Genomic DNA, 57,671 nt, shown 5'->3' with positions numbered 1-57,671 from the left:
GGTTTGTCGCCTGCGTCACCCGTCGCAGCGCGGACAAGCTGCAGCCACTGGTGGAGGCCATCAAGGCTGATGGCGGCGAGGCCCACGGGTTTGCCTGTGATGCACGTAAAGAAGAAGACGTGATCGCGCTGGTCGAGCAGATCGAAAGCCAGATCGGCCCCATCGAAGCATTTGTCTTCAACATCGGCGCCAACGTGCCGTGCAGCATTCTCGAAGAAACCGCCCGCAAGTATTTCAAGATCTGGGAAATGGCCTGCTTTTCCGGTTTTCTCAATGCCCGTGAGGTAGCCAAGCGCATGGCCAGGCGCCAGCGCGGCACCATCCTGTTCACCGGCGCCACTGCAGGCATGCGTGGCGCTGCCGGGTTCGCGGCATTTGCCAGTGCCAAGCACGGCATTCGAGCATTGGCGCAAAGCATGGCCCGGGAGCTCGGACCGATGAATATTCACGTTGCCCATGTCATCGTCGATGGCGCCATCGATACCGATTTCATCCGTGAAAGTTTCCCCGAGAAATACGCTACCAAGGATCAGGATGGAATCCTCAATCCCGAGCATATCGCCGAAAACTATTGGTACCTGCACAGCCAGCCCCGCGATGCCTGGACCTTCGAGCTGGACCTTCGCCCCTGGAGCGAACGCTGGTAATCGCCCACACACAACAATAAGACGAGCGCCTTGAACATGAGCAAAACCGTGGAGTTCTACTTCGACCTCGGCAGCCCCGCCACCTATCTGGCCTATACCCAGCTACCGAAGATTTGCGCACAGACCGATACCCGCCTGGTCTACATTCCGTTCTTGCTGGGCGGAGTATTCAAAGCCACCGGCAATGCTTCTCCGGCGACTATCCCGGCCAAGGGCCGCTACATGTTTCAGGACCTGGACCGCTACGCCAAACGCTACGGCGTGCCCCTGAAATTCAATCCGCACTTCCCGATCAACACCTTGATGCTCATGCGCGCCGTAACAGGCATGCAGTTGCGCCATCCGGAACGCTTTGCCGCCTTCCTCGACTGCCTGTTCAAGGCCATCTGGGTAGAGGGTCGCAGCCTGGACGAACCGGCAACCGTCGCGGCAGTGCTCAGCGAAAACGGCTTCAACCCACAGGAAGTACTGGCCCTGACCGCCGATGAAGAAATCAAGGCGGCGCTCAAGGACAATACCGAAAAAGCCGTACAGCGAGGCGTATTCGGAGCCCCGAGCATGTTTGTCGACAACCAGCTGTACTTCGGCCAGGATCGGCTGGACTTCGTGCTCGAAGCCCTGAGTTAGACCTCGATGACCAACCGCCCCTTTGCCGCTCCCGACAAGAGCAGTGCATGGGCGGCTTCTGCCGATTCCAGCGTGAACGAGTGCGGGTCAAGCAACGGCACGAGCTTGCCCGCCTCGATCAACCCCGCCGCCTCGCGCAGAATCTCGCCGTGATGCTCGCGCCCCTGGCCCGTCAACAGTGGCAGCAGGGTGAAGACACCGGAGTAAGTCGCCCCGCGAAAGGAAAGCGGTGCCAGGCTGTGCTGGCCCCACCCCAGGCAACTGAGTACATGACCGTGATACACCCGGGCAGCCTTGAATGACGCATCCAGCGTTTCGCCCCCCACCGTGTCATAGACAATGTCGAAGCCCTCACCGGCGGTATGTTCGGCCACATAGTCTTCGACCGAAGACTTGCGGTAATCGATAAACGTCGCGCCGAACCCTTCGATGATCGATTGTTGCCCGGCCGAGCCCGTGGCAAAAACCTCAGCACCAAAAGCGCGGGCGATTTGTACCGCTACATGTCCGACGCCCCCGGCGCCACCATGTATCAATACCTTCTGACCGGACCGAACGCGAGCCCGGTCCACCAGACCTTCCCAAGCGGTGATCAGCACCAGTGGCAATCCAGCCGCTTCGCGCATGCTCAGGTTGTGCGGTTTGCGAGCCAACAGGCGGGCATCGACCGCCGCGTATTCGGCCAAAGAACCTTGAATACCACCAATACCCGTGGCCATGGCGTACACCTCATCCCCCGGCAGCCAGCCAATGACGCCCTCGCCCAGCGCCTCTACGGTCCCGGCCAGATCCATTCCGACAATCGCCGGCAGTGGTTGCCTCGCATGGGCCGCCAGCCCGGAGCGGATTTTTCCATCCAGTGGATTCACACCGCTGGCCTTGATCCTGACCAATACCTGCCCTGCCTGTGGCACGGGCCGCGCGATGGAAACCAGGCGTAACGGCGCATTGGCCGAGTCGATCATCAGAGCGCGCATGTTCAGTGAGTCAGTCATTTCGCCATCTCCCATCAGAAGTGAATACAGGGTCAATCTTGCCCCGCCCTATTCATGCCGATAAGACGCCATATCGCTATAGTGATCATGCCTGTACAGCATCAATGAGAAATTCCGTGGACACACTCAATGCAATGGCAATATTCGTGCGGGTGGTCGAGCGTGGCAGCTTTTCCGCCGTTGCCCGGGAGTTGCAGACCAGTCAGCCGACCATCAGCAAGGTGCTGCAAGCACTGGAAACCCGATTGGGCGGAAAGCTGATTGCCCGCAGTACCCGCAAGTTATCGCTGACGGAAGAAGGTCAGCGCTATTACAACGAATGCCGGATCATCCTTGCTGCCGTGGATGCGGCAGAACACAGCTTCCAGTCCGGCCGGGAAAAAGTGGCCGGTCCTCTGAAAATCGGTTCGTCGGTCAGTTTCGGCCGTTTGCAGATCGCTTCCCGATTGCCGGACTTTCTCAGACGCTACCCTGACGTACAGATAGACCTGCAACTGAACGATCAGAACCAGGATCTGGTCAGTGAAGGGCTGGACGTCACCTTCCGGATCGGTGCCCTGAACGACAGTGGCCTGATCGCTCGCCTGGTAGGTACGACCCATCGGGTGACCGTCGCATCACCTGACTACCTCAGGCAATACGGCAAACCGCAAACACCGCAGGAACTGGGCAGGCACAACTGCCTGATGTTCAACCTGCTGAGCAGTCAAAACCTGTGGGTTTACACAAAAGATGCCCAGCGTCATGAGGTGCGGATCAAAGGCAATGCGCAGAGCAACAATTCCGAGGCGATCCGCGAACTGGTGCTGGGGGGATTGGGGATTGCGCTATCGCCGGTGTGGTTGTTCAGCGAGGATCTGAAAGCCGGAAGAGTGACGGCGATTCTTCAGGACTACACTGCAGAGTCGCTACCGATTCATGCCGTGTCCCCGGCGAATCGTCGCCAATCCGCCAGGGTCAAAGCCTTTGTTGACTACATGAGCCGGGCGCTGGAGACAGCGCCCGAACTGAAAGCAATCAAATAGCCGCGGTACGCGTGTTCAGCCACTCAAGGGCCGCACCCTCGACCAATGGGCTCAGGCGTTCGCGCACTTCGGCGTGGTAGGCATTGAACCACTGCTTTTCATCTTCGGTCAGCAGCGTGGTTTCCAGGCAACGGGTGTCGATCGGGCACAGGGTCAGCGTTTCGAACTTCAGGAATTCACCGAATTCGCTTTTGCCTGCCTCACGGTTCATCGCCAGGTTTTCGATCCGCACGCCCCAACGGCCCGGACGATAGGTGCCCGGTTCAATGGACGTGATCATGCCCGGTTGCATCGCCGTTTGCGGGGCAGGTGCAGCCTGATAGGCGATGACTTGCGGACCTTCGTGGACGTTGAGGAAGTAACCGACACCATGACCGGTGCCATGACCATAGTCGACACTTTCCGCCCAGATCGGCGCACGAGCGATGGCATCGAGCAGCGGCGACAGAATGCCTTTCGGGAACTGCGCGCGGGACAAGGCAATCACGCCCTTGAGCACGCGGGTGCAATCGCGTTTTTGCTCATCGGTCGGGGTGCCCACTGCAACCATCCGCGTGATGTCGGTGGTGCCGCCCAGGTACTGGCCTCCGGAGTCGATCAACAGCAGACCATCCCCTTCGATGACCGCGTGTTCCTCTTCGGTGGCGTGGTAGTGCGGCATCGCGCCATTGGCGTTGTAGGCGGCAATGGTATTGAAGCTCAGCGACACATAATCCGGACGGCGTTCACGGGCGGCGGTGAGTTTTTCGTCGATAGTCAGTTCGGTGATGCGCTCACGGCCCAGCGCCGAGTCCAGCCAGGCGAAGAATTCGCACAGTGCTGCGCCGTCCTGCTCCATGGCCTGACGGATGTGTTCGGCATCGGCCAGACTTTTTTGCGATTTGGCCAGGGTGGTCGGGTTCAGGCCCTCGATCAGTTTCACCCCGCTGTCGAGGTTGTCCAGCAACCCCGCCGTGACCCGCGCCGGGTCGACTTGCAGGCTCGCGCCGCTCGGCACGGCGCGCAGTGCGGCAGCGACTTCGCTGTAATCGCGCAAGGTCACGCCGTCCTGCTCAAGGATGGCGCGCAGTTCGGCACTGACCTTGCTCAGGGCGACAAACAGCGTGGCCTGTTGCTGATTGATCAAGGCGAAGGAAACGAATACCGGGTTGAACGACACATCGCCGCCACGCAGGTTGAACAGCCAGGCGATGTCATCGAGGGTGGCGATGAAATGCCAGTCGGCACCGCGGGCCTGAAGGGATTCACGCAGTTTGGTGAGTTTTTCGCCACGGCTGACGGTCGCTTGTGGAGGCAGGTGCTGATAAATCGGTTCGTTCGGCAGGCTTGGGCGGTCGCTCCAGACTCCGCCAAGCAGGTCGATGTCGGTGCGCAGGCGGGCGCCACGCTCTTCAAGTTTAGCGCCCAGGGTCCGCGCCGACGCCACGGCCATGACCGCGCCATCGACCGCGACAACGCCACCCTCGGGGGTTTGCTCGGCCAGCCATTCCAGTGGCCCGGGTTGGCCCGGTTGCAGCTTGACCAGGTCAATGCCGCTGCCCTTGAGTTCCTTGGTCGCCTGCTCCCAATAACGGCTGTCGGCCCAGACACCGGCAAAATCCGGGGTCACGATCAGGGTGCCGACCGAGCCATGGAAACCCGACAACCACTGGCGCCCCTGCCAGTAACCCGGCAGGTACTCGGACAGGTGCGGGTCGGCCGACGGCACCAGCAAGGCGTGAATGCCCTCCCGACTCATCAGTTCGCGGGTTTGCGCCAGGCGCTGGGGCACCGATCCATTGATCGAAAGCTGCGTATTCATCGTGTCTCCTGCTAACCACTACATCATTATTGTTGAGTGCCGATCAGCGTCGGCGCTTCGTCGCCCTATTGCCAGAATGCCGGAGCACTGGCGCAGGCTGCCTTGATCAGTTGAACCGCCTGGTCGATATCCCGCTCGGTGGTGAAACGCCCGAGGCTCAAGCGGATGGTGCGGCCGGCCGAGCGGGCATCATGCCCCAGGGCCAGCAGCACATGGGATGGGGTATTGCTCGCGGAATTGCACGCCGAGGTCGCGGAAAAAGCGATCGAGGCCAGCAACGCCGCCGGGTTGAACTCGCCTTGCGCGAAGGTCAGGCTCAGGGTATGGGGAATGCGCCGGGTCGGGCTGCCATTGAGTCGCACGCCGGGAATGCCCTGCAATTGCTCGAGCAAGCGTTCACGCAAACGCACGATGGTGGCTTTCTCTTCATCGAACGCAGCGGCCGCCAGTGCAAAGGCCGAGCCCATGGCCACGATCTGATGAGTCGCCAGGGTGCCGGAACGCAGACCGCCCTCATGCCCGCCGCCATGGATCTGCGCCTGCAATCGTTGCTGGGCACGCGGACCGACATACAACGCACCGATGCCTTTGGGGCCGTACAGTTTATGCGCGGAAAACGACATCAGGTCCACCGGCCACTGCGCGAGGTCGATCGCCACTTTGCCCGCGCCCTGTGCGGCATCGACATGGAACAACGCCCCGCTTTCACGCACCACCTGACCGATGGCGGGAACATCGTTGAGCGTCCCCAGTTCGTTGTTGACCAGCATCAGCGACACCAGGAAAGTGTCCTCGCGCATGGCTTCGCTGACCGCTTGCGCGGTGATCAGCCCATCGGCATCCGGCACCAGGTACGTCACGGCGACACCGGCATCCTGCAGTTGCCTGGCGGTATCGAGAATGGCCTTGTGTTCGATCTGGCTGGTGATGATATGGCCACCGCCAGTGCCGCGGCCCTGGGCTACGCCTTTGAGCGCGAGGTTGTTCGATTCGGTGGCGCCTGAGGTCCAGACGATCTGTTCAGGTCTCGCGCCGACCAGTTCGGCGACCTGGCGTCGCGCCTGCTCCACCGATTGTCGGGCCTGCTGGCCAAAGACATGAGAGCTTGAGGCCGGGTTGCCGAAATTGCCGGTAAAGCCCAGACACTCGACCATCACCTTGATGACCCGCTCATCCACCGGCGTGGTGGCGGCGTAATCGAAATACAACGGACGTTTATTCATAAAAGACTCGCAGAGCGTGTTCCGGGATCAGGAAGCTCGTGACTGCAAACGGCAAAGCGCAGCCTTGTGAGCTGCGCGCTGTTTTCAGAACGCTACCAATACCTGATCGGATGCCGTTAAAGAAGGACTACTTCATTTAATAGTGCGTAGGAACGCTCCTGAAAAGTCAGCTTAACAGGCATCGGGCAACCGGTTGAAGCAATGCGTCAGCCAAAGCTTTCGAGCAGCAGCGGATAAAGCGAACCCACGAGCAGCGCGGCCATGCCCCAATTGAACAGGCGCAGCCAGCGGCGATCCTTCAGAACATTGCGCAACAGCGTGCCGCAAGCGGCCCAGACACCGACACTCGGCAGGTTGATGATGGCAAAAACCGCCGCAATCACGATCACATTGGTGAAGTAACCTTGCATCGGCGTGTAGGTGCTGATGGCGCCAATAGCCATGATCCAGGCCTTGGGGTTGACCCACTGGAACGCGGCGGCGCCCAGATAGCTGATCGGTTTCGCCTCGTTCTGCTGACCCTCCGACACTGGCCCGGAATGAGCGATTTTCCACGCCAGATACAGCAGATACGCCGCCCCCACGTAACGCAGCACGGTGTAGAGCAAAGGGTAAGCCTGGAACACCGCGCCAAGGCCGAAACCGACCGCCACCACCAGTACAAAGAAGCCACAAGTGATGCCGAGCATGTGCGGAATCGTGCGGTTGAAGCCGAAGTTCACCCCGGAAGCCAGCAACATGGTGTTGTTCGGACCGGGTGTGATCGAGGTGACGAGGGCGAACAGGGCAAAGCCCAGCAGCAGGTCGAGTGAGAGCGTCATGGGTGGCAGTCCGTCAGGGTCGGTCAGGTGTTGACCCTATCGCACACCTTGGGCGAAACCCATGGACAGTTACGCGAAACTTGGAGCAGTACAGTTTTGCCTCAGCTTGGACGACCGTGAAGCTGTACAGATCGGCTGGCGTTCATTTCCCCCTGGTTGTCGTAGCTCAACGACTTTTGCTGCTGGCCGAGCAGTTCGGCTTTTTTCGCGTGGTATTCATCGAAGGACAATCCGCGGCGGTTCAGCGCCTCCAGCGCCAGTTCCTTGCTTTCTTCAGCCGTGTAAGGGCGAAGCTCCGGGGAAACATGGCTGGCACATCCGGCGAGTACGGAGACAGCGAGCATCAGCAGAGTGGCGATCATCGGTTTCATTTCTGGCGTCCTGGCGACTGGTTCGAGGCAATGAACACAGGCTACCCGCGCCTCCCGGGTAGCAGAAATCAACGCTTTCAATAGTGGCTATCAGGAAATGGCGATCATTGTCCTTATCAGCGCTGGAGCCTACCTGATGGCACTTGTGTGGCGTGGCTGCTCGTCGGGCGCTCGGTGAGGCGAAAGCGGCTGGCCTATATTTATCCGGCTACTTTCATTCACAGAACAAGAACAGGGAGATCCATCATGAGTGTCAAACCCATTCCGGAGGGGTATCACAGCATCACCCCCTATCTGGGCATCCACAAAGCTGCCGAAGCCATCGATTTCTACAAGAAAGCCTTCGGCGCCATTGAGGTCATGCGCCTGGCCATGCCCGATGGTGGCATCGGTCACGCCGAACTGCGCATCGGCGATTGCCCGATCATGCTGGGTACACCGTGCGATCAAGGACCGCTGAGCAACCCGGACAATTCGCCGTCCGTGGGTCTGCATTTGTACGTGAAGGATGTCGACAAGTCCTACAAACAGGCCATCGATGCCGGTGCCACCGTTGTATCCGAGGTCAAGGATCAGTTTTACGGCGATCGCTCGGGCACCTTGAAAGACCCCTACGGGCATCTGTGGTTCCTGGCGACGCGCAAGGAAGACCTGACTCAGGAACAGATTGAACAACGGGCGAAGGAGATGTTTCAACAGGGTTGAAATCTTCGCGAGCAGGCTCGCTCGGACTCTGTGGGAGCGGGCTTGCTCGCGAAGGCGGTGTGTCAGGCAACATTGACTCTGAATGTGCCGTCCCCTTCGCGAGCAAGCCCGCTCCCACCGTTTGATCTTCAGTGAAGGTAAATCCTGCGGCCGGCCGTGCGCGGATTGCTGCCTTTCTGCCTATCGAGAAACATTTTCTTTCACTTCCCCTTTCGGGATTTCCTTTGCTCATCCGTCTTACCTAGATGCAGTCCTGTCGCGTAGGCAAAAGCCACGACTGGACCTTCAGGGCGCTCATCCCTGCGAAGTCCGCAGCCGAGCGGCCTCTCATCCAGGCAAGACCTTCAATATGTCAAAGAAATCCCGTTCAAAAATCTGGTTCCTGGTCCATAGCTGGCTGGCGCTGCCGATCTGGTTTTTCGTGCTGATCGTCTGCGTGACCGGCACCCTGGCGGTGATCAGCCAGGAAATCGTCTGGCTGGCCAACCCGCCCATGCGTGCCAGCCAGCCCTCGGACGATGCACCGCTGCTCAGCTATCAGCAGGTCATCGAGGCCCTCAACAAGGCCGAACCGCAGACCGTGGTGCAGAGCATCAGTCGGCCCGACGAGTCGCACTTCGCCCTGGATGTCGAAGTCAGCTATCCCGACGGACGCTCGGTGGTGATTTATGTCAATCCATACAGCGGCGTGATCCAGGGCGTCGCGCCGGAGTTCAACTTCCGCGCCTTCACCCGGGCGCTGCACGGCTGGTGGCTGGTGCCATTCACCAATGGCTACAGTTGGGGCTGGTACCTGGTGTCGTTTCTCGGCTTGCCGCTGCTGGTTTCGCTGGTGACCGGGCTGGTGGTCTACAAACGCTTCTGGAAAGGCTTTTTCCGCCCGACCTTGCGGATTCGCCACGGCGCGCGGATTTTCTGGGGCGACTTCCACCGCTTGAGCGGCATCTGGTCGATCTGGTTCATCGCGGTGATTTCCATCACCGGCACCTGGTTCCTGATCCAGGCCTTGCTGTTCGATAACCAGATTTCCATCTCCACGGAAAAGATCATTCCGGCGATGTCCCGCGAAGCGGTACCGCTATCGCCCGATGGGTCGCCCCCGCCGCGTATCGACCTTGATCGCGCAATTGAAATCGCCACGCAGAAAATCTCCGGGCTGCAAGCCAGCTTCGTCAGCCTGCCGGGCAATGCCTACAGTCATCTGGAGGTCGGGGGACGCGGTTGGTATCCACTGATGTTCCAGACCGCGACCCTCAACCCGTACAACGGCGAAATCGCCGCCTCGCGCCTGATTTCGGACCGTTCGACCCTGGAGTTCGTCACCGAGTCCATGCGCCCGCTGCACACCGGCGACTTCGGTGGCCTGTGGATCAAGCTGATCTGGGCGTTCTTCGGCCTGTTGCTGAGCATGATGGTGCTCAGCGGCTTGCTGATCTGGACCAAGCGCACGGCACTGGCGACGGCCAATGCCTTCAAGCGCAGCAACAGGAAACCGCGCAGCGCCACGGGGCAACCGGCCACCCGCAAGGAAACATCGGAGGCCAACCTGTGAGCAAAGACATTGCGGTCTCACAACCCTCGCGCTTGAACCTGCTCTGGCGCAAATGGCGCTTTCACCTGAACGTCCTGTTGCTGCTGATTCCGCTCGGTTTCATGCCCAAGTACTTCGCGGATGAAGCATTGATGCGTGGCGACAGCGGCCTGGGCGAACGCGAAGTCGGCGAAGTCCAGGTCGGCCCCTGGAGCCTGCGCCTGGCGGAGTTGCGCAACGCCGCACCCACGCTTGATGGCCCGGCCGGCTACATGAAAGGTTTCAACGCAGCACTGTGCGAAGCCTGTATCGGACAGGTCAAGGCCACTTACTTGCGCATCGGCAAACCCCGCAGCCTGCGCGCCGCCGGCGTGATTTTCTTCGGCACGCCGTACCGCATGGGCGCTTCACTGCCCGTCCCGGAAAAGACCACGGCCGACGCCGAGCTGTGGATCACCATGGAAGGCTGGGACGGCGCCATGCATCAGGCATCCATTCCTTTGAGCCAGGCCTCCCCCGCCACCATCGCCTGGCTGAACAAACAAGGAGGCAAACCATGATCAACCCGCTTCGTCCACTCAACACCCTGTTGCTGCTGCTCTGCGCCGGCTTCAGCGCCAGCGCCCTGGCCCACAACCCTATGTGCGAATGCAAGGCCATCGACGCCGAGCAGATCAAATGCACCGGTGGTTTTTCCGACGGCAGTGGCGCACCGGGCGTGACCCTCGATGTGATCGGCTACGACGAAACCATTCTGGTGCCTGGCAAACTCGGAGCCGATTCGACCCTGACGTTCAAGAAACCCGGCGCCGAGTTCTACGTGCTGTTCGACGCAGGCCCCGGTCACGTGGTGGAAATCGACCAGGCGGACATCCAGGCGCCATGAATACTTCAACGACCCAGGTCGTGCGCCCGGCGGGTGCCGGCCACGAAACCCTCTACGTCTTGCTGCTGTGCCTGATGATCCTTGCGGTCGCAGGTTCGGTGGTGCTCTGGCGCGGGGAGTCCGATGAGGTGAGCAGTGTCAACAGCCACCAACTGGATGCGCGCCGCGACCTCAGCGCTGCCGAGCAAGGCATCTACGCCGATTTGCGGGTGACGCTGGACGAGATTCATTTGCTGCGCCAGGAACAGCAAACCCTGCCGACTCCCGAGGCCCTCGCCGACGAGGGTTTTGCCCCGTTTGCCCGGGATGCCAGTTCCGTCAGCCGTGGCAGCCATGCCTGGCAATTGCTCAATGCCAAGGCCTACTTCGGCCAGAGCCAGACGCCGACGGTCGCTGGTTCATTCCTGATGCGCCTGACCGCCACCGATGACGCTCCGGACATCTGGCTCAACCGCGCCGGCACGCTCACCGCTCCGGCCGAACTCAGCGACAGCGCGCTCGAAAGCGCCGGCTGGCAACAGATCGTCGCGCAATTCGATGCCGGCGTGACCCGCCAGCACCGGCATTGAACCCTCGCCCTCACCCGAGAGAAGACCGCTTTCCCATGCCCATTTCATCTCAACGTTCTATCTTGCGCGTGCTGCTGATCGGCCTGCTGGCCTGCCTGCTGCCATCCTTCGCCTGTGCCGACGCAGCCAAGCGCCTGCGCATCGGCATCACCCTGCACCCTTATTACAGCTACGTGGCGAACATCGTCGGCGACAAGGCCGAAGTGGTGCCGCTGATTCCGGCCGGTTTCAACCCGCATGCCTACGAACCCCGCGCCGAAGACATCAAGCGCATCAGCGGGCTGGACGTGATCGTGCTCAACGGCGTAGGCCATGATGATTTCGCCGACCGCATGATCGCCGCCAGCGAAACCCCGAACGTGCCGGTGATCGAAGCCAATGAAAACGTGCCGCTGCTCGCCGCCACCGGTGTTGCCGCCCGCGGTGCCGGCAAAGTGGTGAACCCGCATACCTTCCTGTCGATCAGCGCCTCGATCGCCCAGGTCAACAACATCGCCCGGGAGCTGGGCAAGCTCGATCCGGCCAATGCCAAAACCTATACCGAGAACGCCCGCGCCTACGGCAAGCGCCTGCGCAAGATGCGCGCCGATGCCCTGGCCAAACTGACCCAGGCGCCGAACGCCGAGTTGCGCGTGGCCACGGTGCACGCCGCCTACGACTACCTGCTGCGCGAATTCGGCCTGGAAGTGACCGCCGTGGTCGAGCCGGCCCACGGCATCGAGCCGAGCCCGAGCCAGTTGAAAAAGACCATCGACCAACTGCGTGAGCTGGACGTGAAGGTGATCTTCTCGGAGATGGATTTTCCCTCCACTTACGTCGACACCATCCAGCGCGAATCCGGCGTGAAGCTGTATCCGCTGTCGCATATTTCCTACGGCGAATACACCGCCGACAAGTACGAAAAGGAAATGACCGGCAACCTCAACACCGTGGTGCGGGCGATTCAGGAGTCGGGGGCATGACTGCCAAGGAGATCATCAGTGCACAAAACCCCGTTCCAAGTGAATCCGAGTCCATTGTGGGAGCGGGCTTGCTCGCGAATGCGGACTGTAATTTGGCAATGATGCTGACTGACCCACCGCTTTCGCGAGCAAGCCCGCTCCCACAGGTTTCGGGGCCGACCCTGGATTTTGCCGACGTCAGCCTGACGCTGGGCCGCACGACGATCCTCGACAAGGTGACCTTCCAGGTCCGTCCCGGCAGCGTGCATGCGCTGGTCGGCCCCAACGGCGGCGGCAAGAGTTCGCTGATCAAGACCCTGCTCGGGCAAATGCCGCATCAGGGCCGCTTGAGCCTGCGGTGGTCGGCCGAGCCGGGAACCATTGGCTACGTGCCACAGGCGCTGGAGTTCGACCGGGGCTTGCCGATGACCGTCGACGATTTCATGGCTGCCATGTGCCAGCGTCGCCCGGCCTTTCTCGGTTTGAGCAAACATTACGCGACGGCGATTGGCGAGGCCCTTGAACGGGTCGGCATGCAGGACAAGCGCAAGCGCCGCATGGGTGCGTTGTCCGGCGGCGAACGCCAGCGGGTGTTGCTGGCCCAGGGGCTGATTCCGCCTCCGCAACTGCTGGTACTCGACGAGCCGATGTCGGCCCTCGATGAGGCCGGGATCCAGGTGTTCGAACGTCTGCTCGGCGACTGGCGAGCGGCGGGCATCACCGTGCTGTGGATCGAGCACGACCTGGAAGCGGTCGGGCGCCTGGCCGATCACGTCACCGGCCTCAATCGCCGCGTGCTGTTCGACGCCACGCCGCAACAGGCACTGACGCCGGAGCGCCTGCTGACGCTGTTCTCGACTCACCCACGGAGCCTTGCCTGATGAGTTACGAAGCTTTTCGCTTGATGGTCCAGGGTTGGGCATCGTCGGGTTATCTGCCTGAGGCGCTGGCCTATGGATTTGTGGTCAATGCGCTGCTTGCCGGCCTGCTGATCGGCCCGGTGCTGGGCGGCCTGGGTACGCTGGTGGTGGTCAAGCGCTTCGCGTTTTTCTCCGAAGCCGTCGGCCATGCCGCGTTGACCGGCGTGGCCATCGGCATTTTGCTCGGCGAACCCTACACCGGTCCCTACGGCAGTCTGTTCGGCTACTGCCTGCTGTTCGGCATTTTGCTCAACTACCTGCGCAACCGCACCGGCCTGGCACCGGACACCTTGATCGGTGTGTTCCTCTCGGTGTCGCTCGCCTTGGGCGCCAGCCTGTTGTTGATTCTGGCGGGCAAGATCAACGTGCACATCCTGGAAAACGTGCTGTTCGGTTCGGTGCTGACGGTCAACGGCAATGACCTGCTGGTGCTGGCCATCGTCGGTTCGCTGGTGATGGCCCTGGCTTTGCCCTTGTACAACCGCATCATGCTCGCCAGCTTCAATCCGCAACTGGCGGCGGTGCGCGGGGTGGCGGTGAAGGCCCTGGATTATCTGTTCGTGATTCTGGTGACGCTTATCACCGTCGCCGCGGTGAAGGTCATCGGGGCAATTCTGGTCGGCGCGCTGCTGGTGATTCCGGCAGCGGCAGCACGTTTGCTCAGCCAATCGCTGAAGGGCTTTTTCTGGTGTTCGGTGCTGATCGCCACCGTCAGCACACTGTGCGGGATTCTCGCGCCGATCGTCTTCGACCTGCCGATTCCATCCGGCGCCGCGATCATCCTCGTGGCCGGTATCGCCTTCGCCCTGGCCGCCATTGCGCGCGGCATCGTCCCCAGCCTGAAAGGGAACCTTGGATAAATGATTTTTTCTCTGCGCCAACTGACCCTCGCGGTGGCCCTGTGCGGGCTGACCGCCACGACCTTCGCCGCAGACAACGGCAAACCGCTGCGCGTGCTGGCCTCTTTGCCGATCACTTATGGTCTGGGTGAAGTGTTGCTCAAAGGCACCGATGTCAGCCTCGAACGTGCCGCGCCGGCCAATCTGCCCGGCAGCCGCCAGACCGCCTACTTCACTGGCCGAGGTGCCCCGGCGCTGGCCCAGCTGGCGAAGGATGCCGATGCGGTGATCGGCCTGCGTTCACTCTGGCCGGATGACCCGCTGTACCCGATCTCCCGGCGCAGCAATATCCGTATCGTCGAAGTCGATGCCGCCCGCCCGGTGGACGGCGCCCTGCCGGGCATCGCCGTGCAGCCGGGCAACAGGGTCGACGGCTTCAACAGCCAGCCGTGGTTTTCCAGTAACAACATGGGCCGCATGGCCGACGTGATGGCGGCGGACCTGGTACGCCTGGCCCCCGAGGCCAAGCCGAAGATCGACGCCAACCTGGCAGCCCTCAAGCAACGCTTGCTCAAGCTCAGCGCCGCCAGCGAAGCACGGCTGGCGACGGCCGATAACCTCAGTGTGATGAGCCTCAGCGATCATTTCGGCTACCTGATTGGCAGTCTCAATCTGGAGTTGATCGGCCAGGACCCACGCCCCGATGCCGAGTGGACAACCGATGCGCTCAAGCAGTTGGGCACAACGCTCAAGGACAACGATGTGGCGGTAGTGTTGCATCACCGGCAGCCTTCGGATGCTGTGAAAGCGGTGATTACCGAATCGGGTAGCCGGTTGGTGGTGTTGAGCACCGATGCCGGGGATCCGGTGGCGGAGCTGGAGGGGAATATGGATCTGGTCATCAAGGGGCTTAGTGGCGTGTAACCTCAGTAGGACCGCGTTATCGTTCTTCGCGAGCAAGCCCGCTCCCACATTGGAAATGCGGTCCCCTGTGGGAGCGGGCTTGCTCGCGAAGGCGGCCTGACAGACAACACAAAATCCCGATATGAAAAAGCCCGCTGACCTTACCGGCTCAGCGGGCTCTTTTATGGGTGACGGATCAGTTCGCCACAGCCGCCTGCTCATCCATCTTCTGGCGCAGACTCAACGGACGCATGTCAGTCCAGGTCTCTTCGATATAGACCAGGCATTCCTTTTTCAGCCCGCTTTTACCCACGGTGCGCCAGCCCTGAGGTACGGCTTTGTAATCAGGCCAGATCGAGTATTGCTCTTCATGGTTGACCACGACCTGAAAGAGGATGTCCTCGCGGTCGAATACTGAAGTCATGCTGTCTCTCCATCGATGTTGGGCGGGCTGCGCCGTGTGCGCAGCCGTTATGTAGAAGGAACGTTACGCGGCGCAAAAAATTTACAGATCGCGGGTGGCAGCAGCCAGAGCCCGGCCGAAAATCCCGGCCACCTGATCGATTTCCGCAGCGCTGATCACTAGTGGCGGCAGGAAGCGCACCACCGCGCCATGGCGGCCACCGAGTTCCAGAATCAAGCCACGCTTGAGGCATTCGCGCTGTACCAGGGGGGCCAGGCGGGCGAACGCCGGCGGGTGACCCTGGGCATCCAGTGCGCCCGTCGGATCGACCAGTTCGACACCGAGCATCAAGCCACGCCCACGAATATCACCCAGTTGCGGGAAGTCCCGTTGCAGAATGCGCAGGTGCTCGGCCAGGCGCTCGCCCATGGCGGCGGCATGCTCACAGACTTTGTGTTCGACCAGATAGCGCATCACTGCTGAACCGGCGGCCATGGCCATCTGGTTGCCACGGAAGGTCCCGGCGTGGGCGCCCGGCAGCCAGGTGTCGAGCCACTCGCGGTAGACCACCACCGCCAGCGGCAGGCTGCCGCCGATGGCCTTGGACATCACCACGACATCGGGAATGATCCCGGCGTGCTCGAAAGCAAACATCTTGCCGGTACGGGCAAACCCGCTCTGGATTTCATCGACGATCAGTGCGACGCCCGCCTTTTCGGTGATCCGCCGCACACCGCGCAACCAGTCCAGGTCGGCCGGGATCACCCCACCCTCGCCCTGCACCACTTCCACGATTACCGCCGCCGGCAACTGCACACCGGACTCGGGGTCGTTGAGCAGGTTTTCCAGATAACTCAGGTTGGCTTTCACCCCTTGCGCACCGCCCAGCCCGAACGGGCAGCGATAATCGTAAGGGTACGGCATGAACTGCACGCCGCTGCCGAGCAAGGCGCCCAGCGGCTTTTTCGGCCCGAGGCTGCCCATCAGGCTCAGCGCGCCCTGGCTCATGCCGTGATACCCGCCCTGGAACGAGATCACGGTGCTGCGGCCAGTGGCGGTACGCACCAGCTTCAGGGCGGCTTCCACGGCATCGGTGCCCGTGGGACCGCAGAACTGGATCTTCGCTTCAGCGGCCAGGGCAGGCGGCAGCAGGCCGAACAGGTCCTGGACGAACTGATCCTTGACCGGGGTGGTCAGGTCCAGGGTGTGCAGCGGCAGTTCATCGGTCAGCACTTGCTGGATGGCCTGGATCACCACCGGGTGGTTGTGCCCCAGTGCCAGGGTCCCGGCACCAGCCAGGCAGTCGATGAACGTGCGGCCTTCGACGTCTTCGACATAAATCCCCTTGGCGCGCTTGAGCGCCAGGGGAATGCGTCGCGGATAGCTGCGGGCGTTTGATTCCTGCTGGCTCTGGCGGGCCAGCAATGGCGATTCATTGAATTGATAAAGCGTCTCGGCGGACGTCGCCGGCTGATCTTCGATAAGGCTGGTAGCGACTGACATCTCTCGACCCCTCAATACGGTTTTCCTGTTCTGGAAACGCATCAGCGGGGTGAGGATTTAGGCGGATGGAGAGAAGATACATCTGATCCTTTGTGGGAGCGGGCTTGCTCGCGAAGGCGGCGTTACAGTCGACATTGATGTTGAATGTAATGGCCTCTTCGCGAGCAAGCCCGCTCCCACAGGGTTTTGTGGTGTTTTTCAGGTTGGTTGCAGCGGCATCGTCAGCTCGACCCGCAAGCCGTCCGGTCGGCTATCGAAATGCAGCGTACAACCGCAACGCTGAACGATCGCCTGGACGATCGCCAGCCCCAGGCCGCAACCCGTGCTATGGCCGTTGCGCCAGAAGCGTTGGGTCAAGTGCTGCAAATCCTCTTCGGCAATCCCCGGCCCATGATCGCGCACCACAAACTGCACACGATTGCCGGTGGTTTCCAGGCTCAACTCCACCGCTTTGTCGGTGGGAGTGTGGCGCAGTGCGTTGTCGAGCAAGTTGCGCAGCGCGGCGATCGACAGCACGGCGGGCATTTGTACTGGCGCAGCGGAGACCTTGCCCGGCGCCTGAAACCTGATGCGCTGGCGATCACCGCTCGCGGCATCCTGGATCGCCAGTTTTGCCACTTGCTCGGCGTTGCACTGCACACCGTCGTCAAACGACAGGCTGCCCTCGACCCGCGCCAGCAACAGCAATTGCTCGAGGGTGCGGTGCATGCGATCCGCCCCCTCTTCGGCGCGCGCCAGGGATTGGTCCCGGGCGCTGCCGTCGGTCATGCGCGCCACTTGCAGGTGGGTCTTGATTGCGGTCAGCGGGCTGCGCAACTCATGGGCCGCGTCACCGGTCAGGCGACGTTCGCGCTCGATGGTCTTGCCGATACGCTGGAGCAACTGGTTCTGGGTTTCCAGCAAGGGTTGCAGCTCGCTGGGCAATGGCTGGATCTGCAAGGGTTCCAGGGAGTCGGCGCTGCGGCGCATCAAGGCGTCGCGCATGCGGTTGAGCGGCGCCAGCCCCTGGCCGATGCCCAGCCAGAGCAGGCACAGGCAACCGAGCAGCGCCACGCCCACCGGTACCGAAGCGGCCAGCAGGATCGACATGTTCAACGCCTCACGCTCAATCTGCCGGTCGGCAGTGGTAATGCGCAAATCGCCCCGGGCCAGTGTGAAACTGCGCCACGGCGCGCCGTCGATCATCTGATCGTGAAAACCCAGCTTCTCGGCCTCCAGAGTCTGCTGCGGATCGGTGTGGCTGCGGGCAAGGATTTCACCGCGCAGCGAGCTGACCTGGCACGCCATGCCACCCGGTATGTTCAGTTGTTCGGCGCTGAAGTGGGTGCCCTCGCCCTTGCTCGGCAGGGGTGGCAGTTGCTCCATCAGGCCGGCGACCATGCGTGCCGACGCCACCAGGCGCTGGTCGAGGGAAAACATCATTTGATTGCGCAAATCGCTGAGCATCCAGGCTGCGGCCAGGGCCCAGATCAGCGCAAAAGCGGCGCCGAGCGTCAGGCTCAGGCGCAGACGCAGACTCATCACTTCGATTCTTCTCCGCCATCAGCCGGCCCCAGGCGATAGCCCAGGCCGCGCACGGTCTCGACAATGCCATTGCCGAGTTTGCGCCGCAGGTGATGGATATGAACGTTGAGGGCATTGCTTTCCAGCTCGTCGTTGAAACCGTAGACGCTGTCCTTCAGTTGCTCGGTGGACAGCACCCGGCCACGGTTATGCAACAAGGCTTGCAGCAGCGACTGCTCGCGACGCGAGAGATCCACAGGCTGGCCGGCGAGTTTGGTTTCGCGGCTGCTCGGGTCGTAGGTCAGGGCGCCGTGTTCGATCAGGTTGACGCTGCGCCCCGCCACCCGTCGCAACAGCGTGTGCAGGCGCGCAGCGAGTTCGCGCAGGTCGAAGGGTTTGAGCAGGTAATCATCGGCACCGGCTTGCAGGCCATCGACGCGGTCGGTGACCGAATCCCGCGCGGTGAGGATCAAAACCGGCAACTCCAGGCCCTGATGGCGCAACTGCTGCAGCAGCTTGAGGCCATCTTCGTCCGGCAGCCCAAGGTCGAGCACCATGACATCGAATTCCGCGACCCTGAGCATGGCCCGGGCAGCGGACGCCGTGGCCACGTGCTCCACGGTCAGGCCCTGGGCGGTCAGGCCGGCAACGATGCCGCTGGCGATCAGCTCATCGTCTTCGCAAACCAGTACGTGCATGACAGCTCCATGGTTAAAAACATGAGTCAAACAGCAGTGGATTAAGGTGCAATTATGGCAAGGGCATTGGCTGACGAACAGCATGGGGGTGATGTCGATCGAGCCCAGCCCTGGATGACAGCGTATTTCGTGACACTACAATTTTGGCAGCACTGCATCCAGCTTATCTAACGGCGTTATTTAAAGAGGAAATAAACAGCCACCAAATACACATTTAAAACATTCTTCAAAAGAAGCTAAATTCACGCTCGCTCAGATAAGAACCCCCATAAAACCCTAACCATTTTAGAACCCAAAACATCTGAAAGGAATCAGACCATGTCAAAACCAAAAGAGTTTATTGCCGTTGATTGGCGCTCCGAAAAAGACCGATTCTATTTCTTCTTCAAAGACAGCAACACATACACTCGATTTGATATTAGCGACAACAAAGTCCCTGACGATTATCCCACCGAAGTCAAGCCCAGCAATTGGGACAGTTTTCACGCCAACGCCAAGAATCTGCGGTTCGGGTTCACCACTACCAATCTGCTGAGTGAAAGCCAGTGGAGTGTCGACGAAGACTTCCTGTGGCTTTTCTATTACGAAGGCCATACACCAATGGTTTGCAAATACGATCAAAACGATGACAAGGTCATAAGGAATTACCGCGTTGCAGATTCGGAATGGCGCAAGATACTTCCCTATTTCGATCGTATCGTCGCAGGCACATGGTGGCGTACTTTTGCCCCGGGAAATAGCGGGAAGTTTCGCTTTCTCATGAACGATGGTAATTCACTGCTGCTGGATTGGAATCTACCGCAGCGCCCCCCGCATATTAACGAGGGGATACACGAGTTGAAACTTGAACCCATCACCGATGCGACATGGCCTGGCCTGGAACCTTACAAACATCGGATCATGACGGCCGTACAAAACGATCGGACGCTTGCCGACAGTTACCTCTATATCTTCCTGACTGATAACGAATACATCACCTACAACATTCAAGAAAACAAAGTCGAATACGGCCCGTACGAAGTCAACAACGTCACCTGGCCAGGACTGTTACGCGACTGAGCTGCTGGGCCAGTGGCGGAACTGCGCGGCGGTTAATCATCGGTTAATCGCCGCCGCACATTGTGCACCTCACCTGCACTGAGCCAAGGTTTTTCCATGCGTCGACTGTTTTTGTTTTTTGTTCTCTTGATCTCGGGTCTGGCCCAGGCGGGAACCAATCCGTTCGAAACCAATCCTGACTTTCTTCCGGTCGGCAAAGCCTTCATTTTTACTTCCGAACGCCTGGAATCCGGTGAAACCCAGCTGTTCTGGCAGATTGCCGACGGCTATTACCTGTATCAGAAGCGCCTGAAATTCGATGGCCTGCCGGAACAGCACAAACCCGTGCTACCGGAGGGCGAGGCCCACAGCGACGAGTTTTTCGGTGAGCAGCAGGTTTATCGACAAGGCCTGGAGCTGAAAATCCCTGCCGGGGCCAGTGGCCAGATCAAGGTGGGCTTCCAGGGCTGTGCGGATGCCGGCTTGTGTTATCCACCGCAAACCCAGGTCGTAAACCTGGGCGACAGTGCCACAGTCAATTCAGCCACCGAAGCGCCGGACCAAGCCTTGGCCAGCGACCTGCAACAACGGGCGCTGGGCTGGAGCCTGCTGGTGTTCTTCGGTCTGGGCCTGCTGCTGGCCTTCACCCCTTGCTCACTGCCGATGCTGCCGATTCTGGCCGGGCTGATCGTCGGCAGCGGCGCCTCGCCCAAGCGTGGTTTCGCCCTGGCCGGCAGTTACGTGGTCAGCATGGCGCTGGTGTATGCGGCGATGGGTGTCCTGGCCGCCTCCCTGGGGGCGAACCTGCAAGCCTGGTTGCAGAACCCCTGGCTGCTGGGCAGTTTCGCGGTGATTTTCGTGTTGCTGGCGCTGCCGATGTTCGGCTACTTCGAGCTGCAATTGCCGGTGGCCGTGCGGGATCGCCTGGAAAACGTTTCGCGCAATCAGCGCGGCGGAAGCCTGGTCGGCGCGGGTGTGCTGGGTGCGTTGTCGGGGTTGTTGGTCGGCCCATGCATGACCGCACCACTGGCCGGCGCGCTGCTGTACATCGCGCAAAGCGGTAACGCGTTGCATGGCGGATTGATTCTGTTCGCCCTGGGCATCGGCATCGGTGTGCCGCTGCTGTTGCTGGTGACCGTTGGCAATCGCTTCATGCCCAAGCCGGGTGCGTGGATGAACCTGGTCAAAGGCATTTTCGGCTTCCTGTTCCTCGCCACGGCGCTGCTGATGTTGCGCCCGGTGCTGGATGACTCGTTGTGGGTCGGCCTGTGCGGGGCGTTGTTGCTGATTGCGGCGTACAGTGCCTGGAAACAGTCGGATGGCTTCGGTCGCACTGCTCACCTGTTTGGTGCCAGCTCGTTGCTGCTCGGCTTGTGGGGCAGTCTGTTGATGATCGGTGCGGCCGGCGGCAGTGATGATCTGCTCAAGCCGTTACAAGTCTTCCGCGCGTCCAGTTCCGCCGTCGCTGCCATGCCGACCGGCCACGACGCCTTCACTACGATCAAGGACCCGGCTGCACTGCAAAGGGAGCTCGATGTGGCGCAGGCTCAGGGCCAGTGGGTGCTGCTGGATTACTACGCCGACTGGTGTGTGTCATGCAAAGTCATGGAAAAGCAGGTCTTCGGCAAACCCCAAGTGCTTGAAGCCTTGAGCGATGTGCGCTTGCTCCGCCTGGACGTCACCGCCGACAATGCCGCCAGCCGCGAGTTGCTCGGCCGTTACAAAGTGCCAGGGCCACCGAGCCTGCTGTGGATTGGTGCTGACGGTGAAGAACGGCGCAGCCAGCGCATCACCGGCGAGGTCGATGCCGACACTTTCCTGCAACGCTGGATCACCACCCGAGACGCCCGTTGATGCTGACCTTCACCCTCGGCACCTTTGCCATCGCGCTCAATCACCTGCTGCTGATCAGCGCGTTGGCGCTGGCCACTTTTGTCGGCTGGCGGGTGGCCAAGCGCGGCGGAGAAAACCCCGAGTCTGCGCTGTTCAGTCTGTTCCTGCTGGGCATGCTGGCGGCCCGGATCGGTTTCGTTGCGGTCTATTGGGCGCACTACCGCAATGATCCGTGGCAGATCATCGACCTGCGCGATGGCGGTTTTCTCGCCTGGCCGGGGGTGATTGTCGTGCTGCTCGCCACGCTGTATCGCGGCTGGCGTCGCCCGGGTTTGCGCCGCCCACTGGGCTTTGGCGCGGCGAGCGGCCTGGCGTTCTGGTTGTTGGCAACGTTCTCCCTGTCGATTTATGAACAAGGCACACGCCTGCCGGAAATCGCCCTGCGCAACGCCGCCGGCGAAACCGTGCAACTGGCCGACTACAAGGGCGGCCCGTTGGTGATCAATCTCTGGGCCACCTGGTGCCCGCCGTGCCGCCGGGAAATGCCGGTGCTGGAAAGCGCCCAGCAACAACGTCCGGACCTGACGTTCCTATTCGTCAATCAGGCGGAAAGCATGCAAAGCGTCGCGACCTTTCTGGAAACCCAGGGCCTGAGCCTGTCCAACGTGCTGTTCGACGGCGGCGGGCGACTGAGCCAGGCCGTAGGTTCCATGGCATTACCGACTACGCTGTTCTACAGCCCCGAAGGTCGCCTGCTGGGCAGCCATCTGGGTGAGCTGTCAAACGCCAGCCTGGCTCGCGCACTGGAAAACTTCGACACCGTACCCGCCACCTCTTCAAGGAAACTGCCATGCCCCGCCTCCGCCACCTGCTGACCCTGAGCCTCGGTGCTGCCCTATTGCACCTGCCGTCGGTGCAGGCCGAAGAGTTGCCCGATGCGATCAGGAAAATCGAGGCCAAGGGCGCGAAAATCGTCGGCCAGTTCGAAGCCCCCGACGGCTTGCGCGGGTATGCCGCGCAATACCAGGGCCGCGGCATGGCGCTGTACCTGACACCGGACGGTAAACACGTGCTACTGGGCAACCTGTACGACGCCGAGGGCAATGACCTGAGCAGCGCGCCATTGCAGAAACTGGTGTATGCGCCGATGGCCAAGGAAGTCTGGGCCAAGTTCGAAACCAGCAACTGGATCGGTGACGGCAAGAAGGATGCGCCGCGCGTGGTGTACCTGTTCAGTGACCCGAACTGCCCGTACTGCAACATGTTCTGGGAACAGGCCCGGCCGTGGGTCAAGGCCGGCAAGGTGCAGTTGCGCCACATCATGGTGGGCATCATCCGCGAAGACAGCCCAGGGAAATCAGCCGCACTGCTGGCCGCCAAAGACCCGGAAAAAGCCCTGCAGGACCACGAAGCCGCCGGCAAGGGCAGCTCGCTCAAGGCCTTGAAGGAAGTGCCGCCAGCGGTTCAGGCAAAACTTGCGGCCAACATGCAATTGATGGAAGAGCTGGAGCTGCAGGCGACACCGGCGATTTTCTACATGGATGCCAAAGGTGAGTTGCAACAGCAGCAGGGCGCGCCTTCGCCGGACAAGCTGGTGAAGATCCTTGGACCAAAGTGACTTCAAGCGATCGCAGGGTGATGTACGGGTGCAATAGAAACAAGTGAGTGCACCCCGGAAAAGCAGGTGCACTCAGCACTCATCCAAACCTCCCTGTTAAATCGTGTTGGGCACCCCAAGGTGCCAAATTGTCAAAGAATCAATAGAACTGTGCCTGGTGCTACGGATATCAATTCGAGTAATGAAATCGCCCTTGACCGCTTCGAATTCGACCCATGCTGAGGAGTTAACTTCGCGTTCCCCGAGCCGCTTACCGTGCTCATCAAAGAAGGTGAAGCTGACACTGTTATCACCATGGCTTGAGCTAGCGAACTTGACTCGTGTGCACTTCCACTTCAAACGTATGTATGCGGATTGAGGTGTTCCCGTTCCACCACCACAAACCACAGCCAGTGACTTACCCTCTACCATACCTGGCTCCAACTCGCCTTCTGTTCTGACGAGATGAAGTCCTATGCGCGCAGCTGAATCACCGGCGGCTTGAAGTGTCAGGAGACGAGTGTCGATAACTCTACCTGGCAGCTGAAACTCTTTGGTGGGGTATGAATCAAAGTTATCTGACTCGCTTCGCTCCGGGTCCACCCTCAGCATTACCGAGGTCCCAGGCTTAAATTCATGAGCGTTTTCTGGCAATGAAGTTGCGATCGGGGCCGGGTTTGCAAGCTCTGGATCGGATCCGTCAAAGATGACCCCACATTGGGCGGACAACTGTGATCGGTCGTTAAATGCCGCCATCCAGTTTCGGGAAAGTGTGAATTCAAACAAATACCTGTCATGGGCTTCCGCCTCGGTGACGACATGATCATAGGCCAACCAAGTGAGTACCTCCGAAGACTCGGACGCCTGACCAGTAACGTAGACAAACAATCGCTGCTCCGCCTGGATAAAAGGCCACGCCTTCACCCCGACCGTTTCATCGCCAATGAAGTCGTCCATTTTCAATTGCCAATGGAATTCGGAAATTGCGGCGTGAACAAAGACAGGCAGTGAACTCTTGAGGTCCTCTTTCTTGAGACCCTGTATGCCCAACTCCAGGATCTCTGATGACCTGTGCTGGCCGCCTACTTTAGCCGTGTACCAGATCAATACGGTGTGCCCAATACAGGTCCCTATCCGTTGCCAGGGAATATCGATCTCGACAGTTCCGCTGACACTGCCCTTTTTTTTAATGGGCAGGAACCTGGGCTCATCCTGGCCTTTGATTTCCCAATTCAGCGTGATTGTCGTTTCTTCCATCCCCTCAAAAGTGATGGTCGCAACTGAGCCTTCAATGGCATCCATGGGGTCCAATACGCGGTTGCCTTGCGCATGCTTTATGATTGCAATCGGCAATCTATTGGTGCCGTTACCCGGTTTAATGAGATGGTCAGCCTGACCGAGAAGCCCTGCAGGTTTACGCTTGCAGGGCTTTTCTCGTTTTCGGCCGGAGGATCTCTCATGAACACGATGACGCTTCTCGGTATCGACATCGGCAAACACAGTTTCCACTTGCATGGCCAGGACTCTAAAGGCCACCAGGTCTTGCGCAAAAAAACCAACCGCGGCCAATTGCTCAGTACATTGGCCCAGCTACCGGCCTGCACGGTGGTGATGGAGTCGTGCGGCGGCGCCCACTGGCTGGCTCGACAGATCGGTGCGTTGGGCCACGAGGTGAAGCTGATCGCTCCGCAGTACGTCAAACCATTCGTCAAAGGCAACAAAAACGACTTCATTGATGCCGAAGCGATTTGCGAGGCGGCGAGCCGCCCCGCCATGCGCTTCTGCTCGATCAAAACCGCAGAGCAGCAAACGCTTTCAGCCCTGCATCGGGTCCGTGAATCATTGATTGGCCATCGCACAGTGGCGACCAACCAGATTCATGGCTTTCTGCTGGAGTTCGGGATCAGCCTGCCTATTGGAGTCGCTGCGTTGCACCGCGTGCCAGCGCTGCTGGACGATCCACAACACCCCGTTCCAGTACGCCTGAAGGGTGTGGTGATGCGTCTTCATCGTCAAATTCAACAGCTCAATGATGAAATCAAGGACATCGAGTCCGACCTGAAACAGCAGTTGAAAGAAGATGATGCCGGGAGTCGTCTGCAGAGTATTCCAGGTATTGGTCCCATCACCGCCAGCGCGGTATTGGCCGATGTGGGCGATACGTCGAACTATCGAAGTGGTCGTGATTTTGCCGCTTCACTAGGGCTGGTGCCGAAACAGTACTCAACGGGTGGCAAGACGGTGCTGCAGGGGATCAGCAAACGTGGCGACAAGCACATACGCCAACTGCTGGTGCAGGGCGCGCGGGCCCTCATGCAGCATATCGATAAGCGGGAAGATGCCCTTGGGCCTTGGGTTCGAGAACTGCTAACGCGTCGACACGCCAATGTTGTCGCCTGCGCGCTGGCGAACAAACTGGCGCGAATCGTGTGGGCGGTACTGGCCAAAGGCGGCCAGTACGCCCCACATCCGAACGTTTGAACCTACAGCTTTACCACCGGCTTTTGCGACGTCACTGACTGATGACAGTAAACGGCATATGGCCCGACTGAGAACCTGGCACAAAAATCAGCTTTAGAGGCTGACGGTTTTTTCAGGACAGTCGGGAGCGGCTACTCATCGAGGGCCGAGCGTTGTTACAGCAACGCTCACAACGAGCCCGAATACATTAGCGCAAGCCAGCTTTACCGAAAACAGCCAAAGAGGTTGCAGGAGACGGGCTGACCATACATTTTTGTTTAGACATGATTTGCCCTCCCAGACAGTGACTAAAACCGTCAGACCTGAACAGGAAGTTCAAGGGCCGCGATAAACTAAACATCTGAATGGAAGATGCAGCAACTGTAAGAAATGACAGTTCATTAGACTAAAAAGAAATGACTCGACCAAAGACACTAAGTTCTCGCTGTCAGGAATTGCAGCAGAGCAGCGGTGACGAAACCTGAATTTTCCAGATTGGAAATATGCCCAGCCTCTGGCACCAGCACACACGGGCAACCAATCAACTCGGCCATTTGACGGGCTTCACTCGGTGGCCGAGGCTTGTCCTGATCGCCGCACATCACCAATGTGGTCGCTGCGTCCAGTTCGCCCAGACGCAATAGCTGGTCATCCCGCCCAAATGTAATCCGCCCCATTGGCACGATGCTTTCACGCAGGCGATCCGAGGGTTGAGCCGCCAGGGAAGCACGAAAATCCCGGTAGAGCGCCGACTGTGGATCAATGCCCGGCCGGAAGAAAATCGGCACCACGATATCCAGCAGCGCTGGAATGATGACACCCGCCTCTTCGATCTGCTTCAACAGTGAAAAGTAATACTGGCGAGTCGGTTCCGGTTCAACGCCGAGGTAGGTGTCCATCAACACCAGGCCATTGAGCCGGTGCGCTGCCGACAGCGCCAGGCGCACGCCCCACATGCCGCCGACCGACAGGCCGACCAGAGTGACCCGCTCGATGTCCAGATGATCGAGCAAGACCAGAGCCTGACGCGCAAGGTCATCCAGCGACGTCGTACCGACAGGCAATGGCCCGGATTGGCCGTGTCCCCACAGGTCCAGGGCTATCACACGATACTGTTGCGACAGCGCGGCGATCTGCGGTGCCCACATGGCCTGGTCCCACAGGTAACTACCGGCCAGCAGTACCGTCGGGCCGCTGCCTTGATCGATGTAGTGAAGGGGTTGTCCATCTATGGTTACGTAGGGCATCGACTGTCTCCGCGAGTAAAAATGGAGCCGAAAGACTGAGTGGCTGACAGTCCCTCGTCAATCGCTGGAGTGTGTGCGTTTGTGCCCCCGCCTTCGCGAGCGAGCTTGCGAGCCAGGATCACCAAACCGCCGGCAAGGGCGAGTTGCAGTGTCGCCGGACAAGTTGTCGAATATTTTCAGGTCAAAATGACTAATGCCACATGAATGGGAAATCCGCCCCCGAAAGCAAGCGTGGCCATAGTCAAATGACAGTGGCCACGCAAACCGAACTATCCCTTCACCTGCACAGGTGTCTTCTTTTCGTCCTCGATCAGGTTATAGCGATAGACTCGACCCGCTTGTTTGTCGAACGCGAAATCATGACCTGGAATCAAGTGGACTTTTCTGGTCGGCTGGCAATCATCTTCGTTTTTCGCCGAACAATCCTTGAAGGAATCGATGACAACTACACTATTGCCATTGTTTTTCACTTGATAAGCATTGGCAGTGTTATCGATCTTGGTATCAAAACGGATAACGCTTGGTCGAACAAAGAACACCATGCCATAACCGGCCATTACGTTGAAACCGGCAGACATTTCCTTTTCATACGTTTCACGCTCAGTGTCCGAGACGGCGAACTTGTCTTCTTTTTCGGGAACAACGGGTAAAAAACGAACGCGAAAATAGCGCTCTTTACTCCGATCGCCGGTATACAGCAGGCGAGTACCCTGAGTTCCTTTGGCCGGTACGATTAGCCTGGCCGGGCTAGCGACCAGACCGTCTCGGGTACTGCCATCGACACTCTTCAAGGGCTCTTCGCGGGAGTTTCCATTCTGCTGATAAAAAATCTCCTTGATCTCGATCTTGACGAAGGCCGTTGAAGTACCACCATTATGAATACGTTTCAGATAGGTACTTTGATCGCCCTTCATAAAGTCATAGAAGCTACCAATTTGCAGGCTGGGGCCGGCGTGCGCGCACAGACTGAAGAAAAACGTGCACAACAACATATAAATGGATTTCATGAGATATAGCCTCGTACTGGGACAACAGTCTGAGTAAGCCTCAGACTTTGCTACTGCGATTAGATATCGGAATCAAAAGTTATATTAACGGTTCCTCGATAACTGCTATCGTCGTGCATTGTTGCAACTGAATCTTGCTGCACTTCAAAATGCAGCAGGCTGGGTTGTCGAGTGGGCAAACCTGCTGGCTTCAGATGCTCCAGGCCGGCACCACCTATCTTCAGTGGACGCCGTGCAACCGGCTGGTCTGCATCGTCAACCCAAGGACTTGGCAGGCTGACACTGATATCGACAGGTACTTCGTGGGTACCGTTGTTTATCAGACAGGTTCCAACTCCCGGTTGACTGCAGCTGAGGTCCATTTTAAACGGCGAAGAAGTCAAGATAAAAAACCGCAAGTCACCCAGTATTTTCTCGGGGCGTCTTCCATGGGTGATCCACTCCATCCAGCCGCCCTTGGGTGCCAGGGCAACACTGTCGGCGGACATTTTGACGTTGACGTCCTGCTTTACCGCCAGGTTCAAATTGAATGTCATTGAAGGGTCACTGGCAGTCAGTCCGCCCATGTCAAAGTCGCTACCTATGGAATAGGTATACGAACCCTCATAGTTACCACTTATCAGTTGCTCCGGTCGAACAGCCCGCAACTCATAATGTACATCGAGCCTTTGCAAGGACATGCCGGGAATTTCATAGTCTCGAGAATATCTTGGGCAAGTAGTAACGTTCTCAGGTGTCAACCAGAACGCGCTAAAATCTGTGCCATTACCCCACGCACCTTGGCCAGTTCCGTTTACTGATTGACAAGGAGGAATTGCCTGAGCCCATGAGGGAGCCCAGAGAATGGCATGATACCCAAAATCAGTCTCGCCCCCCGGATGGCCGATTATCTCTTGCGCTGTTTTACTCAAGCGATAACGGGTTCCCACTCCGGCAATGCGAATTTGAATGTCCGCCGTTGCGCCAGGAATACTCGAATGTGCAACAGTAAATGTGCGCCATGTCGCCGGGATACCAAATGGGATCACCTGTCCGACGGGAATGCTCCCTGACGACTGGAAACTGATGTTAAAGCTGTCGCTTCGAATTTTTCGGGTGTTACATGTATTCGGATACTCCGTACAGAACCCGCTAGCAGGTGTGTTATTGATAATCTCCGCGCTTCCCGGATTAAGCGGATCCGGCTTGATCTCGGCTTGCACCTCCAATACAGCGGCATTGGCTAAACTTGCAAACCCGCAAAGTGCCGATCCTAGCACCAGACGGTTGAGTAACTTGTTCATTTGACTGTCCTGTGTACGCCATGTTCTGACTGCTTTTGTATAAGTGCCCATCAACTGGCCTTCTCAGACTTATAAGCAGCTTCGGCCAAGGTGTCCGGATGACACCGCAGATCCCCTACCATCAGCACATCATTCTCTCGACGCTGGGAGGCTGGATCGAGCCTGAACTGGCATAACAACTGACTGTCGTGCCGCACTTCGAGTGTAGGAGAATTCTCGCTAAGTTCCATGGAAAAGAATCCATCGACTTCGCTGACACCACGACTGGCATGGTTGATGACGTGATGGCCTTTCAACGGTTTTCCACCGGCATCCAACAGGCGCCCCATCACGGTCACGGTCTTCAGAATGCGCACCTGACGATAATCCACCCCTCCCTTGTTCAAGTGATAGGTGGTGCGCGCAGGCTGGATTGCCGCCGCGGGCACATCGGTGCCCTTGAAATCAAAATTCACCGTGCCGTTCTTGTACGCCGAAACGGGAATGAAATTGCGCCCCGGCCGCAATGTGGCGTGGGTACCAGCGAAGTCATCGGCCCGCAGCTCGATATCATCGAGATCGCTCTCGACATCGACGATCATTCCCGCCTCTCCGGTCGAGGCCTGGCTACTCATTACGAGTTTTTTGCCACTGACCGCCAAAGTGCTGTCCAGATTCAAACCGCCGCTGATCTGACCGTTGTAGGAAGAGCGTTGCGCATGCATCGAACCGCTGACCTGGTCAGTCTTGAAATCAGCCGTGCCCGCCTGACCTGTCCCGTACACATCCTTGCTGACGGTTGCAGAAACACTTTGCAGGACGTGATCCTCGAGGTCGCGACGATAGGTGACGGACGCGTTGGGATCGCGTCCACCGTCACGCGATGTACGTTGACCAACACTACCGCTCACCTGGTGACCGTCGGAACCCAGTGCCATGCGCAGGCTGATATCGATCCCGCGGTTTCGCTGGTCGGCAGTGCCAACCGTGCCTGGTCGATCGAACACCGCCACGCGCCAGTCGGCGCGGTTGCCGAACAACTGTGCGTTGCGGGTCCAGCTCAGGTCGATGCCCACGCCTTCGGAATAACCCTGACTTTGGGAGACTTGCGCGCTGACCGAGCTCTTGCTGTTCAAGCGCTGACTCACCGATAGCGATGTATTGCTGGTTTGTCCGTTGTAGGTGTTGCGTTGACGGATGTGTGTCCCGTCCGGCAGCACTTCGTAAGTATTACGGGTGTCCAGCCAGCTGCGCTGATGGCGCAACACCAGACTGCCGCCGTTGTAGCGATGCACACCTTGCACCTCCATCCCCGTGCCTTCGCCCTTGGTCTGGGAAAGGCTGGTGTAAAGGGACGTTTTCTCGCCCACCGTCCAGTCGGCAGAGGTGCCCAATTGCATCTGCTCCTTGACCTGACGGGCGGAAAGCCCCAGGACAACTCGCGGATGCAGCAAGAAGTTAAAGGCCGCGCCTGCCGTCAGTTCACCGTCATCGCGCTCCTGCCAATTGCTGAGCAGTTTGCTCTCGCGACCGGCGAACAGGTTGTAGCGCCAGCGATTTTCCGGGTTGCGCCAGTTAGTGGGCTTGTAAATAAGCGCCGAAGTGGTGGTAATCACTTGACCATCTTCGACCACCCGTACTTCCACTTCGTAGATCCCGCCGGGCAGCGGACGTGTATCGAGCGCCTGCAGACCGCTTGCCACCTGCTGACTGTTGATCAGCACACCGTTGCGATAGATTTCCACCATCGCCTGGCGGTTGGCGGTCACCGTAATGGGATAGAGACTGGGGTTGGCGTTGTCGATTGCCAGACTGTCGGAACTGCCGTACATCAGGCCCATTACCGTGTCGGGACCTTGCCCGATGGTGCGCACAGACCGAGTCAGACCTTGGGCACTGGGCGTGAAATACCCGGCACGAATGAAGTTGCCCTCCAGTTCCCGCTGGGTATGCAACTCATGGACAGCATGCTTGATGCCCGTATCGGTTCCTGACATGCGCGACAGTTGAGCATTGAACGTGTTCGTCCAGTTGCCCAGGCTCGCAGTTGCCTCCAGGCCATAACGGCCGGCGATACTCTGCTGCTGACCGCCGCTGATGTTCAGTTGATTGCGCACAATCATACCGTGGCTGCCGCCTTCAGGCTGATCATGAAACTGTCGGGTTTGCGGATCGCGCTCGGCGTTCTCCGTCACCAACGACACCATCGAGTCTTCCAGACTGTAGTAAACCGACTGCAATTGCCGAGGACAGCCACTTTTACAGGCACCCAAGGCCACACCCTGCGTCAGGAAAGCGGCCCACTCATCACGCTCGCTCGAAGTAAGGTCACTGTTGCGTGTATCCGTAAAGTTGATCAGCGTCACTCGCTCATCGCGGGTCAACAAGATCATGGCTTCGCCCAGGAACTGTCGGTCGACTTCAACTCGAACAGCCAATGGAACATCAAAAAAGAATTCATGAAACTCTGCAGGCAAACCTTCAGCCTGCTGGAGCAAACTTATGGACCTGTTCGCAGGCTGGCTTTCACTGGCAAGCGCGCCTGCGCAAAAAATAAGCGCAAGCGCTCCTGCGATAGGAGTCATCGGAAACATTGATCAATATCTCAAGTTAGCGCTTGCACGTGCAAGAAAGAATGCGGCCGGTTGCGCCGGCCACATAAAGGACTTACTGTTAGCTGGAACTTATCCAACAATCATCAAGGCGCGTCGAACATCACACGAACGAATCCGGTGTAGTTACCTTCCTTATAATCGCCGACTGTAGGTGGGATTGGCTCAATGCTCAGGGGGGCGATGACTTCAACTTTCGCAGCATCAGCAGCGAAAACTTCTTTTTCGCTGCCATCAGTCAAATCAACGTCATTAAACTTGACGGTCAACTGAATATCATCTTCGCCAGAGGTGATGAACGCCGGGTCCATCAGAGTTGCCTTGATGGCAGGAGCTGTGCCAATGGAAACGTTGCTTTTCACCTTGAAGTTACGGCTGATGCCTTTCAGCGTGGAAGTGTCAATATCCCAGGCCAATTGCTGAGGCTTTTGTACAGTATCGAGATTGGATGGCTGCACATAGAAGTCGCTGCTCGGAATATCAGCGTAGACTTCAATGGTGTGAGTTTGTGGAACAGCCATGGCAGCCGAGGAAACAAAAGCCAAAGCAAGCACCGGGGCAGAAATTGCAATTTTCTTGAACATTGGAATTACCTTTAAGCATCTGATTAATAGTGCGTGCTTCGGCCAAGCGACAAAAGTCAGGCACCGGGTTATTGATCAACACCAGTAAATATGGTGTTGGGTTTCAACGGCGCGCATCTTCTCGTTTTCCGTAGGATCGGTATGCAAGATCTGTCCGAACATCCTGTAGGATAAATCCCTGCACTTGAAAAACCTTCGCGTGCGAATAATGAAAGAGGCCCGAGTGCCGCTGGCCCGTTGCGCAAGTGTTGTCGGAGAGTGTTTTGAAGCTCTTCAGGGATGTCGGGAAGCGTTCAGCGAGGAGACAGGGCGGTAGATCCCGGGGATGTACCGGGGCTGAAAGAGATCTTTTATGTGTAAATCAACCGGTGCGCCCTTGTTTCTGGCAAGTACCCGCTCCATCAGCGTGTCCGGCTCCGCGTTCGTCCACGTCACTGACGCCGCCGATGTCTTCGCACCACCAACCGAAAACACCGGATTCCGTCCGTGACTTGGGGTGGCAGCCCTCTTGTGGAGAGATTTCTGCTTTTCGACATTCGACGAGACTCTAACGCCTACTGACGGCATAACCTGTTCGCCCCTTCATCACCCCAGTTTCAGTGACTACAACGGCTTCGACTGACTTCTGCTCGTTCATCCCGGCGCTCTCGACGCTCGCTAGCACAGTGGCAAACGAGCAGGACACCCTTTCCTCTGGTTAACACTTCCCCTTGCCGGTTGTGTAGAGGACTTTCACCTCCAAGTCACCAGCGAGGCCACCACAGCCAAACTGGTTGCGCTTGCGCGCCATGCCTGGCGCCCCCACAAAAAAATCCCGATGCACAGGCATCGGGATTTGGTTAAACGCATTGAGCCACCAACATCGGAGCGTTACGGTTTGCCCTTCACAGGAACACCGAGTGCGGGATAATGGATAATGGCTCGTTCCGAAAGATGACCAGCCTTATCTATAGCCGTCACGCCAAACTCATACCGTTCCCCCAATTCCAGGCCGGTAACAGCAAACTCTGTTTCCTTTGTCCTCCCCAATTCATGGCCGACCCCCCGATCGACTATATAGTCAACGGGTCCGGAACTGTCATATGACGCAGCCCAACTCAATATCAGACCAAGGTTGCTGGTACGCAAATCCGAAGGGGCTGTGGGTGCGGTAAAGTCTTCGAATTTCACCGTAATACAGATCGGGTCCGATTCATGGAATTGATCATCAACGGTATAAAGACAGTATACATGATCCCGCCCTTGCATTGGACTTGTATCCGTATAGGGGCGCACAGGCCTCTCAACAGATTCGCCATCACGGGTTAATTTGTACTTAAGTGCACCACCGTCAACCGTACCATCATTCCAAAATAAAGAAACCTGGTTGGGACCTTTATCAAACGCCTCAAAAAACGTAGGTGGGGTTGGCTTATTCCTTAAGGTGCGCACAACGAATTCATTCCATAGATCTGAACCTTCGAGCCTGGCCTTAAACCTAACTAACTGCCCTGGCCGCAGATTACTAACCGACTGCCTAGTTGTTCCAGGAGAAAAATAACGAATAGGACCATCATCCACCTGCGTATGAACTCCAAACCCACTGTTACTCCAATTGAATACAACACTAGTCCTGGAAAGCTCAGTAGCCCAAATGGGAAATTCCGCACTCACAGTTTCAACCAAAGTCGTTGTATAAACGGGAGTCCACCCCACATTTGCTCTTCGCCCACGAACAGCGAAATAATATTTAGTATTTGGACTCAATCCAGTAATGACAACCTTATTATCAGTCCCCGTATGAGCCGACGCCCCTCCAGACTCAACCGAGTACAAATTAAACTCACTACTCGAAGGCCAACTTAGCTCAACAGAATTAATCGTCACCCTGCCTACAGACAACGGAATCTGCCCATCACTGACAACATTATTATCACGACCATCCATATTTCACCTCACTCAACAAATTAGACAACGCAAGCGCTTAACTTAAACAAGACTAAGCACGCATACAGTCCAACATGAAAAGTACAAAAAAAATACTATCAACTCTGTTAGTGCAAATTCACCCTATTCATTTACACTCGCAACCATCCTGAGAATACAGCCCACCGACCTGTTATTTCTTACAGGTTCCAACGACGCTGAATCGCGCTATAACGGAGTCCTGGAGTTACTCACCGCCATCTGAGGCGCCCCTACCCCGGGAGACCAGCCATGCACACTGCGAGCTCAATCCAGTTCCAAACCAGTACGCTGCGCGCCAAGCCCCACAGCTATGTGGATACACCTCATATCCCCCCGATTCTCTCTGCCAAAGAACAGGAAATCCTGAAGTGGTGTGCCATTGGCAAATCGTCCTGGGAGATCGGACGGATCCTCAATTGCTCTGAGGCGGGAGTGAATTATCACTTCTGCAATATTCGTCGAAAATTCCGCGTCAGCTCACGCTGGCTGGCGCTGATCAAAGCACTGGAAATGGGATTGATCCATTTGGAGGGAGAGACAGAACTTCATCCAACGGTTGTGCAGATAACCCGATTAGCGTCGAAAAGTTTGTAACGCGCCAACGTGCACAGGATTGACTCGCTAGAGTCCGGTTCGCCACAAACCCGTGGTGACCCCAGCCAGTTCCTCCACCGGGTTGAACTCGAACATCGCCCGCAGTGGCATATTCCATTGCAGGGATTTCTACAGGTTTGACCAGGCTCTCGCAGCCAGGAACTCCAGCAACGCAGCTGGTGGCGAACCCTGAATTTTCCAGATTGGAAATATGCCCAGCCTCTGCTATCACACGATACAGTTGCGCCAACGCCTGCATGCGGATCCTGCCATGTTGCGGGACGGCACCGAATGGCGGTGACGAGCGGTATGGGGAAGACAGTTGCTCCCACAGGGGTTCAGGTGTTCATACATCATGAGTACACCACCGAACCTGTGGGAGCGGGCTTGCCCGCGATGAGGCCGGTACAGCCGCTGGAGATTTACAACCCCTCCAGCTCCGCCATCAGGTCATTCAAGCGATCCACCTTCTCCTCGGTGATCTCGCTTACCGCCAATCCGTCGATGTACGTCGCCAACTCCTCCACCGTGCTGCACTCGAACATCGCCCGCAACGGCACATCCCGTTGCAGGATTTTCTGCACCCGTGAGGCGATCTGCGTGGCCAGCAGCGAATGCCCGCCCAGTTCGAAGAAGTTGTCGCGAACGCCCACCTGATCGACCTTCAACACTTCGGCCCAAATGTCCGCCAGGGTCTGCTCCAGGTCATTGCGCGGCGTCTGGTAATCCTGGCTCTGCATCTGGCCGATCTCCAGCGCCGGCAAGGCCTTGCGATCCAGTTTGCCATTGGCGTTCAGCGGCAGCTTGTCCAGCCACAGCCAGTGCAGCGGCACCATGTATTCCGGCAATTCGGCGCGCAGGCGTTGCTTGATCCGCTCCAATCCCTCGGCCGGACTCGACGCCACCTGCGCCGCGACCAGATAGCCCACCAGATGCTTGCCGTTAGCCCCTTCCTGCACACCCACCGCCGCATCGCGGACTTCCGGTTGTTCATGCAGGCGAGCCTCGATTTCACCCAGCTCGATGCGGTAGCCGCGAATCTTCACCTGATGGTCGATGCGACCGACGTATTCCAGCACGCCGTCACTGCGACGGCGGGCCAGGTCGCCGGTGCGATACAGGCGCTCGCCGGGCGCGCCGAACGGGTTCGGCACAAACACCGGAGCCGTGCGCAGCGGGTCGCTGACATAACCGCGCCCGACCCCGGTGCCGGCGACACACAGTTCACCCACGGCACCCAGCGGCACCAGTTCCAGTGCGCCATCGAGCACATACAACAGGTTATTGTCGGTCGGCGTACCGATCGGCAAATAGCTGCCGCGAGTCGAGGCCAGGTCGACACGGAAAAACGCCACGTCGTCCGAGCACTCCGCCGGACCGTAGGCATTCACCAGGCCGATCTGCGGATAACGCAGCAACCATTGATGCGCCAGTTCCGGCGGCATTGCCTCACCGGTCGGCAGCATCCAGCGCAGGCCGTCGAGGCTCATGCGCTCCTGGGCGAGCATGCCCTGGATCAGCGATGGCACGCTTTCCAGCACGGTGATGCCCTGGGCCGCAACATGCGCCAGCAAACCCTGCGGATCGTGGGCGATGGCGTTCGGCACGATGTCCACCCGTGCGCCGAACAGTGGTGCGGCGAGGAACTGCCACACGGAAATGTCGAAGCTTTGCGAGGCGGTCTGGGCGATCACGTCGGCGTCGCTCAGGTCCAGGTACGGCACTTTGCTCAGCTGGTTGTTGAGCATGCCGCGCTGCTCGACCATCACGCCTTTGGGCAAACCGGTGGAACCGGAGGTGTAGATCACATAGGCCAGGTTGTCCGCACTGCTGTAGATGCCGGGATTGTCCGCCGACAGCGCAAGGGCCTGGACCTCCTCCCAGACCAGCAGCCGTGGCCGGCTGGCGCAGCCGAACTCGTCAAGCAAGGCCTGCGCCTGTTCACGGCACGCTTGCGTGCACACCAGCAGTGGCGTTCGGCTCAGTTCGATGATCCGGCTCAGACGCTGGCTCGGCAGGCCCGGGTCCAGCGGCAGGTAACCCGCGCCGGCCTTGAAGCTGCCGATGATCATGCCGAGCAGATCGAGGCTGCGTTCGGCCAGCAATGCCACCGGTTGATCGCGCCCGACACCGGCGGCGATCAATGCATGACCGAGACGGTTACTGCGCTGGTTCAGCTCCAGATAACTGTACTGCCGGTCAAGACAGCTGGCGGCAATCCGCTGAGGGTGGCGGGCGACCTGCGTTTCAAACAATGAAACGTAGCTCTGCTGCAGCGGATATTCGTGTTCGCTCTGGTTGCAGCCATGGAGGAGGAAGTCCTGCTCCTCGACCCCCAGCAACGGCAAGTCGGCCATGTCGCCATGGAAACCTTCCACCAGCGCCAGCAGCAAACGCTTGAACTCGCCGAGCATGCGCTCGACCGTGGCTTCATCGAAGTAGCGCTGGTCGTAGGACAGGTGCAAGCCCAGGTCATCCCCCGGATAGCACACGGCCGTCAGCGGGAAGTTGGTGTGGGTCCGGCCCGAATCCGAGGTCGCGTTGAGGCTCTGCGCACGGTCCAGCACCGAGACTTCCACCGGGGCGTTTTCGAACACGAACAGGCTGTCGAACAGCGGCTGGCCCTTGGGCAACTCGCTTTGTTCCTGGATGTTCACCAGCGGCAGGTATTCGTATTCACGCAGTTGCATGTTGCTGTCGAGCAGTCCGCTGAGCCACTGGCGCACGCTGCATCGCTGGCCGTCCTCGGGCATCTTCACCCGCAGCGCGATGCTGTTGATGAACAGGCCGACGGTGCGCTGCATCTGCGGCATCTCCACCGGACGCCCGGCCACGGTGACGCCGAACAGCACGTCGCGATCACCGCTCAAGCGTCGCAGCACCAGCGCCCACGCCGCCTGGGCGAAGGTGTTGATGGTCAACTGATGGGCCTGGGCCAGTTCGCGCAATTGCGCACCGTCCCGGGCATCGAGCCGGGTGTAGCGGTCGCCGACGATCATGCCGCCACTGTCGCCGGCATATTCACGCAGGAACGGCCGGTCGCTCGGGATCGGCGTGGTCCGCTCAAACCCCTGCAGGTTGGTTTTCCACCATTGCCGCGCTTCGTCCAGGCTCTGGCGTTGCAGCCAGCCAATGTAGTCGCGATAACGCGACACAGGCCGAAGCTGCGCTTCCCGGCCTTCGCCCAGGGCGCTGTAGATCTCGAAGAAATCGTTCATCAGCAGCGACCGACACCAGGCATCGATGAGGATGTGGTGGTTGCTCATCATGAACCAGTAGCGCGCCGCGCCGACCCGGATCAGACGCAAGTGGAACGGCGCCTGGTTGAGCAGGTCGAACCCGGCCTCGCGTTCGGTCTTGAGCAAGGCTTGCAGCTTCGGCTCTTGCTCGGCTTGGGCGATATCACGCCAGTCGAGGTACTCGATCGGTGTGCTGCCCGGTTTGTGGATCACCTGCAGCATGTCCTCGCCGACGTTCCAGCAGAACGACGCGCGCAACGCTTCGTGGCGGGCGACGACGGCTTGCCAGGCCTGGGCGAAACGCTGCGGATCCAGTTCGCTGTTGATGCGGTAGCGGTCCTGCATGTAGTACAGGCCGGTGCCTGGCTCCAGCAAGGTGTGCAACAGCATGCCTTCCTGCATCGGGGTCAGCGGGTAGACGTCTTCGATAACGGCGGCCGGCACCGGCAACGCATCCAGTTGCGTCTGATTGAGCTGCGCCAGCGGGAAGTCCGACGGCGTCAGGCCGCCGGCGTCGTCGCGCAGGCAATGCTTGATCAGACTGCTCAGCTCACCGAGGTAGGCATCGGCCAACTCACCAATGGTGGACGGATCGAAGCGTTCGGCGCTGAACGTCCAGCGCAATACCAGTTCACCGCCATACACCTGACTGTCGACGCTCAGCTCGTTGGGCAACGGTGCATCGGCATCGTGGGCCGCGCCGACGGCTTCATCCAGTGGATGGAACAGCGCGTCCGCGCCGAAGCTCTGGTCGAACTGGCCGAGGTAGTTGAAGGTAATCGGTGCCTGCGGCAACGCCGCCATGCTGCGGCGAATCGGCTCATCGGCGAGGTAACGCAGCACGCCATAACCCAGGCCCTTGTGCGGCACGGCACGCAGCTGTTCCTTGATCGCCTTGATCGAGACCCCCTGCCCGGCGGCTTCTTCGATGTTCGACGGCGTCAGGCGCAACGGATAGGCACTGGTGAACCAGCCCACCGTGCGGGTCAGGTCGATGTCGTCGAACAGCGCTTCGCGGCCGTGGCCTTCCAGCTGGATCAGCGCCGATGGCTGACCGCTCCAGCGGCACAGCACACGGGCCAAAGCGGTCAACAGCAAGTCGTTGACCTGGGTGCGATAGGCACTTGGCGCCTGTTGCAGCAACTGCCGCGTACGCTCGCTGTCGAGACGCACGCTGACGGTTTGCGCATGACGGTTTTGCCGTCCGCCTTCAGGGTGATCGCAGGGCAAATCGGCACTTGGCCCGGCCAGTTGCGCCTGCCACCAGCCCAGCTCTTCGCGCAGGGACTCGCTGCCGGCGTAGGCTTGCAAGCGTGCGGCCCAGTCCTTGAAGGCGCTGGTTTTCGCCGGCAGTTTCATCGACTGCTGCGCGTCCAGTTGGCGATACAGGGTTTGCAGGTCATCGAGCAGCACCCGCCACGACACACCGTCCACCACCAAGTGGTGAATGGCGATGAACAAGCGTTGCTGGCCTTCAGGGCCATCGACCAGCAACACGCGCAGCAACGGTCCCTGTTCAAGGTCGAGACTGCGCTGGGCATCGGCGAACAAGGCCGCGCATTTATCCATGGACGAAACACGCACTTGCCACAACACCGGCGCGTCGGAAATCGGCTGGTGCAAGGCCTGCCACTGGCCGGCATCCTTGCCAAAGCGCAGGCGCAAGGCGTCGTGCTGTTCGATCACCGCCAGCAACGCTTGCTCCAGGCGATGAGATTCCAGCACCACCGTCGGTTGCAACAACAACGCCTGGTTCCAGTGTTGGCGTTGCGCGATGTCGGTGTCGAAGAACCAGTGCTGGATCGGTGTCAGGCGCGACTCGCCCATGATCAAGCCCTGCTCGGCTTTGACCTGTTCGCTGCGGGTGGCCACGGCGGCGAGGGTCTGCACGGTCTGGTGCTGGAACAGGTCGCGAGGGCTGAAGTGAATGCCCTGCTGCCGCGCCCGGCTGACCACCTGGATCGACAGAATCGAGTCGCCGCCCAGTTCGAAGAAATTGTCGTTGAGACCGACCTGCTCGACGTTCAGCACGTCGCACCAGATCTGCGCCAGCGTGACTTCAAGCTCGCTACCCGGCGCCACGTAGTGTTGGCGATTCAGCTCCGGGTCCGGTGCCGGGAGCGCGCGGCGGTCGAGTTTACCGTTGCCGGTCAACGGCATGCTCGCCAGCAGGGTCAGGTGCGTGGGCACCATGTAATCCGGCAGTTGCGATTTCAGATGCGCCTTGAGGGCCTCGCGCAACATCGATTGCTGCGCTTCGTCCTGTTCGGCGACATCCGTCACCAGGTAGCCGACCAGTTGCTTGCCGCTCGGTGCGTCAAGCGCCAGCACGACCGCCTCACGGACTGAATCATGGTCCAGCAGGCGGGTTTCGATTTCACCGAGCTCGATGCGGAATCCGCGAATCTTCACTTGATGGTCGATGCGTCCAAGGTATTCCACCAGGCCATCGGCACCCTGGCGCACCAGGTCACCGGTGCGGTAGATACGCCCGCCATCGGCGGCAAACGGATCGGCGACAAAGCGCTCCGCCGTCATGCCCGGGCGCTGGTGATAACCCTGGGCCAGACCCGCGCCACCGACATACAACTCGCCCGTCGCGCCTTGCGGCACCAATGCCAGGTCGGCGTCGAGAATGTAGGCCACGCGGTTGCCGATCACACTGCCGATCGGCACGCTGCCGGCGCCCTCTTCCAGCACTTCGGGCGCAAGGCTGGCCAGCGGCATGACCACGGTCTCGGTCGGGCCGTAGGCGTTGAAGAACCGGCTCGGCGTGAACGCTGCACGAATACGCGCCAGGTGCTCACCGGTCAGCGCCTCGCCGCCGGTGATGATCATGCGCACCGGCAGGGTCAGGTCCTGGGTCGCCAGCCATTGCGCCAACTGGCTGCCATAGCTCGGCGTGAAACCGAGTACGTTGATCTGATGACGACGGATCAGGCCGCAGATTTCTTCCGCGTCCCATTGCCCTTGCGCGCGCAACACCACGTGCGCGCCGCTGAGCAGCGGCACCAGCAAACGCTCGGTGGCGGCGTCGAAGTTGATCGAATAAAAGTGCAGCTCACAGTCGTCGGGGCGCATGCCGAAACGCTCGATCACCGCGCGGCAATGCATGGCGATTTCACCGTGGGACACCACCACGCCTTTCGGTTTGCCGGTCGAGCCCGAGGTGTAGATCAGGTAGGCGTGATGCTGCGCCAGACTGATCGGCGGCAGCTCGGTGGCCGGGAAATGGGCCAGCGCAGCGGCGTCTTCTTCAAGACACCAGCGGCCGACGGTCGCCGGCAACTCGCCCAGGGCCTTGAACATCGCCGCATCGCTGAGCAGCAAACCGATGCCGCTGTCTTCGATCATGTAGTGCAAGCGGTCCAGCGGGTATTCCGGATCCAGCGGCACATAGGCACCGCCTGCCTTGAGGATCGCCAACAGGCCGACCACCATTTCCAGCGAGCGCTCAAGTGCCAGCCCCACACGAACCTGGGGGCCGACACCACGCTCGCGCAGCATCCAGGCCAGGCGGTTGGCGCGGCTATCGAGTTCGGCGTAGCTCAGGGTCTGCCCGGCGAAGGTCAGGGCCGGCGCGTCCTGGCGCACCAGGGCTTGCTCGGCGAACAGGTGATGGATGCACTGATCCAGCCGATGTTCGCCCGCCTCGACACCGAGGCTGTCGAGCAGTAGCTGTTGCTCGCCGGACGCCAGCAGCGGCAGTTCGCTCAAGCGCTGTTGCGGATCGGCAATCAGCGCCTCCAGCAGGTTGCACCAATGCCCGGCCATGCGGGCGATGCGCGGTTCGTCGAACAGATCGGTGCTGTAGGTCAGGCAGCAGCCCAGTCGATGATCGAGGTCGGTGACTTCCAGGTTGAGGTCGAACTTGGTCGCGCGGGCATCGTTGGCCAGGTACTCGACCGTCATGCCGGCCAGGGTGCGGCTTTGCTGGAACTCCCAGCGCTGCACGTTGCACATCACCTGGAACAACGGGTTGTAGGCTGCACTGCGTGGCGGTTGCAGGGCTTCCACCAGATGATCGAACGGCAGGTCCTGATGGGACTGGCCTTCGATTACCGTGTGGCGCACCTGCTCGAACAGCTCGCCGACAGACATCTGCCCGTCGAGCTGGCAGCGCAGTACCTGGGTGTTGAGGAATGCGCCGATCAGCCCCTCGCTTTCCGGACGAATGCGGTTGGCCACGGGCGCGCCGATGCGCAGATCGGTCTGGCCGCTATAGCGGTACAGCAGGGTCGCCAGTGCGGCGGTCATGGTCATGAACAGGGTCAGGCCGTGCCGGGCATTGAAGGCACGGACCCGTGCCGCGAGCTCGTCGCTCAGGTCAAAGCGATACAGCTCACCCTGATGGCTTTGTACCGGCGGGCGCGGACGGTCAGCCGGCAACTCCAGCAGCGGATGCTCATGGCCCAGTTGCGTGGTCCAGTAATCGAGCTGACGCTGACGCTCGCCCGACTCCAGCCACTGCCGTTGCCACACGCTGTAATCCAGGTACTGCACCGGCAACGGCGCGAGCGGCGACTCACGGTCGTCGACAAATGCTTCGTACAGCGCACTGAGTTCCCGGGCAAAGATGTCCATCGCCCAACCTTCGGTGACGATGTGGTGCAAGGTCAGAACGAAGTAGTGTTCCTGTTCGCCGGTCTTGACCAGGCACGCACGTAGCAGCGGTCCGGTTTCCAGATCAAACGGCTGGTGCGCTTCGTCGTCGGCCAGTTGCTGGACCTGCCACTCGCGGCCTTCGGCATCCAGCGCGGTGAAATCCTTCCACGCCATGCGCACGCCGGTCTCCATGTGCACCTGTTGGCGAGCGACGCCGTCAACACTCGGGAACGTCGTGCGCAGGGTTTCGTGGCGCATGATCAAGGCTTGCAGCGCTGCTTCGAAACGCGCGACATCCAGCACGCCACGTAACCGCGCCATGCCGCCGACGTTGTAGGCCGGGCTGTCCGGCTCCATCTGCCAGAGGAACCACATGCGCTGCTGGGAATAGGACAGCGGCACCGCCTGGCGACGGTCGATTGTTTCAATCGGCGGCTGTTTGTTGGTGCTGCCGCTGGCCTGGATCAAGCGGACCTGTTCGGCAAATGCACCCAGTTCGCTGTGTTCGAACAGCGCCCGCAGCGGCAACTCGACGTCACAGGCCTGGCGGGTGCGGGAGATGATTTGCGTGGCCAGCAGCGAGTGGCCGCCGAGGGCAAAGAAATCATCGCGCAGGCCGACGGGCGTCAGGCCCAGCACTTCACGCCAGATGCCGGCGATCTGTTGCTCCAGTTCGGTCACGGGCTCGACGTGTTCGCGAACCTGCCACTGCGGTTCCGGCAAGGCGCGACGGTCGAGTTTGCCGCTCGGGCCGAGGGGCATTTGGTCCAGCCGCATCAGCTGAGCCGGGACCATGTATTCCGGCAGCTGCGCCGTCAGCGCCGCTTTAAGGCGAGTCGTTTGCGCATCGATGGATTCAGATGTATCGGTGGTGGTGAAGTAACCAACCAGTTGTCCACCCGCCGCCGTTTCGCGCACCAGCACCACCGCTTGGGCGACCCCCTCCTGCGCCAGCAGACGGGCTTCGATTTCTTGCGGCTCGACGCGGAAGCCGCGTAGCTTGACCTGCTGATCGAGGCGACCGAGATACTCGATCACACCATCGCCAGCCCAGCGTGCACGATCACCGGTGCGGTACAGACGCGCGCCGTGCTCGCCCAATGGATCGACGACAAAGCGTTCGGCCGTCAGGCCCGGACGGCCCAGATAGCCACGCGCCAGGCCGCTGCCACTGATGCACAACTCACCCGGTACACCGGCCGGAACCGGATTGAGCTCGCTGTCGAGCACGCGGCAGATCACATTGCCCAGTGGCCGGCCAATCGGCGAGCGTTCGCCATCGGCGCTGGAGCACTGCCAATGGGTGACGTTGATTGCCGTTTCGGTCGGGCCGTAACGGTTGTGCAACTGTACGGCCGGCAGTTGCGCCAGCACGCGGTTGCGCAGCTCCGCTGGCAAGGCTTCGCCGCCGGAGAATACGCGGCGCAGGCTGGTGCATTGCGCGCTGAGCGGTTCGTCGATGAACAACGAAAGCAGCGGCGGTACGAAGTGCAGCGTGGTCACGCCGTACGCTTGCACAAGCTGCGCGATGCGATGGGGATCACGGTGTTCGCCGGGGCCGGCAAGCAACAGGCGACTGCCGGTGATCAGCGGCCAGAAGCACTCCCACACCGACACGTCAAAACTGATCGGCGCCTTTTGCATCAGCACGTCGGTTTCGTTCAACTGATAGGTTTGCTGCATCCATTGCAAGCGCTCGGCCAGCGCCGCGTGGGTGTTGCCGACGCCTTTTGGTTGACCGGTCGATCCCGAGGTGTAAATCACATAGGCGAGGTTGTCGCCCTGCAGATGCAGGCCCGGCGCCTGGCTTGGCCAGTTGTCCAGGTGCAAGGTGTCCATGGCGATCACGCTGACGCCCTGGCTGGCCGGCAAGCGATCGAGCAACCCGGTTTGCGTCAGCAGCAATTCGACACCGCTGTCGCTGAGCATGTAGGACAGGCGCTCGGCCGGGTAGTCCGGATCCAGCGGTACATAAGCACCACCGACCTTGATGATCGCCAACAGGCCAATCAGCAGTTGCGGCGAACGCTCGCAGGCAATGGCCACGCAGACGTCCGGGCCGACGCCCTTGTCGCGCAGGTAGTGGGCCAGACGGTTGGCCTGAGCGTGCAGTCCAGCGAAGTCCAACTGACCGCCGTCCCACAGCAACGCCGTGCGCTGCGGGGTCCGCCGGGCTTGTTCGTCCAGCAGTTCCGGCAGCCATTGACTGGCCGGTGTACAGGGTGCAACGGACCAGTTCGCTTGCTGGTTGTGCTCAGGCTCAGTGAGCAGTTGCAGATCGCCGAGGGCCGTTTGCGGACGCTCGCAGACTTCACGCAACAGGTTGGCGTAATGCTCCGACAGGCGCTCGATGGTCGCCGCATCGAACAACTCGCTGGCATAGTCGAAGGACAGGCTCAAGCGCCCGTTGCGATCTTCTTCACTGTGCAATTGCAGGTCGAACTTGGCTTGCCGGCTGTGCCACGGCAGCTCTTCGGCCAGCAACCCCGGCAGGCGTTTCAAGGCACTGAGGTCGCGCTGCTGGTGGTTGAACATGACCTGGAACAAACCCTGTTCACGGGCCTGCGGAAAAGCTTCAAGCAACTGCTCGAACGGCAAGTCCTGATGCGCTTGCGCACCCAGCGCTGCCTGACGGGTTTGCCCAAGCAGTTCAGTGAACGGCAGCCGTGAATCCACCTCGGCGCGCAGCACCTGGGTGTTGATGAAAAAGCCGATCAGGCCCTGGGTTTCCAGGCGCGGACGGTTGGCGTTCGGTACGCCGATGCGGATGTCACGCTGACCGCTGTAGCGATGCAGCAAGGCCTGGAACGCGGCGAGCAGCAGCATGAAGGAGGTCGATTCGTGGGCCTGGGCGGTCTGGCGAATCGCATCACTGAGGGTCGCACCCAGACGCACGGTATGGCGGGAAGCGCTGTGCAGTTGTTGTGCGCAGCGTGGATGATCGGTGGCCAGGCTCAGGGTCGGATGCTCATCGCCCAAACGGGCTTTCCAGTAGGCCAGTTGCCGCTCGCCCTCCCCTTGCGCCAGCCATTGGCGCTGCCAGCTGGCGTAATCGGCGTACTGCGTCGGCAATGGCGCCAGCAGCGCTTGCTGGCCTTGAGAGGCCGCCGCATACAGGCGCGAGAACTCGTCGATCAGCACATTCAGCGACCAGCCGTCAGCGATGATGTGGTGCATCGTCACCAACAGCTGATGGTCTTCGTCGTCGAGGCGAACCAGCGTCACCCACAGCAGCGGGCCTTGTTCCAGATCGAACTGGGTACGTGCCTCGTCCTCACGGATTTGCAGTGCGCGGGCTTCACGCTCGGCCGCCGGCAAGTCGCTAATGTCGATCACTTGCAGGTTGAACTCAGCACCCGCAACGACCTGTTGCAACGCCACGCCATCACGCTCGAAGAAGCGCGTGCGCAAGGATTCGTGGCGCTCGATCAACTGCTGGAAACTGGCGCGCAATGCGTCCTCATCCAGCTCACCACGCAAGCGCAAGGCACCCGGAATGTTGTAGGCGCTGCTGTGGGGGTCGAGTTGCCAGGTGATCCACAAACGGTTTTGTGCCAGCGATTGCGGCATCGGTTGCTGGCGCGACAGCGCCGTGATCGCGCCCTGGGCCAGGCCACCGTCCTGTTGCGAACGGGCCACGACATCGGCGAATGCGCCGAGGGTCGGGGCTTCGAACAGCAGGCGCAGGTTCAACTCCAGTCCCAGCGCTTCACGCAGGCGCGCCACCACTTGCGTCGCTGCAATGGAGTTGCCGCCGAGCAGGAAGAAATGATCGTCGGCGCCCACCTGCCCGACCTGCAATTGCTCGCACCAGATACGGCCGATCAGGTTTTGCAGCTCAGAGCCCGACTCGACTTGGCTTGCACTTGCGGTGCTGGCCGACGGGAACACCGCGTAGCTGTCGAGGCTGCCGTCCGCCAGTCGACTGCGGCACGCCGAGCGCTGCAGTTTGCCGCTGGACGTTTTGGGCAGCGCACCCGGATTGAGCAGCACCACCACGCTCGGTGCTTCCTGATACGCCTCGGCGACGGCCTGGCGAATGGCCTTGATCAGCGCCTCGGGCGGCAGGATTTTCTGCACGCTGCGGCTGATTTCGGCGGCGATGCCGATGCCCTCCTGACCATCGACCGTGACGGCAAAGGCGGCAACGCGGCCCTTGCGTACCACTTCCACTTCGCGCTCTACGGTCTGTTCGATGTCCTGCGGGTACAGGTTGTGCCCGCGCACGATCAGCATGTCCTTCAGGCGGCCGGTGATGAACAGCTCGCCGTTGCGCAGGAAACCCAGGTCACCGGTTCGCAGCCAGGTCTGGCCGGCGTGCCGGACGAACGTTTTGGCTGACGCCTCGGGGTTGCGCCAATAACCGAGGGCGATGCTCGGCCCGCTGGCCCAGACTTCGCCGACGGCGTTGTCGGCCTGTTCGCTGAGCGAAACCGGGTCGACGATCAGCACGGCGTGAGCCGGCTGGCTGATGCCACAACTCATGATCGGACTGCCCTCGCCCGCTTCCACCCGGTTCTGCGCCAGGGCCTGATCGTCCACCCGCAGGTTGACGATGCCTTCGCCGCGTGCTGTGCCGGCCACAAACAAGGTGGCTTCGGCCAGACCGTAAGAGGCCATGAAGCTGTCCGCAGTGAAACCGCAAGTCGCGAACTTTTCGGCGAAGCGTTCCAGGGTGTCGAGGCGAATCGGTTCGGAACCGGAATACGCCACGCGCCAGCCACTCAGGTCCAGCCGTTCCAGAGCCGATTCGCTGACCCGCTCGCTGCACAGGCGATAAGCAAAATCCGGCCCGCCGCTGATGGTGCCGCCGTATTCGCTGATCGCTTCCAGCCAGCGCAACGGCCGGCCGAGGAAGTACGCCGGCGACATCAACACGCAAGGCACGCCGCTGAAAATCGGCTGCAGCAAGCCGCCGATCAGGCCCATGTCGTGGTACAGCGGCAGCCAGCTGACGATCACGTCGTCGGGGTTGAGGTCGATGCCGAAGCCGTGACGAATCAGCAATTCGTTGGCCACCAGATTGCCGTGGCTGACCTGCACGCCCTTGGGCAGTGCGGTGGAGCCGGAAGTGTATTGCAGGAAAGCGATGTGATCGTCCTGCAAATCCGCCGCGACCCAGCGTTCGGCGAGTGCACCGTCGAGGGTGTCGACACACAGCAACGGCGGCGCCCCTTCGATTTGCTGCAATGCATCGCGCAGCCCGGCGCTGGTCAGCAGCAGGCGCGGTTGGGCATCGCTGATGATCGACAGCAGGCGTTCCTGGTGATGACGGCGCGTCGATTCCGGCGGGTAGGCCGGGACCGCGATCACCCCGGCGTACAGGCAACCGAAGAACGCCGCGACGTAATCCGGGCCGCTGGGGAACAACAACACGGCGCGGTCGCCAAAATCCGCTTGGGCCTGCAAGGCGCCGGCAATCGTCCGCGCCCGCTGATCCAGCTCGCGATAACTGAGCACCACAGCCTGGTCCGGGGTCTCGGCAAGAAAACGCAGGGCCACCCGATCCGGCGTCAGGGCCGCGCGGCGCTGAAGGGCTTGGACCATTGTGCTGGGGAGTTCGAACGCGTCGGTCATGAGGTTTCCTGCCTGATTTCGGCTTGCAAATGGAATCGGTTTTCTGGCGTCGCACCCTGATCGAGGGCGCGCGGGACGCGGTCTTCGCCGACCGCGCAAGGCATTGGCAATGCGGTTGTGACCGGGGCTGCTGCCCGGTGCCATTCACCAATGAGAACGGATGACGTCTGGAAATAATTAGTCGCCAGGCTGGAACGCAACGCGGACTGAAGTGAGACAACGTGTCGCAGTTCGCACTCTGCACCTTTGGTGCGCAGTAATTCTTTTTCTCATTTGACAATCATTATCATTAAGCCTAATTTGTCGCTCGATTGTGCAGGACGGCCCCCCGGTTTATCCCCGTCCCACTAACCTTTTGGCAGCAAGGTGATTTCCATGATGGAACCAGTATCCACAAGCAGGTGCGATACACCGCTACTTCAGGCATTCGTCGATAATCGACTGATTCTGGTGAAGATTGCAGCCCGTATTACCGGTTGCCGCTCACGTGCCGAAGATGTTGTGCAGGACGCGTTCTTCCGGTTGCAATCGGCCCCGCCCATCACCAGTTCGATCAAGGCCCAGCTCAGCTACCTGTTCCAGATCGTGCGCAACCTGGCGATCGACCACTACCGCAAGCAGGCGCTGGAGCAGAAGTATTCCGGCCCTGAAGAGGAAGGGCTGAATGTGGTGATCCAGGGTGCGTCACCGGAAACTTCGCACATCAATTTCTCGACGCTGGAGCACATTGCCGATGCGTTGACCGAGTTGCCGAGCCGCACCCGCTACGCCTTCGAGATGTATCGCCTGCACGGCGTACCGCAGAAAGACATCGCCAAGGAACTCGGCGTCTCGCCGACCCTGGTGAACTTCATGATTCGCGATGCGCTGGTGCACTGCCGCAAGGTGTCGGGGAATCGGGCGGATAGCTTTTCCCATCGTTGAATTCGTGTTGTCCGCTCTAAAAGATCGCAGCCTTCGGCAGCTCCTACATGGAATTGCGTTCCCCCTGTAGGAGCTGCCGAAGGCTGCGATCTTTTTTCAAGCCAGACTGCACCGATCGAAAAACCGCTCCCGCCCCAATACCATCAAGGCCGCGCGCTTGTGCGGGAAGTCGAACTCCTTATCGCAGTGAAAGCACTGGTTGTGCATGTACCCGATCATCTTCGCGTTATCGGCACGCGGCTCGGCCACCACGCGCTGCGTGCGCGGATCATCGAGAAACAGGTAATGCACCAGCGCCGATAACCAGCTCGCCACCTTGTGCGGACCGCGATGATTTTCCTCCCCCACCAGCATGTGAATGCCACGGTCGTAATCGCCGGCATCATAGAAGGGTGCGATGCGATCCTCCTTGGCCCAGTAGGCTTCGAAGTAAGCGAACGGCTGATCGTCGAAACACCCGATCAGCGTCAGGGTGTGAGGATCGGCCTCGAGTTTGCTCAGGTATCGGCGATGCTGTTCGAGGCTGCCCTCCTCCTGCCAGAAGCTGGCGACGCGCGGACTGTTCTGCCAACGGTTGAAACGCGCCAGGTCTTGCTCGATTTCCAGGGTACGCAGGGAAACCCAGGCGCCCAGCCGCGCATCGAATCGTCGATACACCTCACCCCGGGGTTTCACCGCTCGCAGCGGATGACGCTTGCCGCCAGTCATGACCATTTGCTGTGGGTAGCTGCCGGTCATGGAATGCCGCAGCCATGGCTGCGGCAACTGCCAGAACAAGGTGCGCTCGCAGCAATACTGGCCGTTGACAGAAGTCGGAATCAGCAAACCACTGAGCACAGCCTCATTCGGCACGTCCTGCAGTTGCCAGACCAGGCGCTGACAGTCGGGGTCGCGGGCGAACAGCCAGTAACAGGCCGCCCATATCGCTTGCCCTTCGGAGTGACCGAAGCGCTCCAGCAATTGCACGTGCAACTCGGGGCCACGATTGAGCCGCAGAGTGAGCAACGGCTGCCCTTCCAGGCTGAGGCTCAGGTGGCCTTGCGTTTCATCAGCGGCAAGACGACTGCCGGTCGGCAGGCACAGGGCAGTCAGGTCATTCAGATTGGACATGGGGGCGGGCTCACGATAATCGTCGACAGTTCAACGAGGTGACGTCAGCCACGGCGGGAAATTTAGGAAAAGAACGTCAATTGACGACTTGAGGTGGCGGTTCTTTGTGCGGGACCGGCACCACCGCAATCTTGTACGGATCGAAAATCTTCAGCATCTGGCCACCGTCCCGCAAGCCTTGCAACAATTTGCCGAAGACCTCGCCGCTGATGGGGGCCGCCGGGCGCAGGATGGCGTAATGGTGATAGACCTGATCGATACGATCGGACGCCAACAACTTCTCGGCGACTTTCGGATTGCGCAAAAAATAGTCGTTCAGGTAAGAGCGCGTGACCAGGGCGATGTCGGCGCGATCGCGTAACACCATCAGCAGATTGCTGTCATGGGAATAGGTCAGCGTGGCGTTGTAGTTTTTTTGCAGGTACTGGGGCTCGGCATTGAAGTTGGCGAACTCGTAGTGATAACCGCTGAAGAGTGCCAGGCGCTTGCCGCTCAGGTCGGCAAAATAGCTTTGCTGCCGATCAGGCAGGCGTTGCGCGACAAAAATCTCGGCGTCTTCCAGCCCCATGTCGACGGCGGTATGGGGAATGTCTTCCCAGCCCCAGGCCGGATTTTCGAAGATGGCCATGTCGACCCGGCCCTGCTTCAAGTCACCGAAACGCCGTGGAATGGACGTGGGCACCAGGACAAACTGATAGTCAGTTTGCGCAGCGTTCAGGGCCTCGACCAGCTGCGGCAGCAACCCGGTATCGGCCCCGGATTCCGGGCGCACGGTGTAGGGCGGAAAATGCGCGGCACCAATGCGCACCAGTTGCGCAGCCTGGGATGGCAGCATCGTTAACGCCGCAAGCGTCGCGAGCAAAAGCTGCGAAGCTGTCCGAATTGGCGACCCCCTCAAAACAAGCTCACTCCCCAATAAAACGGCATCAATGACTTCAAGCTAGGCGTTTTCGTCAAGTTAGCCAGTTTAATGCTGGCCAATACAAGTTTATTACCGGTCTTCCAGCACCAGAATCAACGCTTCATCGGCCAACTGATCAAGACTCATGCTACCGCCGGCGCGAAACCAGGTGGTGGTCCAGGACAATGCGCCGGTCAGGAAGCGGCGGGTAATGAACACATCGCCGCGGATAAACCCGGCGGTCTTGGCTTCGCCCAGTACTTGCAGCCAGATGTCTTCGTAGATTTCGCGCAGCGCCAGGACCTTGGCCTGGCCTTCTTCGGACAGCGAGCGCCATTCGTAGACCAGCACGGCCATGGCCTCGCCGCTGCCCCCCATGATCGACTGCAATTCACAGCGGATCAGCGCCAGCACCCGTTCGCGCACATTGCCGGCCTCGGCGATGGCCGCACGCATCAACGCGGTGTTGTAGCGGATGGTTTCCTCCATCACGGCGCGCAGGATTTCGTCCTTGCTTTTGAAATGGTGGAAGATACTCCCGGACTGAATGCCCACGGCACCGGCCAGATCGCGCACGGTCGTGCGCTCATAGCCTTTATTGCGGAACAGGTGGGCCGCCACTTGCAGCAGCTTGCCACGGGCGCTGTCCGGGTCGGTCAATTGGCCGTCGTCCACCAATTCACGCATGACCCTCAGGGCTTTTTGCTCGTCCACCCGTTCTCTCCTACAGTCGATCAATCAATAACGCCGATCCCCCCGAAAACAGCGGGGTTGCGCGGGCAATTTAAGCTCCTGGATGCAACCAAGCAAGCGCTTGGCAGAAGATAACCCAGTCATTTACAAACCAAGCGCTTGCTTGGTAATGTCGACGCACTTGGGTTGGAGGTGGCTATGGAACGGACTGCGCCAAAATCAATTCGCATCGGTTGCGCCAGCGCGTTCTGGGGCGATACCTCGACCGCTGCCGCGCAACTGGTGGAACACGGGCATCTGGACTATCTGGTCTTCGATTACCTGGCCGAAATCACCCTGTCGATCATGGCCGGCGCACGGATGAAAGATCCCCAGGCCGGGTATGCGGGCGATTTCATCGAAGTGCTCGCGCCCTTGCTGCCGCAGCTCGCACAGCACAACATCCGGGTCATCAGCAATGCTGGCGGGGTCAACCCACAAGCCTGCGCCGCCGCCCTGCAAGCGGCCTGCGACAAGGCTGGGGTGGCGTTGAAGATCGCCGTGCTGCTGGGTGATGACCTGCAACCGCAACTCAAACAGCTGGGCAGCCAAGGCATTCATGAAATGTTCAGCGGTGCGCCCCTGCCATCGAGGTGCGTCTCGACCAATGCCTACCTCGGCGCACCCGGCATCGTCGAAGCCCTGCGTCTGGGCGCGGACATCGTGATCACTGGGCGCGTGGTCGACAGTGCGGTAGTCAGCGCCGCGCTTGTGCATGAGTTCGGCTGGTCGTGGCACGACTACGACAAGCTCGCCCAGGCCGCATTGGCCGGGCACATCATCGAATGTGGCGCCCAGTGCACGGGCGGCAACTTCACCGATTGGCGCGACGTGCCCGACTACGAACACATCGGTTTTCCCATCGTTGAAGTCAGCGCCGACAGCCAGTTCATCGTCAGCAAACCGCAAGGTACCGGCGGGCTGGTCACGCCACTGACGGTGGGTGAACAGATGCTCTATGAAATCGGCGATCCGCGCGCGTATCTGCTGCCCGACGTGGTGTGCGACTTCACTCAGGTCAAACTGCTGCAACAAGGCAAGAACGCGGTGCAGGTGCACGGCGCCAAAGGCCTGCCGCCGACGACTCAATACAAGGTCAGTGCCACGTATCCCGATGGTTTTCGCTGTACCGCCAGTTGCCTGATTGCCGGCATCGATGCCGTCGACAAGGCGCGGCGAGTCAGCGCGGCGATCATCAACAAGACCTCGGAAATGTTCAGCCAGCGCGGCTGGGCGCCGTACAGCGAGGTGAATATCGAGTTGCTGGGCAGCGAGGCTACCTATGGCCCTCACGGCCAGCGGCAGGACAGCCGCGAAGTGGTGATCAAACTCGCGGTGCGCCATCCGGACAAGCAGGCCTTGATCGTGTTCTCCCGGGAGATTGCCCAGGCTGCCACCGGCATGGCGCCGGGGCTGACCGGCATTGTCGGTGGCCGGCCGACGGTGTATCCGCTGATCCGACTGTTCTCGTTCCTCATCGACAAAACCGCCTGCACGCTGGACATTGATTTCATGGGCCGGCGCCACCCCTGTGCCCTGCCCGCCCTCGATACGCTCGACCCGCTGGACCTGCCAGTCCCGCTCGCTGCGCCGAAGCCGACCGGCCAGGCCGACGCCAGCGTGGCCCTGGTCAAGTTGGCGGTCGCCCGCTCCGGCGACAAGGGCAACCACAGCAACATCGGCGTCATGGCCCGCGAGCCCGAATTCCTGCCATGGATCGCTGAGGCCCTGACCCCTGAAGTGATCGTCGACTGGATGGGGCACGTCCTCGATCCCATCCACGGGCGGGTCGAACGCTGGTACTTGCCCGCCAGCCACAGCCTGAATTTCCTGCTGGAAAACGCCCTCGGCGGCGGCGGTGTCGCCAGCCTGCGCATCGACCCGCAAGGCAAAGCCTTCGCCCAGCAACTGCTGGAAATCCAGATCCCGGTGCCGCAGCGCATCGCCGACCAGTTCAACTAGAGGATTGTCGCCATGGCCTACGATTCGATTTTCAAAGCCGATTTGTTTGCCGGCCAAAACATCATCGTCACCGGTGGCGGCAGCGGCATCGGCCGCTGCACCGCCCACGAACTGGCGGCCCTCGGCGCCCATGTGCTGCTGGTCGGACGCAAGGCCGACAAGCTCAAAACCGTTGCAGCGGAAATCGCCGAAGACGGCGGCAAGGCCGACTGGGCCGTTTGCGATATCCGCGAGGAAGAAGCGGTGACGCATCTGGTCAGCGAACTGATTCGCAAGCACGGCCCGATCCATGGCCTGGTCAACAATGCCGGCGGGCAGTACCCGTCGCCCTTGGCCTCGATCAACCAGAAGGGTTTCGAAACCGTGATGCGCACCAATCTGGTGGGCGGCTTCCTGATGGCCCGGGAAGTGTTCAACCAATCCATGAGCAAGCACGGCGGCGCCATCGTCAACATGCTCGCCGACATGTGGGGCGGCATGCCCGGCATGGGCCACTCCGGCGCGGCACGTTCGGGCATGGACAACCTGACCAAGACCGCCGCGTACGAATGGGGTCATGCCGGCGTGCGGGTCAACGCCGTGGCGCCGGGCTGGGTTGCCTCCAGCGGCATGGACACCTACGAAGGCGCCTTCAAGGCCGTGATCCCGACCCTGCGCGAACACGTACCGCTCAAGCGCATCGGCACCGAATCGGAAGTCAGCGCGGCGATCGTTTTCCTGCTCAGCCCGGCAGCGGCGTTCGTCAGCGGCAGCACCCTGCGCATCGACGGCGCCGCCAGCCTCGGCGGACGCGCCTGGCCGATCCACAAAGCGACCAACAGCGAGTCGTACAACGGTTTCCACCGCGCCTACATACCCGATGTGTTGAAGGACAAGGAATAACCCATGCCGGTGATTCAGTCGCAACTCGATCCCCACAGCGAGCCGTTCGCCCAGAACCGTACGGCAATGCTGAGCGCCATCGAACAAGTCCGCGTGCTCGAACAGAATCTGCTGGACAAGGCCGCCGAAGCCAAACCCAGGTTTGAAAAACGCGGTCAGTTATTGCCCCGCGAGCGCCTCAATCTGCTGCTCGACCCCGGCGCGCCGTTTCTCGAACTGGCGAGCCTGGCCGGCTACAAGCTGCACGACGACAAGGACGGCAGCTGCGCCGGTGGCGGTTTGATCGCCGGCATCGGCTACGTGTCTGGCGTGCGCGTGCTGGTGGTGGCGAACAACAGCGCGATCAGGGGCGGGACCATCTCCCCCAGCGGTTTGAAAAAATCCCTGCGCCTGCAACAGATCGCCATGGAAAACAAACTGCCGGTGATCACCCTCGCCGAAAGCGGCGGCGCCAATCTCAATTACGCGGCGGAGATTTTCGTCGAAGGCGCGCGCAGCTTTGCCAATCAAGCACGGATGTCGGCCATGGGTTTGCCGCAGGTGACTGTGGTGCACGGCTCGGCCACGGCGGGCGGTGCCTATCAGCCGGGGCTGTCGGATTACGTGGTGGTGGTGCGCGGCAAGGCCAAGCTGTTTCTCGCAGGTCCCCCACTGCTCAGGGCCGCCACCGGCGAAGTCGCGACCGATGAAGAACTGGGCGGCGCCGAGATGCACGCACAAACCGCCGGCACCGCCGAATACCTGGCTGAAAACGACGCCGACGGCGTGCGCCAGGTACGCGAGATCATCACCCTGCTGCCGTGGAACGAGCAGCTGCCCCAACCGCCCGAACGACGCTGGGAGGAGCCGCTGTACCCCATCGACGAACTGCTCGGCCTGATCCCGGATGACCCGAAAAAACCCTACGACGTACGCGAAATCATCGCCAGGCTTGCCGACGCTTCGAACTTTCTCGAGTTCAAGGGCGAGTTCGATCAGCAGACCGTCTGCGGTCACCTGAAAATTCAGGGACGCGCCTGTGGCTTCATCGGCAACAACGGCCCGATCACGCCCAAGGGCGCGAGCAAGGCTGCGCAATTCATTCAACTGTGCGACCAGAGCCAGACGCCGTTGCTGTTTTTCCACAACACCACCGGGTTCATGGTCGGCACCGAATCCGAACAGCAGGGCGTGATCAAACACGGCGCGAAAATGATTCAAGCGGTGGCCAACGCCCGAGTGCCGAAACTGACCATAGTCGTCGGCGGCTCCTACGGTGCCGGCAACTATGCAATGTGCGGACGCGGTCTCGACCCGCGCTTCATCTTCGCCTGGCCCAACAGCCGCACCGCCGTGATGGGCGGCGCGCAAGCGGGCAAGGTGCTGCGCATTGTCACCGAGGCGAAACAGGCCAAGGACGGCCTGGTGCCCGATCCGAAAATGCTCGACATGCTCGAACAGGTCACCGCGCAGAAACTCGACAGCCAGTCCACGGCGCTCTACGGCAGCGCCAATCTGTGGGACGACGGTTTGATCGACCCGCGCGATACCCGGACCTTGCTCGGTTACTTGCTGGACATTTGTCACGAGGCCCAGGTGCGGCCATTGCAAGCCAACAGTTTTGGCGTAGCCCGGCTCTAGGCCGGCTCAAGGAGAACAATAAAAATGATCTTCACCCAGGAACACGAAGCACTGCGCCGCACCGTACGCCAATTCGTAGAGCACGAAATCAACCCGCACGTCGAGGAATGGGAAAAGGCCGGGCGCTTCCCCATCCACGACATCTTCCGCAAGGCCGGTGATCTCGGCTTGCTGGGGATATCCAAACCGGAAAAATTCGGCGGCATGGGGCTCGACTACAGCTATTCGATCGTCGCCGCCGAAGAATTCGGCACCATTCATTGCGGCGGCATCCCGATGTCCATCGGCGTGCAGACCGACATGTGCACGCCGGCACTGGCCCGTTTCGGCTCCGATGAATTGCGCGAGGAATTCCTGCGCCCGGCCATCAGCGGCGAGCAGGTCGGCTGCATCGGTGTTTCCGAAGTCGGTGCCGGTTCCGACGTCGCCGGATTGAAAACCACCGCGCGCAAGGACGGCGACGACTATGTGATCAACGGCAGCAAGATGTGGATCACCAACTCGCCGAGCGCCGATTTCATCTGCCTGCTGGCCAACACCTCGGACGACAAGCCGCACATCAACAAGTCGCTGATCATGGTGCCGATGAATACGCCGGGCATCAGCTTGAGTTCGCACCTGGACAAGCTCGGCATGCGCAGCTCGGAAACCGCCCAGGTGTTCTTCGACAACGTGCGCGTGCCGCAGCGCAACCGCATCGGCCATGAAGGCGCGGGGTTCATGATGCAGATGCTGCAGTTCCAGGAAGAGCGCCTGTTCGGCGCGGCCAACATGATCAAGGGCCTGGAATATTGCGTCGACAGCACCATCGAATACTGCAAGGAGCGCAAAACCTTCGGCAATGCGCTGATCGACAATCAGGTCATCCACTTCCGTCTCGCTGAGCTGCAAACCGAGATCGAATGCCTGCGGGCGCTGGTCTATCAGGCCACCGAGCAATACGTCAAAGGCCAGGATGTCACGCGCCTGGCTTCGATGGCCAAGCTCAAGGCCGGGCGACTGGGCCGCGAAGTCAGCGACAGCTGCC

The 57,671-nt window shown here is 60.1% G+C and carries 43 protein-coding genes and 1 pseudogene (2 of these 44 only partly in view); 23 read left to right on the top strand and 21 right to left on the bottom strand.

Going from position 1 to position 57,671, the window contains the following annotated elements; translation table 11 throughout:
- Together KSS91_RS08520 and KSS91_RS08515 are read left to right on the top strand one after the other, a co-directional pair.
- On the top strand, positions 1 to 647 hold the 3' portion of the coding sequence (locus KSS91_RS08520) for an SDR family oxidoreductase (RefSeq protein WP_217837605.1). Its footprint begins 82 nt before the window's first position; 647 of the gene's 729 nt are visible here — the last part of the coding sequence; its start codon lies beyond the left edge, outside the window; the stop codon is at positions 645 to 647.
- Positions 648 to 683: 36 nt separating this feature from the next.
- Positions 684 to 1,274, top strand: coding sequence for a 2-hydroxychromene-2-carboxylate isomerase (locus tag KSS91_RS08515; RefSeq protein WP_217837604.1), 591 nt, complete (start codon positions 684 to 686; stop codon positions 1,272 to 1,274).
- Here the strand turns inward: KSS91_RS08515 and KSS91_RS08510 are convergent.
- A complete protein-coding gene (locus KSS91_RS08510) occupies positions 1,271 to 2,269 on the bottom strand; it encodes a zinc-dependent alcohol dehydrogenase family protein (RefSeq protein WP_217837603.1) in 999 nt (332 codons plus the stop codon). The genes KSS91_RS08515 and KSS91_RS08510 overlap by 4 nt on opposite strands.
- 104 nt (positions 2,270 to 2,373) lie before the next feature.
- Between KSS91_RS08510 and KSS91_RS08505 the strand changes: the two genes are divergently transcribed.
- A complete protein-coding gene (locus KSS91_RS08505) occupies positions 2,374 to 3,294 on the top strand; it encodes a LysR family transcriptional regulator (RefSeq protein WP_217837602.1) in 921 nt (306 codons plus the stop codon).
- On the opposite strand, the gene KSS91_RS08500 is transcribed toward KSS91_RS08505, so the two are convergent.
- From KSS91_RS08500 to KSS91_RS08485, 4 genes are all read right to left on the bottom strand, one after another.
- Entirely contained in the window at positions 3,287 to 5,095 is a 1,809-nt protein-coding gene (locus KSS91_RS08500; RefSeq protein WP_217837601.1) for an aminopeptidase P family protein, read from the bottom strand. The two genes, KSS91_RS08505 and KSS91_RS08500, sit on opposite strands and share 8 nt — an antisense overlap.
- A gap of 65 nt (positions 5,096 to 5,160) precedes the next feature.
- Positions 5,161 to 6,318, bottom strand: coding sequence for a cysteine desulfurase family protein (locus tag KSS91_RS08495; protein WP_217837600.1), 1,158 nt, complete (start codon positions 6,316 to 6,318; stop codon positions 5,161 to 5,163).
- 206 nt (positions 6,319 to 6,524) lie between these two features.
- On the bottom strand, positions 6,525 to 7,139 hold the full coding sequence (locus tag KSS91_RS08490; RefSeq protein WP_217837599.1) for a LysE family translocator: 615 nt from the start codon (positions 7,137 to 7,139) through the stop codon (positions 6,525 to 6,527).
- A 101-nt stretch (positions 7,140 to 7,240) separates the two neighbouring features.
- Positions 7,241 to 7,510, bottom strand: a complete 270-nt coding sequence (locus KSS91_RS08485) for a hypothetical protein (RefSeq protein WP_217837598.1) — start codon at positions 7,508 to 7,510, stop codon at positions 7,241 to 7,243.
- 246 nt (positions 7,511 to 7,756) lie between these two features.
- Between KSS91_RS08485 and KSS91_RS08480 the strand changes: the two genes are divergently transcribed.
- The 9 genes from KSS91_RS08480 (at position 7,757) to KSS91_RS08440 (ending at position 14,825) form a co-directional block, all read left to right on the top strand.
- Positions 7,757 to 8,215, top strand: a complete 459-nt coding sequence (locus tag KSS91_RS08480) for a VOC family protein (RefSeq protein ID WP_095968113.1) — start codon at positions 7,757 to 7,759, stop codon at positions 8,213 to 8,215.
- A 349-nt stretch (positions 8,216 to 8,564) separates the two neighbouring features.
- Complete coding sequence (locus KSS91_RS08475; protein WP_217837597.1) at positions 8,565 to 9,767, top strand: PepSY-associated TM helix domain-containing protein; 1,203 nt, start codon at positions 8,565 to 8,567, stop codon at positions 9,765 to 9,767.
- Positions 9,764 to 10,306, top strand: coding sequence for a PA2404 family protein (locus KSS91_RS08470; protein WP_217837596.1), 543 nt, complete (start codon positions 9,764 to 9,766; stop codon positions 10,304 to 10,306). Before KSS91_RS08475 ends, KSS91_RS08470 begins: the two co-directional genes overlap by 4 nt.
- Positions 10,303 to 10,632: a hypothetical protein gene (locus KSS91_RS08465; RefSeq protein ID WP_095968110.1), complete on the top strand. Its 330-nt coding sequence runs from the start codon at positions 10,303 to 10,305 to the stop codon at positions 10,630 to 10,632. The genes KSS91_RS08470 and KSS91_RS08465 overlap by 4 nt, the downstream gene beginning before the upstream one ends.
- Positions 10,629 to 11,201, top strand: coding sequence for a DUF6162 family protein (locus tag KSS91_RS08460; protein WP_217837595.1), 573 nt, complete (start codon positions 10,629 to 10,631; stop codon positions 11,199 to 11,201). The genes KSS91_RS08465 and KSS91_RS08460 overlap by 4 nt, the downstream gene beginning before the upstream one ends.
- Positions 11,202 to 11,236: 35 nt before the next feature.
- Positions 11,237 to 12,163 (top strand): metal ABC transporter substrate-binding protein, encoded by a 927-nt coding sequence (locus tag KSS91_RS08455; RefSeq protein ID WP_217837594.1) that lies wholly within the window; start codon positions 11,237 to 11,239, stop codon positions 12,161 to 12,163.
- A 101-nt stretch (positions 12,164 to 12,264) separates the two neighbouring features.
- Entirely contained in the window at positions 12,265 to 13,023 is a 759-nt protein-coding gene (locus KSS91_RS08450; protein ID WP_217838377.1) for a metal ABC transporter ATP-binding protein, read from the top strand.
- Positions 13,023 to 13,922, top strand: coding sequence for a metal ABC transporter permease (locus KSS91_RS08445; RefSeq protein WP_095968106.1), 900 nt, complete (start codon positions 13,023 to 13,025; stop codon positions 13,920 to 13,922). The genes KSS91_RS08450 and KSS91_RS08445 overlap by 1 nt, the downstream gene beginning before the upstream one ends.
- Positions 13,923 to 14,825 (top strand): metal ABC transporter substrate-binding protein, encoded by a 903-nt coding sequence (locus KSS91_RS08440; protein WP_217837593.1) that lies wholly within the window; start codon positions 13,923 to 13,925, stop codon positions 14,823 to 14,825.
- Between the two features lie 175 nt (positions 14,826 to 15,000).
- On the opposite strand, the gene KSS91_RS08435 is transcribed toward KSS91_RS08440, so the two are convergent.
- The 4 genes from KSS91_RS08435 to KSS91_RS08420 all read right to left on the bottom strand — a co-directional run bounded on the left by KSS91_RS08435 (position 15,001) and on the right by KSS91_RS08420 (position 18,911).
- Complete coding sequence (locus tag KSS91_RS08435) at positions 15,001 to 15,228, bottom strand: MbtH family protein (protein ID WP_217837592.1); 228 nt, start codon at positions 15,226 to 15,228, stop codon at positions 15,001 to 15,003.
- Between the two features lie 81 nt (positions 15,229 to 15,309).
- Entirely contained in the window at positions 15,310 to 16,710 is a 1,401-nt protein-coding gene (locus KSS91_RS08430; protein WP_217837591.1) for an aspartate aminotransferase family protein, read from the bottom strand.
- Between the two features lie 198 nt (positions 16,711 to 16,908).
- Positions 16,909 to 18,234, bottom strand: coding sequence for an ATP-binding protein (locus KSS91_RS08425; protein ID WP_217837590.1), 1,326 nt, complete (start codon positions 18,232 to 18,234; stop codon positions 16,909 to 16,911).
- Positions 18,231 to 18,911, bottom strand: coding sequence for a response regulator (locus KSS91_RS08420; protein WP_015094094.1), 681 nt, complete (start codon positions 18,909 to 18,911; stop codon positions 18,231 to 18,233). Before KSS91_RS08420 ends, KSS91_RS08425 begins: the two co-directional genes overlap by 4 nt.
- Before the next feature lie 318 nt (positions 18,912 to 19,229).
- On the opposite strand from KSS91_RS08420, the gene KSS91_RS08415 reads away from it, so the two are divergent.
- From KSS91_RS08415 to dsbG, 4 genes are all read left to right on the top strand, one after another.
- A complete protein-coding gene (locus KSS91_RS08415; protein ID WP_217837589.1) occupies positions 19,230 to 19,970 on the top strand; it encodes a hypothetical protein in 741 nt (246 codons plus the stop codon).
- A gap of 96 nt (positions 19,971 to 20,066) precedes the next feature.
- Positions 20,067 to 21,803 carry a protein-disulfide reductase DsbD gene (gene dsbD / locus KSS91_RS08410; protein WP_217837588.1) on the top strand — a complete coding sequence of 579 codons (1,737 nt, stop codon included), beginning with the start codon at positions 20,067 to 20,069 and terminating at the stop codon, positions 21,801 to 21,803.
- Entirely contained in the window at positions 21,803 to 22,657 is an 855-nt protein-coding gene (locus KSS91_RS08405) for a TlpA disulfide reductase family protein (RefSeq protein WP_217837587.1), read from the top strand. Before dsbD ends, KSS91_RS08405 begins: the two co-directional genes overlap by 1 nt.
- Positions 22,633 to 23,400: a thiol:disulfide interchange protein DsbG gene (gene dsbG / locus KSS91_RS08400; RefSeq protein WP_217837586.1), complete on the top strand. Its 768-nt coding sequence runs from the start codon at positions 22,633 to 22,635 to the stop codon at positions 23,398 to 23,400. Before KSS91_RS08405 ends, dsbG begins: the two co-directional genes overlap by 25 nt.
- 96 nt (positions 23,401 to 23,496) lie before the next feature.
- On the opposite strand, the gene KSS91_RS08395 is transcribed toward dsbG, so the two are convergent.
- Entirely contained in the window at positions 23,497 to 24,894 is a 1,398-nt protein-coding gene (locus tag KSS91_RS08395) for a hypothetical protein (RefSeq protein ID WP_217838486.1), read from the bottom strand.
- Between KSS91_RS08395 and KSS91_RS08390 the strand changes: the two genes are divergently transcribed.
- On the top strand, positions 24,838 to 25,860 hold the full coding sequence (locus KSS91_RS08390; RefSeq protein ID WP_217838352.1) for an IS110 family RNA-guided transposase: 1,023 nt from the start codon (positions 24,838 to 24,840) through the stop codon (positions 25,858 to 25,860). The two genes, KSS91_RS08395 and KSS91_RS08390, sit on opposite strands and share 57 nt — an antisense overlap.
- 413 nt (positions 25,861 to 26,273) lie before the next feature.
- On the opposite strand, the gene KSS91_RS08385 is transcribed toward KSS91_RS08390, so the two are convergent.
- From KSS91_RS08385 to KSS91_RS08355, 7 genes and pseudogenes are all read right to left on the bottom strand, one after another.
- The gene (locus KSS91_RS08385) at positions 26,274 to 27,086 is read right to left on the bottom strand and encodes an alpha/beta fold hydrolase (protein WP_217837585.1); all 813 of its coding nucleotides are present in this window, start codon (positions 27,084 to 27,086) and stop codon (positions 26,274 to 26,276) included.
- Positions 27,087 to 27,355: 269 nt separating this feature from the next.
- Positions 27,356 to 28,093 (bottom strand): molecular chaperone, encoded by a 738-nt coding sequence (locus KSS91_RS08380; protein ID WP_217837584.1) that lies wholly within the window; start codon positions 28,091 to 28,093, stop codon positions 27,356 to 27,358.
- Positions 28,094 to 28,152: 59 nt separating this feature from the next.
- Positions 28,153 to 29,376 carry a hypothetical protein gene (locus tag KSS91_RS08375; RefSeq protein ID WP_217837583.1) on the bottom strand — a complete coding sequence of 408 codons (1,224 nt, stop codon included), beginning with the start codon at positions 29,374 to 29,376 and terminating at the stop codon, positions 28,153 to 28,155.
- A gap of 50 nt (positions 29,377 to 29,426) precedes the next feature.
- On the bottom strand, positions 29,427 to 31,949 hold the full coding sequence (locus KSS91_RS08370) for a TcfC E-set like domain-containing protein (RefSeq protein ID WP_217837582.1): 2,523 nt from the start codon (positions 31,947 to 31,949) through the stop codon (positions 29,427 to 29,429).
- Positions 31,950 to 32,053: 104 nt separating this feature from the next.
- Positions 32,054 to 32,551, bottom strand: coding sequence for a CS1 type fimbrial major subunit (locus tag KSS91_RS08365; protein WP_217837581.1), 498 nt, complete (start codon positions 32,549 to 32,551; stop codon positions 32,054 to 32,056).
- 366 nt (positions 32,552 to 32,917) lie between these two features.
- Positions 32,918 to 33,118 (bottom strand): annotated as a pseudogene (locus KSS91_RS28110) (group II intron reverse transcriptase/maturase); the annotation flags it as partial.
- Between the two features lie 303 nt (positions 33,119 to 33,421).
- Positions 33,422 to 34,477, bottom strand: coding sequence for a fibronectin type III domain-containing protein (locus tag KSS91_RS08355; RefSeq protein WP_217837579.1), 1,056 nt, complete (start codon positions 34,475 to 34,477; stop codon positions 33,422 to 33,424).
- 270 nt (positions 34,478 to 34,747) lie between these two features.
- On the opposite strand from KSS91_RS08355, the gene KSS91_RS28560 reads away from it, so the two are divergent.
- Positions 34,748 to 35,092 carry a LuxR family transcriptional regulator gene (locus tag KSS91_RS28560; protein WP_217837578.1) on the top strand — a complete coding sequence of 115 codons (345 nt, stop codon included), beginning with the start codon at positions 34,748 to 34,750 and terminating at the stop codon, positions 35,090 to 35,092.
- Positions 35,093 to 35,514: 422 nt separating this feature from the next.
- Here the strand turns inward: KSS91_RS28560 and KSS91_RS08345 are convergent, their stop codons facing one another.
- Positions 35,515 to 48,513: a non-ribosomal peptide synthetase gene (locus KSS91_RS08345; RefSeq protein WP_217837577.1), complete on the bottom strand. Its 12,999-nt coding sequence runs from the start codon at positions 48,511 to 48,513 to the stop codon at positions 35,515 to 35,517.
- Positions 48,514 to 48,888: 375 nt separating this feature from the next.
- Here KSS91_RS08345 and KSS91_RS08340 point away from each other — a divergent pair, with 375 nt between their 5' ends.
- Entirely contained in the window at positions 48,889 to 49,437 is a 549-nt protein-coding gene (locus KSS91_RS08340) for an RNA polymerase factor sigma-70 (protein ID WP_102700836.1), read from the top strand.
- 96 nt (positions 49,438 to 49,533) lie between these two features.
- Here the strand turns inward: KSS91_RS08340 and KSS91_RS08335 are convergent, their stop codons facing one another.
- From KSS91_RS08335 to KSS91_RS08325, 3 genes are all read right to left on the bottom strand, one after another.
- Positions 49,534 to 50,547 carry a GNAT family N-acetyltransferase gene (locus KSS91_RS08335; RefSeq protein WP_217837576.1) on the bottom strand — a complete coding sequence of 338 codons (1,014 nt, stop codon included), beginning with the start codon at positions 50,545 to 50,547 and terminating at the stop codon, positions 49,534 to 49,536.
- A gap of 76 nt (positions 50,548 to 50,623) precedes the next feature.
- Positions 50,624 to 51,382 carry a substrate-binding periplasmic protein gene (locus tag KSS91_RS08330; protein WP_225923725.1) on the bottom strand — a complete coding sequence of 253 codons (759 nt, stop codon included), beginning with the start codon at positions 51,380 to 51,382 and terminating at the stop codon, positions 50,624 to 50,626.
- 156 nt (positions 51,383 to 51,538) lie between these two features.
- The gene (locus KSS91_RS08325; RefSeq protein WP_217837574.1) at positions 51,539 to 52,162 is read right to left on the bottom strand and encodes a TetR/AcrR family transcriptional regulator; all 624 of its coding nucleotides are present in this window, start codon (positions 52,160 to 52,162) and stop codon (positions 51,539 to 51,541) included.
- Positions 52,163 to 52,339: 177 nt separating this feature from the next.
- On the opposite strand from KSS91_RS08325, the gene KSS91_RS08320 reads away from it, so the two are divergent.
- The 4 genes in view from KSS91_RS08320 to atuD are tightly spaced (at most 24 nt apart) and all read left to right on the top strand, a layout consistent with a single transcriptional unit that may run on beyond the window.
- Positions 52,340 to 54,142, top strand: a complete 1,803-nt coding sequence (locus tag KSS91_RS08320; RefSeq protein ID WP_217837573.1) for an acyclic terpene utilization AtuA family protein — start codon at positions 52,340 to 52,342, stop codon at positions 54,140 to 54,142.
- Positions 54,143 to 54,154: 12 nt separating this feature from the next.
- A complete protein-coding gene (locus tag KSS91_RS08315) occupies positions 54,155 to 55,024 on the top strand; it encodes an SDR family oxidoreductase (RefSeq protein WP_015094075.1) in 870 nt (289 codons plus the stop codon).
- Between the two features lie 3 nt (positions 55,025 to 55,027).
- Positions 55,028 to 56,644 (top strand): geranyl-CoA carboxylase subunit beta, encoded by a 1,617-nt coding sequence (gene atuC, locus KSS91_RS08310; protein ID WP_217837572.1) that lies wholly within the window; start codon positions 55,028 to 55,030, stop codon positions 56,642 to 56,644.
- A gap of 24 nt (positions 56,645 to 56,668) precedes the next feature.
- Positions 56,669 to 57,671, top strand: the 5' portion of a protein-coding gene (atuD, locus tag KSS91_RS08305; protein ID WP_015094073.1) for a citronellyl-CoA dehydrogenase. Its footprint extends 155 nt past the window's final position; only the first 1,003 of its 1,158 coding nucleotides appear in the window; the start codon lies at positions 56,669 to 56,671; its stop codon lies beyond the right edge, outside the window.

Source organism: Pseudomonas azerbaijanorientalis (assembly GCF_019139795.1).
Taxonomy (GTDB): domain Bacteria; phylum Pseudomonadota; class Gammaproteobacteria; order Pseudomonadales; family Pseudomonadaceae; genus Aquipseudomonas; species Aquipseudomonas laurylsulfatiphila.
The sequence above is the reverse complement of the archived record's forward strand: the minus strand, read 5'-3'. Positions and strand labels throughout refer to the sequence as shown.

Coding starts and splice junctions, on each gene's coding strand:
- KSS91_RS08415 (WP_217837589.1), top strand. CDS start 19,230: ATGTCAAAACCAAAAGAGTTTATTGCCGTTGATTGGCGCTCCGAAAAA.
- KSS91_RS08435 (WP_217837592.1), bottom strand. CDS start 15,228: ATGACTTCAGTATTCGACCGCGAGGACATCCTCTTTCAGGTCGTGGTC.
- KSS91_RS08320 (WP_217837573.1), top strand. CDS start 52,340: ATGGAACGGACTGCGCCAAAATCAATTCGCATCGGTTGCGCCAGCGCG.
- KSS91_RS08510 (WP_217837603.1), bottom strand. CDS start 2,269: ATGACTGACTCACTGAACATGCGCGCTCTGATGATCGACTCGGCCAAT.
- KSS91_RS08430 (WP_217837591.1), bottom strand. CDS start 16,710: ATGTCAGTCGCTACCAGCCTTATCGAAGATCAGCCGGCGACGTCCGCC.
- KSS91_RS08475 (WP_217837597.1), top strand. CDS start 8,565: ATGTCAAAGAAATCCCGTTCAAAAATCTGGTTCCTGGTCCATAGCTGG.
- KSS91_RS08480 (WP_095968113.1), top strand. CDS start 7,757: ATGAGTGTCAAACCCATTCCGGAGGGGTATCACAGCATCACCCCCTAT.
- KSS91_RS08455 (WP_217837594.1), top strand. CDS start 11,237: ATGCCCATTTCATCTCAACGTTCTATCTTGCGCGTGCTGCTGATCGGC.
- KSS91_RS08390 (WP_217838352.1), top strand. CDS start 24,838: ATGAACACGATGACGCTTCTCGGTATCGACATCGGCAAACACAGTTTC.
- KSS91_RS08420 (WP_015094094.1), bottom strand. CDS start 18,911: ATGCACGTACTGGTTTGCGAAGACGATGAGCTGATCGCCAGCGGCATC.
- KSS91_RS08375 (WP_217837583.1), bottom strand. CDS start 29,376: ATGAACAAGTTACTCAACCGTCTGGTGCTAGGATCGGCACTTTGCGGG.
- KSS91_RS08340 (WP_102700836.1), top strand. CDS start 48,889: ATGATGGAACCAGTATCCACAAGCAGGTGCGATACACCGCTACTTCAG.
- dsbD (WP_217837588.1), top strand. CDS start 20,067: ATGCGTCGACTGTTTTTGTTTTTTGTTCTCTTGATCTCGGGTCTGGCC.
- KSS91_RS08500 (WP_217837601.1), bottom strand. CDS start 5,095: ATGAATACGCAGCTTTCGATCAATGGATCGGTGCCCCAGCGCCTGGCG.
- dsbG (WP_217837586.1), top strand. CDS start 22,633: ATGCCCCGCCTCCGCCACCTGCTGACCCTGAGCCTCGGTGCTGCCCTA.
- KSS91_RS08345 (WP_217837577.1), bottom strand. CDS start 48,513: ATGACCGACGCGTTCGAACTCCCCAGCACAATGGTCCAAGCCCTTCAG.
- KSS91_RS08505 (WP_217837602.1), top strand. CDS start 2,374: ATGAGAAATTCCGTGGACACACTCAATGCAATGGCAATATTCGTGCGG.
- KSS91_RS08365 (WP_217837581.1), bottom strand. CDS start 32,551: ATGTTCAAGAAAATTGCAATTTCTGCCCCGGTGCTTGCTTTGGCTTTT.
- KSS91_RS08460 (WP_217837595.1), top strand. CDS start 10,629: ATGAATACTTCAACGACCCAGGTCGTGCGCCCGGCGGGTGCCGGCCAC.
- KSS91_RS08515 (WP_217837604.1), top strand. CDS start 684: ATGAGCAAAACCGTGGAGTTCTACTTCGACCTCGGCAGCCCCGCCACC.
- KSS91_RS08405 (WP_217837587.1), top strand. CDS start 21,803: ATGCTGACCTTCACCCTCGGCACCTTTGCCATCGCGCTCAATCACCTG.
- KSS91_RS08330 (WP_225923725.1), bottom strand. CDS start 51,382: ATGCTGCCATCCCAGGCTGCGCAACTGGTGCGCATTGGTGCCGCGCAT.
- KSS91_RS08335 (WP_217837576.1), bottom strand. CDS start 50,547: ATGTCCAATCTGAATGACCTGACTGCCCTGTGCCTGCCGACCGGCAGT.
- KSS91_RS08385 (WP_217837585.1), bottom strand. CDS start 27,086: ATGCCCTACGTAACCATAGATGGACAACCCCTTCACTACATCGATCAA.
- KSS91_RS08495 (WP_217837600.1), bottom strand. CDS start 6,318: ATGAATAAACGTCCGTTGTATTTCGATTACGCCGCCACCACGCCGGTG.
- KSS91_RS08380 (WP_217837584.1), bottom strand. CDS start 28,093: ATGAAATCCATTTATATGTTGTTGTGCACGTTTTTCTTCAGTCTGTGC.
- KSS91_RS08355 (WP_217837579.1), bottom strand. CDS start 34,477: ATGGATGGTCGTGATAATAATGTTGTCAGTGATGGGCAGATTCCGTTG.
- KSS91_RS08485 (WP_217837598.1), bottom strand. CDS start 7,510: ATGAAACCGATGATCGCCACTCTGCTGATGCTCGCTGTCTCCGTACTC.
- KSS91_RS08440 (WP_217837593.1), top strand. CDS start 13,923: ATGATTTTTTCTCTGCGCCAACTGACCCTCGCGGTGGCCCTGTGCGGG.
- KSS91_RS08450 (WP_217838377.1), top strand. CDS start 12,265: ATGCTGACTGACCCACCGCTTTCGCGAGCAAGCCCGCTCCCACAGGTT.
- KSS91_RS08490 (WP_217837599.1), bottom strand. CDS start 7,139: ATGACGCTCTCACTCGACCTGCTGCTGGGCTTTGCCCTGTTCGCCCTC.
- KSS91_RS28560 (WP_217837578.1), top strand. CDS start 34,748: ATGCACACTGCGAGCTCAATCCAGTTCCAAACCAGTACGCTGCGCGCC.
- KSS91_RS08445 (WP_095968106.1), top strand. CDS start 13,023: ATGAGTTACGAAGCTTTTCGCTTGATGGTCCAGGGTTGGGCATCGTCG.
- KSS91_RS08395 (WP_217838486.1), bottom strand. CDS start 24,894: ATGCAAGTGGAAACTGTGTTTGCCGATGTCGATACCGAGAAGCGTCAT.
- KSS91_RS08465 (WP_095968110.1), top strand. CDS start 10,303: ATGATCAACCCGCTTCGTCCACTCAACACCCTGTTGCTGCTGCTCTGC.
- KSS91_RS08315 (WP_015094075.1), top strand. CDS start 54,155: ATGGCCTACGATTCGATTTTCAAAGCCGATTTGTTTGCCGGCCAAAAC.
- KSS91_RS08370 (WP_217837582.1), bottom strand. CDS start 31,949: ATGTTTCCGATGACTCCTATCGCAGGAGCGCTTGCGCTTATTTTTTGC.
- atuC (WP_217837572.1), top strand. CDS start 55,028: ATGCCGGTGATTCAGTCGCAACTCGATCCCCACAGCGAGCCGTTCGCC.